Genomic DNA, 57,671 nt, shown 5'->3' with positions numbered 1-57,671 from the left:
CAAATAAGCAAAGCTTTTCGCCTTCCTGTACCTCATTATAGTGCCAGCTCAATTGCGTGATGGTTTCACTTTTCCTGAAGTAAAGGGTAAAGTCGCGGTTCTTTTGTATTCTGGTAAACAGATCTTTAGTGATATTCGTAATCACATTGCAAAATGTATCAATGTAGATGACACTTCCACGGATGATATCTTTCTCAATTACAGGATGTAAAAGCATCTTCTGCTCAATCTCTGCTACAGGTATTCCAATGTCTTTTAATTTTCCGCCCTTTGCCAGGTGAGTGGCTGCTTTCACAAAAATATCAACCAGTGGAAAGTGAAGGTATTTTAGGTCTTGCATGATGTTCAGCTCTACAACATCTTCAGGTACATCATCAAAAAGCAGTGAGAATATGCCATTATCTGCCCCTACAAAAAAGTGATCGCGATGTTTAATGGCAATGTATTTTGTATTTTCACTATATACTGAATCTATCCCTATTAAATGCACCGTTTGCTTTGGGAAGTAGGGATAAGCATTCTTCAAAACGAATGCGGCGTAGGAAATATTGAAAGAGGGTACTTCATGTGTAATGTCAACTAAATTAACATTAGGCATAAGACTCAGCAGACTGCCTTTTAGTGCACTCTGATAAAAATCTTTTGATCCTAAATCTGTTGTTAAAGTAATTATCCCCATTAAAAATTCATTATAATTGCTTATTCTTGTGTAGAGGCATAAGCGAGTGCAAATATTCAAATTTTAATTAATATAGCCCGATAACTTTTTAAAATACTATAGTTTGAACGAATTAAAATTAACTCTGGATACCGTAAATCCTGCTCATTTTTGGGGGGCTAATAACGAGAATTACGAAATGATTAAAGGTGCTTTTGCCAAGTTAAAACTGGTGGCGAGAGGAAGTGATGTTAAGGTTCTTGGTGACGAGCAGGAACTTAAGTCCTTTGAAGAAAAGTTTAATCAGCTGGTGGCGCACCTGGAAAAGTACAGTTCGCTCAGCAATAACGATGTGGAAACTATTTTAGGGGCGAAGGCAAATGGAGTAGCAAAAAAAGATGTGGAACAGCCGACTGGCGGCGGTGGAGAGGTAATCGTATTTGGTACAAATGGCTTGCTGGTAAAGGCGAGAACTGCAAACCAGCGCAGAATGGTGAGTAGCATTGCCAAAAACGATATTCTTTTTGCAATTGGCCCTGCCGGCACCGGCAAAACCTACACGGCGGTAGCACTTGCGGTAAGGGCTCTGAAAAACAAAGAAATCAAACGCATCATTTTAACCCGTCCGGCAGTTGAAGCAGGGGAAAATCTGGGTTTCTTACCTGGTGATTTAAAGGAAAAGATAGATCCTTATTTACGCCCGCTGTATGATGCGCTGGATGATATGATTCCGGCTGAAAAGCTGAAATTCTATATCGAGAACAGAACGATTGAGATTGCACCCCTGGCGTTTATGCGGGGAAGGACACTTGACAATTGTTTTGTGATCCTTGATGAAGCCCAGAACGCTACTGATATGCAGCTTAAAATGTTTTTAACCCGTATGGGTCCGACAGCTAAATTTATTGTAACCGGCGATGTTACGCAGGTAGATTTGCCTAAAAAACAAATGTCGGGTCTTTTTAATGGTTTAAGGATCCTGGAAGATATTAAAGGAATCGATATTATCTATCTGAGCGGTGAAGATGTGGTACGTCATAAACTGGTTAAAGACATCCTGAAAGCTTATGGAGATATTCAGTAAGTAAGGTTTTTTTCCTATTTTTACTGCCTCATGAAAGCACAAAAAGAAACCAATTTCAATTTCCCGAATCAAAGCAGTTTTTATAAAGGTAAGGTACGTGATGTATACACTATCGCCGATCAGTTTATGGTGATGGTTGTATCCGATCGTATCTCTGCATTCGATGTGGTATTACCTGAAGCCATTCCTTTTAAAGGGCAAGTATTAAACCAGATAGCTGCAAAATTTTTAGCTGCTACACAAGACATTGTTCCTAACTGGGTTTTATCTGTACCGGATCCGATGGTAACAATCGGACGTATATGTGAGCCTTTTAAGGTTGAGATGGTTATCAGGGGATATCTGGCAGGACATGCATGGCGTGAATACAGCGCTGGAAAACGTTCTGTTTGCGGTGTCAGCTTACCAGATGGATTGAAGGAAAATGATCAACTGCCTCAGCCCATTATCACGCCAACTACAAAAGCTGCTGTCGGGCATGATGAAGATATCTCAAGAGAAGATATTTTAGCCAAGGGGATTGTTTCACTTACAGATTATGAAAAATTAGAGCAATATACTTACGCACTATACCAACGTGGAACTGAGATTGCAGCGAAAAGCGGATTGATACTGGTAGACACCAAATACGAGTTTGGAAAAGCGGATGGGGTAATTTATCTGATCGACGAAATCCACACGCCAGATTCATCAAGATACTTTTATGCTGAAGGCTATGAAGCCCGCCAGGCTGCTGATGAGCCCCAAAAACAGCTATCAAAAGAGTTTGTAAGAAAGTGGTTAATAGAAAATGGTTTTCAGGGTAAAGAAGGGCAACTGATCCCAGAAATGACTCCTGAAATTGTGACCTCGATTTCTGAACGGTACATTGAACTTTATGAACAGATAGTAGGTGAGAAATTCGAAAAAGCTGATGCTGATGCCATTTCAAACAGGATTGAAGGCAATGTTTTAAAAGCTTTGGAAACGCTTTAAATTTTTATACTTTAGTGCAATAAAGATTAGAAGAGATGAAATTTTCAGTAGATAAACATGATAAATATGTTACCTTGAAGCTCAAAGAACCAAGGTTTACGAATGACAATGCGCCGGGATTAAAATCTGAATTGTACTTACTCAATGCAGAGGGATACAAGAATATCATTGTTGATTTAAGTCATGTAAAGGAATGCAATGATGCACAGGATCTAAGTTGCCTATTGGTAGGAGACAGGCTGTGCAAATCTGTTAACGGACTTTTTATTGTAACTGGTATCAACGATGAAATTGCACCGATTATTGAATTGTCAAACATATTCCATTCTGTAACGTTTGTTAATACACTGGAAGAAGCAACCGATTTCATCTTTATGGATGAATTGGAAAAAGAGTTCAGAGGCGATAAATAGTTATTGAGTTAAATAAAATTAAGGCCTCGTAATGTTAGAATTTACGAGGCTTTTTACATCATACCTATATGAAATTTGAAGTTACGATTCTTGGGAGTAGTTCGGCGACACCGGTTTATAACCGGAACCCCTCTGCACAGCTTTTAAATTGTAACGAAAAATACTATTTGATTGATTGCGGTGAGGGCACACAGCAACAGCTTACCAGATATAACCTAAAAGCTGCTCGCATTGATTATATTTTCATCAGTCACTTACATGGCGACCATTACTTCGGTTTAATTGGTTTGCTTTCAAGTTTGCACCTTAACGGAAGGGTGAAGCCAATGCAGATATTTGGACCCAAACCTTTGTTAGAAATTTTGGAAATTCAGTTCAGGTATTCTGATACTGTTTTAAGGTATCCCATAGAATTCGTACCTATTGACGCTGATGAACCAAGGCAAATTTTTGAAAACCAGGATCTGGTTGTTAAGACTATTATATTAAATCACCGTATTCCCACAACAGGTTTTCTTTTTCAGCAGAAGCAGAGACAGAGAAAGTTGATTAAGGAAAAAACTGATGAAATACCGATGGCGTACTACACGGCTTTGAAAAAGGGAATCGATGTGGAATTGCCTGATGGTGAAATATTAAAAAGCGAGGAATACACTACGCCTCCGGAAGCACCACGAAGCTATGCTTATTGCTCTGATACGATTTACGATGTGCGTTATTTTGAAACGATAAAAGGATGCGATACGCTTTATCACGAAGCTACGTTTATGCATGACCTGTTAGACAGGGCAACAGAAACCCATCACACAACTGCCTTACAAGCTGGAGAGGTGGCTAAAATTAATGGTGTAAAGAAACTACTCATCGGTCATTTTTCATCACGGTACAAAACATTACAAATGCTGCTGGAAGAAACTGAATCTGTATTTGAAAATACCGAACTGGCAGTTGAGGGGAGAACCTTTCAACTGTAAAAAACAAATATACTGATGCGCAAAAAAGGCTTGTGATTATTAATCACAAGCCTTTTTCTTTTCCTGATGAGATTTTGTTTTCTATTTATCTTTATTACCGCCACCAAATACTGAGAAGTGTACGTAACGTTTGGGATTTGCTTTTAAATCAATCATTAAAGCATCCAGGTTTTTGGAAGCATTATTCAGGTTGTTGTACATCTGATCATCCGTTAACAACTGTCCTAAACTACCTTTACCATTCTTAATTCCGGCGATAACGCTCTGCAAATCGGCAATAGCATTGTTTGCATTATCCAATGTTTCTTTAAAATTGGCTGCTGCAAACTTATCGGTAACCGTATTAATATTGGTTAAAATATCACTTATCTTTTTGTTATTGTTATTCAAATTGGCAGTGATTCCTTCAACATTCTTGAAAATGGCTTCGATACGCGCACTTTCTGAACCAACCAAACCATCTACTTTTTTTGAAGTATTTTCCAAAGAAGCAAGGGTTCCTGCAATACTGTTAAAACTTCTGTCTACATTCTTCTGGAAGTTCGGATTCAAAATAGAATTCACGCTGCTCAGAATTGAGTCCATTTTCCCGATAATTAATTCAGCTTTCTTTTGAACCGGTTGCACCTGTTCCATCAATCCTTTTTCTACGTTCGCATTTAGTGTAAATCCATCTTCGGCCATTTTTTTGGAGTTACCTAAAGACATTACGATGGCTTTACTACCCAATAAATCTGTACCTTCTAATCGGGCGATACTATTTTCCGGGATATCATATTTACTATTGATACTTAACGTTGCAAGGATAGTACCGCCAGGTTCAAGCTGAAGTTTAGCCACGCGACCAATTTGGTAGCCATTAATTAAAACGGGTTTTGAAACGGTTAAGCCATCAACTCTGGTATAACGGGCAAATAGTGTAGTTTCGCTTGAAAAGATTGAATTTCCTTTAAGGAAGTTGTATCCAATTATTAATAAAGCAATGGCAAAAGCAGCTAATATTCCTACTTTGGTTTCGTTCTTAATCTTCATGAGTGTTTTATTTATTGGCAACAAGCGCTAAAATTAATACTTTAATACTTGTTTGAGCGCACATTTCGTTTATGATGCTTAAATATGTAATTTTAATTACATAATGCTTACTGCATCGGTTTTGTTTGATTTTCTGTTATAATTTTTGTTTTATTAGTCAATAGTTATCCTTTGCAGTCCCGGCTATTTCACCTCAATATTTTTCTTGTAGGTTTTTATAGCCTCTAAAATGGAACTCGCAACTTCATCCTGTCCTTTTGCCGAATAAATGTACTTCTCTTCCTCAGCATTGGAAATAAAGCCAATCTCGGTTAACACAGCGGGCATGCCACATCTCTGCAACACCAATACACCCTGCTCTTTAACGCCTCTGCTGGAACGTTCATCGCGGCTGATGTATGCATTCTGAATAAGTTTGGCAAATTTAATGCTTTTATCGCGAAAGGTGTTTTTTAATAATGATAAAAGAATAAATGAACTTGGATTCGATGGATCGTAGCCATCGTATTTACTTTTATAGTTTTTTTCGAGCTTGATATCTGCATTTTCACGAATAGCGGCGTCTTGCTCTTTTAGTCGATGTGAACCGGCAACCAAAGTTTCCACTCCTTTGATGTGTTTGTTGCCCGGAGGCATAGAGTTACAGTGTATAGAGATGAATAAATCGGCTCCCGCATCATTTGCAATTTCCGCCCTTCTGTATAAATCCACATCGATATCAGTTTTCCGCGTGAAGATCACTTTTATATCCGGGAGCGCTTCCTTAATTTTTAGGCCAAGCTTTATACTTACTTTAAGTGCTATATCTTTTTCCGTGGAAATTTTTCCAGATGCGCCGGGTTTTCTGCCGCCGTGGCCGGGATCGATTACAATTGTTTTAATTCTGTAACCCTGTGCAGCTAACTCCAATGAGGAAACCAATGAAACGAATAACAGTACTAAAAGCAGTTTAATCTTCATTTATTTAAATTTAGAAAGAAGTTTCAGCAATACGCCTGTAGTTTTTAATGGCTTTGATGATACCACCTACAATTTCATTCTGTCCCTCCGGAGAATTCATATAGTCTTCCTCATCTGGATTGCTTACAAAACCGATTTCGGTTAGCACAGCAGGCATTGAGGCTCTTGCCAATACGGCCAGGCTTTTCTCCTGCACACCGCGGTTTATCCTTCCCGCATTAACATATTCCTGTTGTAACATGGAGGCAAACTTCAGGCTTCGATCCCTGTTGGTTTGTTTCATTAACGAGATCATGATGTCGTTTTCAGGCGTGTTGGCAATAAAACCCTCATAGTTTTTCTGATAGTTATCTTCCAGAAACATGGAGGCATTCTCCCTTTTGATGACCTCATCCTGTTCGCTCATGCGGCCCGTTCCTGAAACAAAAGTTTCCGTTCCCCGCGTCGATGTACTTTTAGACGTAACTGTAGTATATACGGGAACTTTTCTTCCTTTTACTTTTTTATAATAATCGACTGACCTCGAAACGCGAACTGGCATGTCGTTGAGGTGAATGGATATAAATAAGTCAGCTTTTGCATTGTTTGCGATGTTTATCCGTTCGTAAAGCGGAATAAAAACATCCGTTTGCCTCGTGTAGATCACTTTGATATCTTTCAAGCTATCTTGAAGCGCTTTTCCAAGATTAAGCGCAGTTTTTAATGCCACGTCTTTTTCCTTTGAATAAACGCCATGCGTAGCCCCATCCTTACCACCGTGGCCCGCATCAATAACAATTGTTTTGATTTTGTAATCCTGTGCAAAAGCTTGATTATCAATACTGTTGAATAAAGCTAAACAAATAATAAATGTTAAAATGGATTTAAGATACATCAATGGTATATTTTTCACTAATTTTGAACGTTTTTGATTAAACATTTGTGCAAAAATAACATTCAAATACGAATTTGAAACTTCTTAAGAGCTCTATTTTACTAATTTCTGTCATTTTATTAACACATGCTGTTGGTAAAGCAAACGCATTTTCTAACTTTTCATTGCAACAGGTAATTCAACAAGACACAACTAAAAAGGATACCACTAAAAAAGTTGCGCAGAACAATAGTAGTCTCGATCAGAAGGTAGAGTATAAAGCTGACGATTCCATCAGGATGAATAAAGCTAAGAATATCATTTACTTATATGGAAATGCCCGTGTAATTTATGGTGATTTTGAATTAGATGCTGCCTATATTAAATATGACCAAAAGAACAATACTATCTTTGCGAGTGGGGTGAAAGACCCGAAGTCAGGAAAATATTCAGGAAGGCCAATTTTCAAATCCGGTGCAGAAGGTACTGCAATTGCCGATTCAATTTTTTATAATTCTACCACTACACGCGCTAAAGTATATGGTGTATTTTCGGAGCAGGAGGGCGGATTCTTTTCCGGAGGGCAGAGTAAAAAGCAGATAGACGACGAACTTCACGTTAAAAATGTAATGTACAGCACCTGTAATTTGCCTCATCCACATTTTGGTTTAATGATATCAAAGGGAGTAGTGACGGAAAAGCAGATTATCACAGGTCCGGTATACTTAATTTTTGAAGATGTACCTACCTTTTTCGGTTTGCCATTTGCGTTTTTCCCCAAACCAAATAAACGAACGTCGGGCTTTATCTTACCTACGCCCGGGGAAGATGCAACAAGAGGATTCTTCTTACAGCAGGGAGGGTATTATCTTGGTTTGAATGATTATTGGGATGCCAAGCTTCTAGGTTCCATATACACCAATGGCTCTTATGAAACCAGTATATTGAGTAATTACACTAAAAGATATAAATACAGCGGCAACATTAATCTGGCCTACGCCAGCTTTAAAGACGGACTGGAAGGCACGGAGGCCTTTGCCAATCCAACCAAAAACTTCAGCATCAACTGGAGCCATAATCAGAATGCAAACGCGAATCCAGGTACTACTTTTAGTGCCTCGGTAAGGCTGGTTTCAACAGGGCGTAACAGTTATTATAAAAATACGGCGGCAGGAACGACATATGACCAGGCAGCAATTGCAACAGCGACTACTTCAAGTAGCATTAATTATGCAAAATCGTATGCAAATGGGATGAACTATTCGGTAGGAGCATCTACCGATCAGACGATTAGTACCGGTGCTATTTCAATCCGACTGCCAGAAGTGACATTCAACGTTCCGACCTTTAATCCTTTTGATTCAAAAAAACGGGTAGGCGATCAAAAATGGTATCAGAAAATCACCGTTGGATATAGTTTACAGGGAACAAATAAGATAGATACTTACGACAGTTTGCTTTTTAGCAACGACGGATTGAAAAGACTGCGGAGTGGTGTATCGCATAGTATTCCGGTGAACATGTCATTTACTGCTTTAAAGTACCTGAACTTTAGTTTAGGAGGAACCTATAATGAGGTTTGGAACTTTCAACATATTGAAAGAAAGTACACTTCCTTTGCAGATGGGACGTACACTTCCCGACAAGATACTTTAAGCGGTTTCAAACGTGCGGGAAGTTATAACCTGTCAACCAGTCTTTCTACAAAAATATACGGGCGCCGCGACTTTAACCCGGCCGGGAAGATTCAGGCCATGAGGCATGTGATGACACCAAGTGTGTCGCTCAGTTATTCGCCTGACTTTACGCAACCTGGTACCGGACCTTATTTGCCTGCGATAGATCAATACGGTAATCAGATTAGAACAAATGGTTTACCACTGACTTATTCTATCTTTGAAGGTATGGCCCAACCGGGTTCATTTGGAAGTAAAAACGCCTCTATCGGTTTTAGTCTCGACAATACTGTAGAGTTGAAAGTAAAATCGAAAAATGATACTACGGGTACTGGTTCAAAAAAGATTCCGATTATACAAGGGCTTAGCTTTAGTGGTTCTTACAACTTTCTTGCAACTTCGTACAAATTATCAACAATAGGCTTCAGCGGTCGTTCTCAGTTTACTGATAAACTTGGTATCAATTATAGTGGTACTTTGGATCCATATGCATTGGGACCAGATACATTAGGCACGGGTTTACTGATCAGGAGGGATCGCTATTTCTTTCAGGCAGGGAAATTTCTTCCACGTCTGGCAAATTTCGGTTTCTCGTTTGATTATAGCCTGAACCCGGAAGCTTTAAAGCGAAAAAATGAAGCCAATGATAAATTGGGAGATGCGGCAAATAAAAAGGGACTAAACGATATTCAATCCGAACAACTGGCTGCCATTAGCCGGGATCCAAACGCTTTTGTGGATTTTAATATTCCATGGAATTTCTCCTTTTCCTATAGCTTTCAGTACAGTAATGACGGAAATACCACTACATTATCAAATACATTGAATTTCAACGGAGATTTAAATCTTACACCAAAGTGGAAAGTAACATTTAATTCCGGATACGATTTCAAACAAAGCGCTTTAACACCTATGAACCTTGCTATTTACAGGGATCTGCATTGCTGGGATATGAGTGTTAACTGGGTGCCTTATGGTGCTTACAAAAGTTACTCTGTAACGATAAAAGTTAAAGCTTCTATTTTGCAGGATTTGAAACTGAGCAAAAGACAAGGTTTCTACAGTACCTTACAATAAATTTATGTTAGCTGAAATTATAACCATTGGCGATGAAATACTAATAGGCCAGATCGTAGATACCAATTCTGCCTGGATGGCTCATCAGCTGAATTTGATTGGAGTATCTGTTAAACAGATTACATCAGTTTCTGACGATGAGCAGCACATTCTGCAAACTTTAGCAGATGCTGAAAAGCGTGCTGATATTATATTAATAACCGGTGGACTGGGGCCCACGAAAGACGATATTACTAAAAAGACCCTTGCGAAGTATTTCGGGATGGGTTTCCGACGTGACGAAGGGGCCATGGAAATGGTAACCTCTATATTCAAAAAATACAACCGGCCGCTTTTGGATATCAATGCGCAGCAAGCAGATGTTCCTGATGGCTGCGAAGTGATTGTAAACAGAAACGGAACAGCACCGTGCATGTGGTTTGAAGAAAATGATAAGATTTTCGTTTCTATGCCCGGGGTACCCTACGAGATGATGTACCTGATGGATGATGAAATCCTGCCCAGGATTAAATCGAGATTTAAGCTACCTTTTATCGTTCATAAAACTATTCTCACGGCTAATATAGGTGAGTCATTCCTTTCCAAAGAAATTGAGGATATTGAGGATGCTTTACCGGTGCACATTAAGCTTGCTTATCTGCCAAAATTGGGGCAGGTGCGGTTACGTTTATCTGCAAAAGGTGATTCAGAAGCAATTTTAATAGCTGAAGTTGAGTTTTATGCCCAACAAATCATGACCAGGGTAAGGAAGTATGTAGTTGCAGATGAGGATATCCCTTTGGAAAAAGCCATCATTAATATAATGAAGCACGAAGGTTTAACCTTATCAACAGCAGAGAGCTGTACGGGTGGCTACATTGCGCATCTGATCACCCAGCATCCTGGCTGTTCATCGGTTTTCTGGGGCGGGGCAGTAGCCTATGCTTATGAGCTGAAAGAATCAATTTTAGGTGTTAAACAAAGTACTCTTGATACTTTCGGTGCGGTTAGTGAAGAAACGGTTACCGAAATGGCGGAAGGGGCTATTAAACAATTTAAAACAGATTATTCGATCGCCGTAAGTGGAATTGCGGGGCCAGATGGGGGTACAGATGACAAACCTGTTGGAACGGTTTGGATTGCAGTTTCATCAAAAGATAAAACAATTGCTAAAGTGTTTAATTTCAGCAATAAACGCACTCAGAATATCGAGCGTTCGGCTTCTTCGGCTTTGGCAATGCTATTAAATCTACTTAAAGAAGACTTACACAAAGAATAAAAACTGTATTTTTACAGCCTTACCAATACCAAATACTGTAATTTAATATGGCTCAATACGAATTATTGTTACCAAAAATGGGTGAAAGTGTTGCAGAGGCAACTGTAATTAAATGGGTAAAGCAAATCGGCGATTCTATTGATTTAGATGACACCATTCTGGAAATTGCTACCGATAAGGTAGACTCAGAAGTTCCATCGCCTGTTGCCGGTAAATTGGTAAAACAATTATTTAATGAAAATGATGTAGCACAGGTAGGCGAGGTGATTGCAGTTATAGAAACAGACGGACCTGAATCAGTTAATGAAGAGGTTCCTGCAAAGCAGACTCCTGCTGTTGAAGAAAAAGCTGAGCCCATACCAGGTATTGCACAGTTACCGGTTGCGGAAGAGCAGGCGGTGTCAGCCAACTTTAGATCATCTGAAAGATTTTATTCGCCCTTAGTTAAAAGTATTGCTTTACAGGAAAATATTCCGGTGGCAGAACTTGATACTATAACGGGTTCTGGTGCTGATGGCAGATTAAATAAAGATGATTTATTGAATTATATTGCCAGCAGGAATAGTGATAAGCCTGTCCTTTCTGCTACAGTTGTAATGCAGCCTCCTGTACCTCCTGTAGCTGAAAAAGCAGATCCGGCTCAAACACCCGCACCTGGCAAAGCATCAACTACGTCAGTGTCAGGAGGAGATGAAATCATTGAAATGGACAGGATGCGTAAACTGATTGCCGATCATATGGTGATGAGTAAAACCACTTCTCCGCACGTCACCTCATTTGTTGAAGCCGATGTAACCAACATGGTTTTATGGCGTAACAAAGTAAAAAACGGTTTCGAGAAGCGTGAAAATGAAAAGATTACTTTTACACCCATTTTCGTTGAAGCAGTTGCCAGGGCTATAAAGGACTTTCCTATGGTTAATGTATCTGTTAATGGAACTCAGATCATTAAAAAGCGCGATATTAATATCGGTATGGCGGCTGCCTTACCAAGTGGTAATTTGATTGTGCCTGTTATCAGAAATGCAGATCAGCTTAATCTGATAGGGTTGACCAAAGCAGTAAATGACCTTGCAGGCAGGGCACGCAATTCTAAACTAAAACCAGATGAGACACAAGGCGGTACGTTTACTTTAACAAATGTGGGATCTTTTGGAAATATCATGGGTACACCGATAATTAACCAGCCTCAGGTTGCTATTCTGGCTGTTGGTGCCATTAAAAAGAAGCCTGCGGTATTGGAAACTGAACAGGGCGATGTGATTGCAATCCGACATATGATGTTCCTTTCGTTATCTTATGATCACAGGGTAGTAGACGGATCGCTGGGAGGAATGTTTGTACGTAGGGTAGCAGATTATCTGGAAGCGTGGGACATCAACAGGGAGATTTAATCAAATCTCTGTTAAACTTCGACAACCTGATTTGGGGTTACGGCAAAAATTTGCTCATTTGTTTTAGGGTAGATATTATACAGACCAGTGAAAGTACTAAAGGCAGGGAGCACAGCGTAGCTGCTACCAAAATAGAAACAAGGAAACTTTAGTTTTTGTTTAGCCTTACCCACAACGGTGACGCCGGGATGGATGTGTCCGCTTATCGGGTATAATTCTTCTTCGGTACACATCGGTGCATCATGGATAAAACAAAATGGACCCAGGCAGTAGCTTGGCTCATGAATATCAATCTGCATTAAAGCATAGTCTGCATTTGCCAAACGATCATGGTTTCCTTTGACCAGTAAGAAACTCACGTCGCGGTATTGTCTTCTCCATTCAGAGAATTCATCAATATCACTATTCAAACCATGATGAAACATATCACCGTTAATCAGCAAGGTAGCAGGTTTATAACTCTCAATAAGTAAGCCTAATCGAAACAGGTCATTTTGAGCAATAGTTGAAGGTACCTGTACGCCCGCAGAGCGAAAATGGGCAGATTTACCGAGGTGCAGATCGCTGATGGCTAAAAGTTGATGCTGGGGTAAATATAAAGCCCTTTCTTTGTCTAAAATCAGTTCTTCACCGTGGCTTATAATGGTCATTAATTAGATTTATATATTATTTAAACTTTTCAGACTCTGCTTTCATTCTGACAATTCTTTGTTCCAATTCTTCTGAGCTCATGTTTTCACGTAAACTGTCTACCTTAATTGGGAATGATAGCGGGGTAAAACTTTTAGGATGTGTAATAATGATCGTAGCATTCTGAATCCGCTCGAGTGCCGAAGCTAAACGAGGCTCTTCCAGTTGCTGATAAAATACTTCATCGTAAGCCTGCCGCAAAAGTAAATTATGTTTATCATAATCACTAAAAACATTAAAAAACAAACCTGCCGATGACTGGAGGTGTTTGTTGGCTACATATTTCCCCGGATACCCTTGAAACACCAAGCCTGAAATACAGGCGATATCGCGGAATTTTCGCCTGGCCATTTCTGTGGAATTTATGCTCAGGGTAATATCTTCCGTAAGATTTCTTGGGGAAAACACATCATAGGCGATAGCATCGTCCATTGGTATTTCAATGTCGCTTAAAAGTTCGAACCCATAATCATTCATTGCTATAGAAAAACTTATAGGCAAGAGTTTACTTAGCCGGTATGCCACCAGGGCCGCGAGCACCTCGTGTACCAGACGTCCTTCGAACGGATAGGCAAACAAATGGAAGCCCTCCTTATTGTTGATCAGTTCGATGAGTAATTCATCATTGCGTGGCACGTGCGAACGTTTTTCCTGTAATAAGAATAAGGGATAAACCGAATCCAGTTCCTCATCCTGATGGGTTTTATCTAATGCTTCATTATATTTTTTTCGTAATACAGAGCCCAGGTTAGAAGATAAGGGCAAACGTCCGCCATTCCAGCTCGGGGATATAGCATTTTTCTGTTTGCTCACCCTAACGATTACAGTCATGTCTTTTACCTGTACAAATTCGAGTACCCTCCCGGCAAGCCGAAAATTATCGCCGGCTTTTAAACGCGTAACAAAATATTCCTCAACCATACCAATGTAGCCTCCGGAGAGAAACTTTACTTTGAGCATGGCATCACTAACAATTGTGCCAATGTGCAGCCGGTGTCGCATGGCCAGTTGCCGGCTTTTTACTTTCCAAAGTCCATCATCATCTTTGGTAACCTTTTTAAATTCATTGTAAGCGCTTAAACTATCGCCACCTGAAGTGATAAATTGCATCACCCATGTCCATTCTTCAGGTAGAATAAGCCTGAATGCATGTGTATTCCGGATCTCCTCATAAATCACTTTGTCGTCAAACCCATCACCAATGGCCAGGGTTACCAGATATTGTACCAGTGTATCGAAAGTCATGATAAATGGTTCGCGGCTTTCGATATTATTGGTTACGGCTGCTTCTTTAATGGCAGCCGCTTCTACCAGTTCTAAAGCATGTGTGGGTAAGAAATATATTTTTGAAACTTCGTGAGGGGAGTGACCAGAACGACCGGCACGCTGAAGAAACCGGGCTACTCCTTTCGGCGAACCTACCTGCACAACCGTATCTACCGGTTTAAAATCGACACCCAGATCTAAAGATGATGTTGCAATAACAGCTTTAAGCGCTCCGGTGTGTAGCGCATCTTCAATCCAGTTGCGCAACTCGAAGTCGATAGAACCGTGGTGAATGGCAATTCGTCCTGCCAGCTCAGGCTCGAGATTGAGCAAATGCTGATACCACATTTCTGATTGCCCGCGGGTATTGATAAAAATTAACGTGGTTTTGCTTTTTTCAATAATCGGTAATAATTTGTAGGCAAGCTTTAAACCCAGATGCCCGGCCCAGGGTAATGTTTCAATATCATCAGGAAGGATTGATTTTATCTGGATTTTTTTTTCAAGATCGGCTTTTACAATAATCCGTTGGGCTGTAGTATCCGGCTCCAATACCTCTAAAGCTTCTTCTATATTTCCAATGGTTGCGGAAATCCCCCAAACCCTTAAAAACTGATTTTTTTCAAGTTTTTGCAGGCCTTTGATTCTCGATACGGCAAGTTCAACAAGTACACCACGTTTACTCCCCAATAGCTCGTGCCACTCATCAGCAACAATACATTTTAGATTTTTAAACAGTGTTGAGGATCCTTTTTGGGCCAGTAACAGATGTAAACTTTCAGGGGTAATCAATAAGATTTCGGGCATAGACTTTTTTTGCTGTACCTTTTCGGCCTGAGAAGTATCTCCGTTTCTTACTCCAACGTGCCAATCCAATTCAATTTCCAGCAATGTTTCCCGCATGGCCCTGGCAATATCTTTGGCCAGTGAACGGAGAGGGGTAATCCAGATCAGCTGAAGCCGGTCTTTCGCCTTCTTATTGCTGGCTTCAGAAGCATTTAAGGCTTCTATCACTACAGCCAGAAACAAAGAGAACGTTTTACCGAAACCAGTTGGCGCATTTACCAGTCCGCTGTAGCCGTTGAGATAATTCTGCCAGGCATCTTCCTGAAATTTAAACGGTTTACGACCATTGGCTTTAAGCCACTGCTTAACTGTTTTATAGCCTTTGGTTTTCGTTTGATCCATATAGGGGAAGAAATTTACTGATATTTATTAATCTTATTGTAATTGTGAGGGGTGAGCATGGAGATTAGAATGTGGATTCCAGCAATTGCCTCAAGTCTTCCAATGTATTGATCTCGGCAGCTTTTTTATCTTTTCTCCAACGCAAAATTCTCGGAAAGCGAAGTGCTAATCCGGCTTTATGACGCTTACTTTCTGCGATCCCTTCAAATGCAATTTCGAAAACCAGTTCAGGCTTAACGGTTCTAACCGGACCGAATTTTTCGATTGCATTTTTGGTTACAAAGGAATTGACCTCCTTAATTTCTTTATCTGTTAAGCCTGAATATGCTTTTGCTATGGTAACCAGATTTTCCCCATCGCGCACAGCGAAAGTGTAATCAGTAAAGAAATTTGCCCTGCGGCCGCTCCCTTTCTGAGCATAAATCATTACTGCATCAACGGTATAGGGATTTACCTTCCATTTCCACCAATCGCCACGCTTACGGCCACTGTGATAATGGGAGCTTAATTTTTTAAGCATAATTCCCTCGCTATTGATCTCGCGTGATGTTTTCCTTTGCTCTGCTAATTCATCCCAGTTCTTACAGGATATCACCGGTGAGAGAATCACTGCACTTTCTGCTAAGCTGCCAATTAGCTGTTCCAGAATTTTTCTTCTTTCACTAAGGGGCTGTTCCCGGAAATCAACAGTTTCATATTCCAGGATATCATAAACAAAAAAGCCTATTGGCGCTTCTTCCAATTGTTTTTTACTAATGCTTTTTCTGTTTAAACGTTGCTGTAAGGTGCTGAATGATAAGACCTGTTTATCCTGTACGGCGAGTATCTCTCCGTCCAGAACCACTCCATCGGGTAAAACATCTGTTAGAAAGTGCAATTCAGGAAACTGTTCAGTAACCAGCTCTTCACCTCTCGACCATATAAATAACTCGCCATTACGTTTTACAATTTGTCCCCTTATGCCGTCCCATTTCCATTCTGCCTGCCAATCGGAAATATCACTTAGTTTTTCGGGTTCTTGCTCTAAAGCATAGGCTAAACAAAAAGGGTAGGGCCAGGAATTATCTGTATTTACATGAACTCCATTAATAAGCTCGCTGAAAGTAATTTCATATGGGTTCCATTTGCCCATGATGCTATGCATGATTTGTGCGCTATCCAGATTGCTTTGTTTTGCCAGGGCATTTACCAGCATTTTATTTGACACGCCAATCCTGAAATTTCCTGAGATTAATTTATTGAAGATGAACCTTTCCTGGGTTTCGAGTGTGTTCCAGGCATTTAAGATAAATGCTTTTTTTGCTTCATCATCTTTTCCCTCCAGATCATGCAAATCCTCAATCCATTTATGCAATTGAAAATCGGATGTATTTTCAGCAGGAGGCAAGAGTAAAGCAATTGTCTCGCTTAAGTCGCCAACATTGGAATAACTTTCGGAGAATAGCCATTCGGGCGTTTGTGTGATTTCAATTGCCCAATATTTTATCAATGCAGATTTAATTGGTCGCCGGGGTTTCTTCCCCGTGAACAAGGCAATGACCCATATCTTATCTTTATCGTCAGCATAATTGAAGTAGTCTACCAATGCTGCGATTTTATCGTTGGTTTTATTGCTCAGTTCGAGCTGCTGGATGAGTTTTGCAAAACGCTTCATATCTTTGTATTTTCGCTTTGCACCGCCATGTCGGCCTTATTTTCTTCATCATCTTCCTGGCCAAATTTAGTCATGACTTCTTCTGACTCTATACCGTTATCATTTAAATAACGGCTGAATGCTGCTGTAAAGCCATGTGTGACGTAAACTTTTTCTGCTCCTGTTGCGTCAATTGCCGCTATCAAGCCGGTCCAGTCGGCATGGTCGCTCAATGCAAATCCGGCATCGGCACTTTGCCAGCGGCGGTGTGCGCGGACTTGCATCCAACCCGAACAAATTCCGGTAACAGCATGAGACAGGTTCTTAATCCAGCGGCTATCCCTCATAGCCGGAGGCACAATTACAATTCCCTTTTGCAATTCATCTTTGGTTGTTTCGGGTGTAATCCGTATGGTTTGAGGCAAATTTACACCTGCATCAATAATGACCTCATTCAGGTTAGCAATACTGTTATGAACGTAAATAGGTACATTCCCCGAGAGGTTTTTAATTAAGCGTTGAGCTTTCCCTAAGCTATAAGCGATGAGTACACTGGTTTTCTGCTGGTGAATGTTATCGGTTACCCAGCTTTTGATTTTATCAAATACGATGTCTTGTTTCTGCCATTTATAAACAGGTAATCCAAAGGTACTTTCAGAAACAAATGAATGGCATTTTACAGGTTCAAAAAGATCACTGATTCCATCGTCTTCGGTTTTATAATCTCCTGAAATTACACAGACTTCTCCTTTATACTCTAACCTCACCTGTGCAGAACCGATTATATGTCCGGCAGGGTAAAAGGATATATTTACACCATTTCTAACAATACTTTCTCCATAGTTGAGTGTTTCCACCTGCAACTCTTCACTAATACGGCGTTTAATAATTGGTTTCGTAAGTGTATGGCATAAATAATGCTTATTGCCGAAGCGTACATGGTCGCTATGGCCGTGAGTTGTTACGGCATAATCTACAGGCCACCAGGGATCTATATAGAAATCGCCTTGCTTGCAATAAATGCCTCTTTTGGTAAACTCGATTAATGCCATGAGTAGTAAACAATGAAATAGAGGATAAGTTTTAGGAGTATATCGGCTAATAAGCCGATAAAGTGAATTATCGGTTAATTAGCCGATAAATCGAAATATCGGGTAAATAGCCGATAAATTAAAATATCGGGTGATTAGCCGATAATTGTTTGAAATGTAATTTAAAAATTAGATATTGTACTATGATTTGTATTATTACAGGCGATATTATTGGGTCAAGAAAGATTAAAGATAGCTGGCTGGCTAATTTAAAAGCTGCTCTTAAAGTAGTTTCGGAGCAGAGTAGCAAATGGGAAATTTACCGTGGCGATAGCTTCCAGTTAGAAGTTGAGCCTGAAAATGCCATTAAAGTTGCTGCTTATTTGAAGGCTTGTATCAGAATAGATAAGCCAGCTGATGTTAGAATGGGAATTGGAATTGGCAAGGTTAGCAGCAAGCGCAGGAAACTTTCGGAATCTAGCGGCGAAGCGTTTATTAATTCGGGTACTGCTTTTGATAGTTTAAAGCAGGCTAAAGTTAACCTGGCCATAAAAACTTATTTTTCTGATTTCGATGAAGAGATAAATGTTTTGATTAAACTGTCATTAATTGCGATGGATAGCTGGGGAATTGTGGCAGCAGAAATGGTAAAACTGGCATTGGAAAATGAAAATACGGTACAAAGTGGCCTGGCAGCTATTTCCGGGCGAACACAGTCGTCGGTTAGTGAAGCATTAAAACGTGCACATTATTCTGAGTTGATGGAGATGAACGAATTATACCGTAAAAAACTGAAAAACTTAATTCTAAATCATGGAAATCTACCTGGTTAAACTTATCCTGGCCCACTTAATTGGTGATTTCTTTCTGCAACCCAGTACCTGGGTGAAAGATAAGGAAGAAAAGAAATTCAAATCGGGAAAACTATACCTGCATGTATTAGTGCATGTGGTGCTAATTTTTATTGTTTTTCTGAGCTTTAGTATTTGGAAAGCAGCGCTTATTCTCGGAATTATTCATCTTATTATTGATGCTTTGAAATCAGTATTGCAGACACGGAGCAACGCCAGGCTATTATTTTTTACGGATCAGGTTTTGCACATCAGCTGCATCGTTCTGGTTTGGCACCTTGCTTATAAAGGCAGTGTAAATATCAGTTTTCTGAATGATGTGAGAACCTGGATTGTACTGTCGGGCTTACTTTTCTTGACGATGCCTACGTCCATTATTATGAAAGTAATTATCGCCCAATGGTTGCCTGAAAGTAATGATGAAAGTCCGAAATCATTAGAAAATGCGGGAAAATATATTGGCATCCTAGAACGAACTTTAATTTTCATTTTCATTCTGACGAATCGTTTTGAAGCTGTAGGTTTTTTACTTGCTGCCAAATCTATTTTTCGTTTTGGTGATTTAAAGGAAGCGCATGATTTAAAGCTAACAGAGTATGTACTTATCGGCACATTACTGAGTTTTGGAATTGCAATCGTAGTGAGTTTCTTTAGTCAGATTCTGATTATATGAAAAAGGCAGCCCAGGAGCTGCCTTTTAAAAAAAATTATCTTGCCCCCGGAGGACAATTCTCTTTTAAGAATTTGGTATATGTTAATGATAAATGTTCGCTTGTACCTTCGCCTTCAGATATACTGTGTGTGCGGTTAGGGTAACTCATTAATTGAAAAACCTTTTTATTTTTAATTAACTCGTTGATTAACATTTCGGCATTCTGGTAATGAACATTATCATCACCTGTACCGTGGATATACAATAAATTTCCCTTTAAATTTTTAGCGTAAGTAACAGGAGAACCCTTGATATAAGCTTCTTTGCTTGGGAAAGGAGTGCCCATATAACGTTCCTGATAAACATTATCATAAGTTAACTGGTTACCTACAGCTGCGATGGCAATTCCTGTTTTATAAATCTCCGGATACTGGAACATGAGGTTTAGCGTAGAAGATCCTCCGCCACTCCAACCCCAAACCGCTACACGGTCTTTATCCATAAAGCTATTTGTTGCAAGTAATTTTTTAGCAGCCATCGCCTGATCGCGGATATTGATTACACCTATATTTTTATAAATGCCTTTTCTCCATGCAGCACCTTTAGGCACAGGTGCGCCACGGTTGTCCATAGAAATATAAATATAGCCATCCTTTGCCATATCGCCTGCATAGAGCCCGTTTCTACCTGCTCCGTAAGTATCTGATGCTGTAGGCGAAGCCGGTTCTCCATAAACATAAAATACAACCGGATACTTTTTATCCGGATTAAAATTATCCGGCTTTTTCATCCAGCCATCTAATTCGATACCATCTTCGGTAGTTACTTTAAAAAATTCCACTTTATTCTTAGCGGCTTCCTGTTTAGATAGCTGTGTGGTAATACTTCCATCCATAGTGAAAGGATTACCTGTGGTAAAGTTCATCCATTCGGTTACCGGACGTACTGTGGAGCTATTGTAAGTATGACGTGCAAATGCTGCGTTAGGAGAAATATCGTAACTATGTGTACCAGGAAGCAGAATAGAAGGGGTAACCTGTTCTAATTTTCCTTTGCCATCCAGTTTAGTTTTGTACAAATAACGCTGAGTAGCATTGGTAGGCGAGGCAATGAAATACACGTAGTTATTTTTATCGTCGATTAATTTAACTTCAACCACATCGTAGTTGCCTTTTGTTATTAATGTTTCTTTCTTACCATCGCGGCTAATTCTATATAAATGGTTCCATCCGTCCTTATCAGATAAAATGGTGAACTCTTTATTGTCATTTAACCATTTCCACTCATCCTGAGCATCGATCCATGCTTTAGCCTTTTCGGTATATAAAGTTTTTGCCGTTCCTGTAGCAGCATCACAAATAAAAACAACACTTTCATTCTGCTCACGGTTTAATTGCTGAAGAATGATTTCGTTACTACCGGGTACCCATTGCATGCGTGGGATATAATGCTGAATATTATCACCTGGCACATTCAGCCATTTAATTTTTGCAGAAGCAATGTCGACCACACCAACTTTACAAGCAGAAGGATTTTCACCGACCTTTGGATATTCAACTGGTATGGTATAAGGATAAATAGAGTCTGTGTTGTTAATCATTAAAAAGTTTTTGATTTTGGTTGCGTCAATTTGCCAGTAGGCAATCGACTTACCATCAGGACTCCACCTGAAACCATCTCTGCAATCAAATTCTTCTTCATAAACCCAATCAAATGTCCCGTTAATCATGCGATCAGTGCCATCGTTTGTTAAGGCTTTCGCATCGCTGCCGTCGATATTTTCGACATAGAGGTTGTGTTTGCTTACGTAAGCCACCTTGCTGGCGTCAGGAGATAGTTTGGCAAACATGAGCGAGGAAGCAGGTTTGCCTTTACCAATCTGTGTGATTTTGTTTGCTGTTAAATCAGCAATCCAGTAATCGCCTCTGGTGTCGTAACGCCAAACCTTTTTACTATTGGTATAAATCAGCGCCTTTGTACCATCAGCAGACAATTGAAAACTACGAACTGCGATAGCATTGTCTTTACCTGCAGGTGTTAAGAGCTTCCGGGAGATGACAGTTTTACGCTCATTTTTGGGCAAAGTAACCGACACAATTTCACCACCAGCTATCTGGTAATAAGAATTGCCATCTTTAGCCCAGTTTACGCCCTGAGCTTTTGCATCTGTTAATGAGCAAAAAGTAATGCAGGCGATTGATAGTTTAAATAATAGATTTTTTATCATAGAAAAATAAGTCATAAAAAAAGCTTTTTAACTTTTCGGCTAATTTAAATAAAATGCCGGCAGTTAAAAAGCCCTTAATTATCAGATAATAGTTATTTATTCTCCACCACCTTGCATGGCTTTTAACTCATCCATGGTCACGATATCATAACCTGCAGGAATTTCAGTTGATATTGAACCAACTTTTGCTTCAGAAAGGGATTTAAGAACCAGATCAGAACTTACACCATTGATTACAGCAGAATATTTTACCGGGAAAGCATTTAAACCTTTGAAAAAACCTGCACTGGTGATTGCTGAAATATCAACATCTTTAGTTGCCCATAATTCATGTGCACCACCTTTATCATCTTTGTAAGTATATTTCTCAGCGCTCAATCCGGCAATTGTTTGTTTTTCACCTGTTGCTTTGTAATCAGAATACTTCGGTAGTAATGCTTCCTGTGCTTCCGTATCAGACTTGCTAACTTTTACTGCAAATTGTTTTTGAGCAACGGGAACATCAATCAATAATAAACCTGTTTTATCGGCTGTGTTAGAGATAATGTTCACTAATGCTGGTCCGTTTTCTATTTCTAATTTAGTTAATGAACCATTGAACTTGGTTTTAACATCAGTAGTTGAGCCATTTGCGGTAACAGCAAAAACCAAAGTACCTTCGGTAACTTTTTTTTGGGCGTGTACAATAATAGCTGTACTTACTAGGATTAAAGCGACAACGCTAGTTTTGATTGATTTTAACATGTTTTTATTTTAAGTTAATGTAATATTGATTACCAATGAATTTTTTCTTTATTGAGAAACGATTGAATTCCTTTTTTAAAATCTTCATGTTCTCTAACACGGGCATTTATCTGCACTGCAATTTCCAAACTTTTCTCAAAGAACGGATTTGTTGTCTGTGTAATCAGTTGTTTTGTAATCATTAAAGAATTTCCAGAACAATCGCTACACAAATCTAACGCAAATTCAGTAACTATATGACTGATTTCGGACGAACTTGTTACAAAATTTATCAATTTATAGTCAAGTGCCTGTGCAGCTGAAAGGATTCTCCCTGTAAGTAAGAGTTCTTTTGCAATAGTTTCATTCACTTTTTGTTTTAGAAAACATGAAACAATAGCGGGTACAAAACCTATTTTTACTTCAGTATATCCGAAACTACTCTCAGGCGTAGCGTATACAAAATCACAAATGGTTGCCAATCCACAACCGCCCGCGATTGCAGGGCCTTCTACTTGGGCAATTACAACTTTCGGAAGATAATAGATTGTTGTAAACAGTTTCCTCAAACGGTTAGAATCTGCTACGTTTTCTTCAAAAGTATTTTTTTGCAATTGTTGAAGGTAGTCCAGATCAGCACCGGCACTAAATGCTTTTCCATTCGCTTTTAGAATTACCACTTTGACATTATCATCTTCTGATGCACAAATGAAAGTTTCAGTTAATTCAGATATTAGGTCGGGGTTCAAGGCATTCCTCTTATCAGGTCTGTTGAGGGTAATGGTAGCAATTCTTTTATCTACACTGTACAAAACCAGATTTTCCATGGGTGAATGATTTGTATTATACTGTAATGCTCTTACTGGGTTAGATTAATCAAATATGCAGGATTTTTCTTTAAAACATGTAATGGAATGCCATAATTTTCGGCCATAGCATTGATTGCGATTATTTTGTAATCTTTGTTCGTTGCATCTAAAATGAGGGTGTTGTATTGAAGTTGTTTTGAAAGCGCATTAAGATTAAAGTTACCGTTTCCTGTTAACCACAGACAAGAAAACCTCTTGTTGCCCAGTATCTCCTTATTGTTCATGTGTTCGTCAATAATCATAATGCTATAGTTGTAAAAAATGATCTGATGGCTCTTCTGAATAAAAGATTGCTGTACAAAATCATCATTCAGTTTAACAAATTCGATTTTATTTACTTCACTTTGATCCAACGCAGGCTTGACTGAAGATAAATAGATTTTTTCGCCAGCCTTCAAATCAGTAATCAGTACTGCATGATGGCCATGTATAAAAGCGGCTGCATAGTTTTTTCTTAAAGAAAAGAATATGATCTTGTTTTGATGACTTATTTGCCATTCCCGGTAGGAGATCATTAAACTGTAGAGCAGATATAATATCATTCCGACAGTGAAGTTTTTTTTAGCGTATTTAGCCAAACCTAGTAACATCAATACCAGAGCAGTGCTAAGTAAAATAAGCTCCGGTAGATTAATCCATATCGCTGAAAATGTAGCATATGGCAGATTTGACATCGATTTTAAACCGGCATTTGTTAAAACAATACACCATTCGAACAGAGGAGCGATACATCCCATCCAAGGCATAAGAACGGCTAAACCCAAAATCATGATCAGGATTAATGGTATAGCGATAAACAGATTGGCAAGCAAAAAATACACTGGGAATTGATGAAAGTAATAGATAGTTAACGGAAAAGTAGCCAGTTGAGCAGATAAGGATAAAGCGATCAACTGCCAGATTTTGTCGACCCATTTGTTTTTTACATAAAGCCAATTATAAATTTTAGGTTGAAGGTAGATTAACCCTAAAACAGAAAGGTAGGATAGTTGAAAGCCAACATCCCAGATAAGAAAGGGATTGTAAACCAATTGACAAAATGCAGAAAAAGCCAGGGTGTTATATGCGTTTTTGCTTTTTGTAAAAGTTTTTGCAGTAATGAAAATACTAATCATTATGGACGAGCGTATCACTGAGGGTGAAAATCCGGTTATTAAGGCATAGGTCCAGATCAGCGTACATATCAGAATGAACTTCAGGACTTTTAGCCAGCGCTTTTTATCCAGAAACACTAAAAGGAAATCAAGCATGAAAAAAATAATGGCTACGTGACTACCGGAAACGGAAAGCGCATGTATGGTGCCCGTTTTTGAATAGGCATTTAGTGTTTCGGTATCCAGGTCTGCACGAAAACCTAATATTAGTGTTGAAGCTACAGCAAACGCCTCTTTATTTTTAATCAGTTTACGATATTTTTCGATTTGCTGTTTCCTGATTTGCAAAGCCAGTCTGATTAAAGGGTTACCACAATTTCTACCGATTTTTTCCAAATGATTCTGATCAACAAATGTTTGTTCATATATATTCTGTGTGGCAAGCCACCATTTAAAATCAAATTCTGCAGGATTATAAGGCGGTTCGACGGTTACATTCCTTGCGGAGATGATAAGTTCGTCACCATAATCCAATTGAATAGGATGAAGTGTATCAATCTTTAAAGCAACCATTAATCGCCCGCTGGCTTCGATTGGGTGATGAGATTGATATGCACAAGACACTTCAGCTTTGAATCTTAAAATATTACCTTTTCGCTGTGGCTCATCTTTCACCCAAATCCTGAGTATAGCAGAATTTTGATTCCCGAAATAATGCTGACGGATCTGTTCGTTATTTAATAAGCATAATAATCCACCAAAACTGAAGAAAAAAAGCAAAAACAACATGCCTGTAAAGCCTTTGAAGCGGTATGCGTCAACCTTCCTGTAAAAGATATTAAGCAGTACCATGGTGCTAAAAAGAGTCAAAGCACTACAAGCAAGGTATATACCAACTGTTATATCCGGAAAGAAATAAAACAGTGAGATTCCCGATAAAAGAGGGAATAAGACCCTTACAAAAACATATTCTGCTTTGAACATTGATCAAAACTGATACCTTAACTGGATTTTTATCTCAGATTTCTTATTGCCTTGTATTTCATCCAAATATGTCCCTACGGTTTCGGCATTGCCATAAATGAAAATGGCATATCTTGTCCAGACATCTAATTTTTTGGCTAGCCTGTATCTTAAGTTCAAGTAGGACCTAAACCCTTTTCCGCTATACATTCCAAAAGCGAAGTTATAAAGTACGTCATCCTCATAGGCATAAATTCTGCTATTATAGCTTGGGGTATTGAAATAAGCCAACCTGATATTTCCATTTAGTTTTGAAGCCAGCGCTAAATAATTTATATCTTGATAAATTAGATAGCCAAATTCCCTACTGACATCGCCTTTTTTATACTGGGATACCTCGAACCGATTCTGAAAAGCCCAGTTTTTGCTAATCTGCCAACTGACCTCGAAACGGTAGCCCTCCTTCTTTACATTATCCAGAAAATTAACAGGAACTTCCAGATCTGTATTCTGCTGTTTGGTTTCTGTTTTAAATCTCCATAGGAGTTTTAAGGTTTTGGCAGGCGAATAAACGGCTTGAACGAAGATTTCGTATCCGTTAGACGGTGCATCGATTCTGTATTTGAGCCATGGAAACCGAAAATAATCTGTATAAAGTGAAAAGCTCCAATGTTTGTTAGGGGCAATATTTAATCCAGTGTATAAACCTATTTCGTTTAGTGCTTCACTGGCTTCGGCTATACCCTGGTTAAAAAAGCTATGATAATCTTTTGAATAGTTACGATAACTTAAAGATGCCGACACAGTTGGTGAGATACTTAATAGAACCCCATTAGTATAGGCGAATCCGCTATTCAAACTTTTCCCCGCTTCCCCGAATAAATACACATTCTTAAAAGTGTAATTGTAATAGGCACCCAGATTTGTCAACTCATTACCAGTAAAGCTAAATTGATCATATGTGGCTGCCTGAGTAACGAAAGAATTACTGAAAGTTGTACGATAGCCAATAGCCCCAAAGGTAAGATCGTTTTTAGCATACTGTAGAACAGCTCCATATATTCGTTGACCTAAAGCATTATCATTTTCTATTTCCGTAGCCGTTCTATGCAGGCCTGTTTGATTTATTGTTGCCTGAACATCATTCCCGTCAGCATCAGTACTCTGACTAGCGTCAAGTTTTCGATAGGATAGGAATGGGGTGATTTCAACGTGTTGCGCAAGGGTTATTGTGGCTGAAATCCCTCTGAAGAATGAATACTCGTTAGCAGAGGAATAAGGGCGTAAACCTAAATCTTTTTTTGCTATACTGGTTACATCCGGACCTTTTCCGAATGAGAATCCAGACCAAAGGGTTAAGCCCTGACCAAATTGTAATGCATAGTCTCCTACGACAAGCTTTTTGAGGCTACCCAATTTGAAAGCTGATATATTTCCGGACAGAAAATCAAATGGTTTAGCTTTAAATTTCTCACCTGCATCTTTATCCAATGTTAGTGAGGCAGAAATTATAGAACCAAAGTGATAGCGATACCGGGTTTGAATTCTTTCTGGAGAGCCCAGGTAACGGTTTCCCGGTAAATCTTCGAAGCCTCTTTGCTTTTGCAAAGTTTGAGCAAAACGCATCACTAAATCACTCTCCCCAAGCTTGAAAAAGTCCCGAAACCTAAACTGCTCATATTCGCCAAATGAATTCAGGGTTACGAATGGCAATAAATTTTGAATTGTTTTGATGTCGAAACTGTTGATACTCTGAAGTTCCAGGACATCTGTTAATTTCCCGTTTTCTGTTATGTATGCGAAGAAATTGCTGATTTGTAATGGGGAGAGGAACACGAGTGCTTTCAATTCTTCCGGACTGGTTTGATTTAAGTTAATCGGATGATTCTTCAACCTGGTTAAAACTACCGTGAGTTCATTCATATCATAATCGTCGGGAAGATTCTCGGCAACACTTTCCAAGATGTCGCTGATATTAGCCTCCTCTGTATTGCCTTGTGCTTTTGTAATAAAACCCGATAATACAAACGCAATGATTAAAAAACTAAAACGCATAACCCAATCCGATTTGAGGTTCATAACCCAGGTTGACATCATGAGCGGTTGTTATTTCAATATTTAGCTTATTGAAGTTTAAACCAAAACCAGCATACTGTTTAACCGGCCTTACACTAAAACCGCCTCGTAAACTCAAGATCTTTATGATTTTATAGTCAAGTCCGAGACCGGCATCGGTTACCTGATGAATATATTTGGTGAAATATCCAGCTATTAAGACTTTATCCGATGCGAAGTACGTTGCACCAACACTTATGGAAGTCGTGATGGCAGAAGATACTTGAGAATGAATAAATTTCTGTCCGGAGGGATTATTGATGCATGCGCCGAATGTAAATCTCCCTACTTCATAGAGCGCACCAACGTCGACAGAAAATGCAGATGTTGAACCATAATCTGGAATTTTAAGCTGGTGATAGTTTCCCTTAATGGCAATAGAAAGGTGCTGACCAAACTTTTTGCCGTATGCAAAAGTAGCCTTGCTTTGTGTATACTCACTAAAGCCATACTGCTGGTATCCTGCTCCAACAAAGTTTTTGCCAAGTGGAATCACAAAAACTACTGCCTGAGTACTGATCTCATTACTAAATAAATGTTTGATGTAGGTAACAGAAACGGAAGGTTTTTGAATATCTGTGATGGCTGAAGCGTTACCCTGCATGGCCCATACATCTTTTACAGAGGTTCCATTTCCGCCCATGGCGGTAAGATGTGGACCCAAAGCGTTTTGAGCTGACGAAGAAAAATGTAAAAGGGAGACTAACAATGCATTCCATATTTTCATAAAAGGGCGTTAAACCAGTTAATAAAAAATAGGGTGATTGTATTGATTACTCTAATTTAGAATATTTATTTGAAAAACAACAAAAAGTATAAAAATTATGTCAGTTTTAATAAGAATAGATTGATCATTAAAAAATATTACAGTTCCTGGGCTAGATTTACTAAGAATCCCTTTAATTTTTCCAGTGAATCAATGATTTTTTGATTCTCTTTCACATCTGACTTATTGTTTTTCAGATGTTCTTTGGCACCTTTCAAAGTGAAGCCCTTTTCATCAACCAGATTAAAAATAATTTTCAGATTTTCAAGATCTTCGGGAGTAAATAACCTATTGCCCTTTTTGTTTTTCTTAGGTTGAAGAATATCAAATTCCTTTTCGTAAAAACGAATCTGTGAGGCATTAACATTAAACATTTCAGTCACTTCGCCCATGGTATAGTACATTTTATTGATGTCTCTTTCTTTATACGGCATAACTTGTGATTGATTGTGAGTGTTTTATATCGATTAATTAAAGTGTTCAAATGTACCTCGATTTTTCCTTAATAACGCAATAAAATTTTAATTTTGTTCCTCCAATTAATAAAATGTAATGACAGCAAAAGAGATCAGACAGGCATTCCTTAGTTTTTTCGAATCCAAACAACACCATGTTGTTTCATCGGCGCCCATTGTGGTTAAAAACGACCCGACATTAATGTTTACAAACGCTGGCATGAACCAGTTTAAAGATTTATTTCTTGGTGAAGCTGCGATTAAATATCCTCGTGTTACGGATACTCAGCGCTGCTTACGTGTTTCGGGAAAACACAATGATTTAGAAGAAGTTGGTATTGATACCTATCATCACACCATGTTTGAAATGTTAGGCAACTGGAGTTTCGGGGACTATTTCAAGAAAGATGCCATAGCATGGAGTTGGGAATTATTGACAGAGGTGTATAAAATCCCAAAGGACAAACTATATGTAACCTATTTTGAAGGCGACGAAAAAGAGGGCCTGGAAAAGGATCAGGAGGCCTACGATCTTTGGAGACAATATGTTGACGAAAGTCATATTTTACCTGGTAATAAAAAAGATAATTTCTGGGAAATGGGCGATACAGGACCATGTGGGCCATGTTCTGAAATCCATGTAGATTGTCGTACCGACGAAGAAAAAGCTACGGTTAACGGCGCGACGCTTGTTAACGCTGATCATCCACAGGTAATCGAAATCTGGAACAATGTATTTATGCAGTTCAACAGATTGAAGGATGGCTCATTACAAAGCCTGCCGGCAAAACATGTGGATACAGGAATGGGCTTTGAACGTTTAGTACGCGTACTGCAGGATAAAACTTCCAACTACGATACTGATGTTTTTCAACCATTAATCCAGTTTATTTCTGAAAGGGCTGGAATTAATTATGGTGAGAATGAAAAAACAGACATAGCCATGCGCGTTATGGCAGATCATATCCGCGCCATTTCATTTGTAATTGCAGACGGACAACTTCCTTCCAACAATAAAGCCGGTTATGTTATCCGCAGAATATTACGCCGTGCCGTTCGTTATGCCTATACATTCCTAAACTTTAAAGAACCTTTTTTAAATCAATTGGTACCGCTATTAGCCCAACAATTTAAAGGGGTATTCGATGAATTGATTTCACAGCAGGACTTTGTTCAAAAAGTTGTTTTAGAAGAGGAGATTTCCTTCCTGAGAACTTTATCTACGGGTATTCAACGCTTTGAAAAATACCAGGCAACAAACAACATTGTTCAAGGCGTGTTTGCATTTGAACTATCAGATACGTTTGGTTTTCCAATTGATTTAACGGAACTAATGGCACGTGAGAAAGGCTGGTCTGTAGATATAGCCGGATATGACCAGGCGCTTAAAAGACAGAAAGATGATAGTCGCGCTGCTACCGCTATAGACACTGGCGACTGGGTGATTGTAAATACAGACGATCAGAGTGAGTTTGTAGGGTACGACGAGTTGGAAATTGAGACTGAAATCCTGAAATACCGGAAGGTTAAAGCCAAAGGAAAAGAACAATTTCAAATGGTTTTGCGTCAAACACCCTTTTACGCGGAAAGTGGTGGTCAGGTTGGAGATACGGGTCGGTTAGAAGATCATAGTCGCCAGTTTTGGGTTGATATTACTGATACCAAAAAAGAAAACGGACTAACCGTGCATTTCGTGGACATACTGCCAGATAACCTCGAGGGAAAATTCTGGGCAGTAGTGGATGAGGATAAACGAACACTTACCGAAGATAATCATTCGGCTACGCATTTATTGCACGCTGCTTTAAAGCAGGTACTGGGCAATCATGTCAATCAGAAGGGCTCACTTGTGAGTGCGGACTACCTGCGCTTCGATTTTTCTCATTTTGCAAAAGTAACGGATGAAGAGCTGGCACAAATCGAAGTAATCGTAAATCAAAAAATCAGGCAAAATATCAAATTAAAGGAACAGAGAAATGTGCCTTATCAAGACGCCATAGAAAGCGGTGTAACAGCTTTGTTTGGGGAGAAATATGGTGATTTCGTCAGGATGATCACTTTTGATGACCATTTTTCTAAGGAGCTATGTGGTGGTACGCATGTAAAGGCGACCGGGCAGATTGGTTCGTTTAAAATTGTGTCTGAAAGTGCTGTTGCTGCAGGTGTAAGAAGAATTGAGGCTATTACTGCTGATAAAGCAGAACAATACTTTTTAGATCAACGCAGGGAATTAGGTCATTTAAAAACGCTTCTTAATGGCTCCAAGGATTTGACAGCAGCAGTACAGGCTTTGTTGGATGAAAACACTAAACTTAAAAAAGAGATCGAAAAATCAACGCTAGAGCGGGTTGACACTTTAAAGCATGAAATTGTTCATCATGTTAGAGGCATTCATGGAGTAAATCTAATAGCAAAACACATCGACCTTCAAAGTGCGGACGCAGTTAAAAATCTGGCTTTTTCGCTGAAAGATATGATAGATAACTTATTTATTGTTTTTACTACAGAAATCGATGGCAAACCAGGTATTACAGTGATGCTCTCTGATCATCTGGTGAAAAAAGGAATGAATGCGTCAAATATCGTTCGTGAGTTAGGAAAAGAAATCCAGGGCGGCGGCGGTGGTCAGCCATTTTATGCAACAGCGGGGGGTAAAAATTCTGCAGGTTTAAGGATAGTTTTAGAGAAAGCCGAAAGTTTTATTAAAACTCATTAATCATTAAAATAAAAAGAGGCCCGAAAGCCTCTTTTTATTTTAATGTCTGCCATGTTTTTCTCTGTGCCCACGAGAAAACAAACTTGAGTTTACTCTTCTATCATGGTGTCGATAGTCCACGCGTTGGGGTCTAAAATTTCTTCCTGGACCAGCATATCTAGCCGGACCACGGCCTCCGTATGATGAGCGTACTACATTAACATGATTTGCATATTTAACTCTATGGGTATTATAGCTGCGATATGGATTATTTCCATACATCACAATTTTTCTGCCGTGGTTTAGATTGTAACCCCTGTATCTTGAAGGCAAATATCTCGACCTTGTCCAACGGTTTCCGCTTAAATAAACAAACTGACGTTGCGGAACATAATAGTAAGATTGTACCTCCGGTAAATAATAATAGTTTACATTTTGATAACCTGCCGGCACCCATGCGGGTTGAGTTCCAATATTTAGACTGAGACTAACCTGTGCATTCGATTGGTTCGATGTTAAAGCCACGATACCTACAATCGCGGAAATAATTAGTAACTTTTTCATAATCGATAGTTTTTGTGTGTATTAACATTAATTCAAACGCTATGCCAAAACCATTATTGTAACAGAGATATGAGATTAGGATATCTAGGGAGGTTGCTCTCTGTAATTGTAAGAATCTGTTTCAAAAAAACATGGTACGTTTCTTACAGATAAAGTTTAGTTAATAACTATATTTGCCTATACAATTTTAACATAGATAAGCCTGAATCCTGTTTATCTGTGTTCACCTGTGGATTATAAAAAGTAAATGCCTTTAACAGAAACAAGCCCACATCATCATTTCGAACTCATTTCAGGACTCGAAATACATGTTCAGCTGAACACCAATACTAAAATATTCTCATCCGACAGCGCATCTTTCGGGTCGTTACCCAATCAAAACATCTCAACAGTTTCTTTGGCACTACCAGGTGCCTTACCAAAATTAAACAAAGAGGTGGTAGCTAAAGCCATCAGGATAGGGCTTGCCTTAAACTGTACAATTAATCAGGTTAACCATTTCGACAGGAAAAACTATTTCTATGCTGATTTACCTAAAGGCTATCAGATTACTCAGGATAACCAACCGATTTGCGTTAATGGTTTTCTTGAAGTTGAACTATCTGATGGATCATTAAAAAAAATAGGAATAAATAGAATTCACCTGGAAGAAGATGCGGGTAAAAGTATTCATGACCAGGACGCCCAATACTCTTTTGTTGACTTAAATCGTGCCGGAGTTCCATTAATCGAAATTGTTACTGAACCTGATATCCGCAGTGCAGAAGAGGCATCAGCATTATTGAGTGAAATCAGGAAACTGGTGCGCCATTTGGATGTTAGTGATGGGAACATGGAAGAAGGGAGTTTACGTTGCGATGCAAATATCTCAATCCGGGAGCGCGGCACTACAGCATTTGGTATACGTTGTGAAGTGAAAAATTTAAATTCTATGCGTAACGTACGCCGAGCAATGGAATTCGAATTCGGAAGGCAGGTGGAAGTTATTGCAAACGGAGGGGAGATTATTCAGAGCACACTAAATTTCGACGCGGAAAAGGGAACTACATCGCCCATGCGTACTAAGGAAGAGGCTAACGATTACCGATACTTTTCGGATCCTGATTTACAACCCGTGTATATTTCAGACGAATGGTTAGCCGAAATAAAATCAGCAATGCCAGCACTGCCAGCTGAAATATCAAGGCTGATGATTGAAGAATTTGGAATTAGTAAAGCGGATGCTGCGTTATTTGCTGAGGATCTGAATCTATTGAAATATTTTAACGAGGCATTACCAACTGTAAGGTTAAAGAAAAATCTGATTAACTGGTTAATTGGACCTATAAGAGCAGCTTTGAATGAGAAGGGGATAAGCATTGATAATTATAAAATTAAACCTGAACAATTAGCTGCTGCGTTAAACCTTGTTGATGATAAAAAAATCAACCAGCAAATTGCAATACAGCAACTATTGCCAGCAGTAGAAGAGCATGAAAATGCAGATGTTTCTGCTTTAGCAGCAGATTTAAACTTGCTCATTTCAGGTGACGGGAATGAGATTGAAGTTTTTGTTGATGAGGTATTGAATAAATACCCTCAGCAGGTTGAGGCCTACAAAAAAGGGAAAAAGGGTGTATTAGGCTTGTTCGTAGGCGATGTGATGAAGCTTGCAAAAGGCAAAGCAGATGCAAAAAAAATAAATGAATTAATACTTGAAAAACTAAAATAATGAGATTGAAAAATTTAAGCCTTATCATATTAATAGCAGTTGCTTTTACAGGCTGTAAACCAAAAGACAATTTTACAATTGACGGGACCTTTCAGAATCCAGGTACGGATAAAAAAGTATTTTTATACGGGATGCAAAGCAGTCAGATGGTAGCAGTTGATTCGACTAATATCTCAGAGAAGGGTGAATTTAAATTTATCCGTAAAACACCTTCTGTGGATTTCTTCAGGGTTTCAATTGGCAACCATGAATTTATGCTGATTGCTAAAAACGGAGATGAAATTAAACTGGAAGCAAATTTGGCCGATAAATCTATGGCATATAAAATATCCGGAGCCAATGAGGTAGAGAAACTATCTGAACTAAATGTCATTAGAAACGAGTTTGCTAAACGGGTAGAAAAACTTCAGGCTGATTTTGAAACAAAGGTTGCTGGACAGCCCCAAAACCGTGCTGCTATTTTAGAGCAAATGAAACCTCAATACGAATCCTATATCAACCAACTTAATACTTCAACCCTAAAGTTTGCGGAAGATAATAAGGGTACTTTAGCAGGATTCTATGCTATGAATACCCTGAGTCCGCAGGAGTTTGAACGGCAATTAGTAAAGTATGCCGAAGAGATCAAAGACGATATTAAAGGCAATGCAACTGTTGATGCCTTTATTAAACAAATGGCCTCGCTAAAAACAGTACAGGTTGGTCAGCTTGCCCCTGCATTTACAATGAAAACTGCAGACGATAAACCGATTAGCTTGTCTGATTATAAGGGAAAATTTATATTGGTGGATTTCTGGGCTTCATGGTGCCAGCCTTGCCGTCAGGAAAACCCCAACGTAGTTAAAGTTTACCAAAAGTTTAAAGATAAAAATTTCGATGTTTTAGGTGTGTCGCTCGATACCGATAAAGCTGCCTGGTTGGGGGCAATCAAAGCTGATGGATTAACCTGGAGCCATGTTTCAGAATTAAAAGATTTTAATGGTGAAACTGTTAAAAAATATCAGGTACAAGCCATACCAGCCTCATTTCTTATTGATCCTGCAGGAAAAATTGTTGCGAAAAACCTTCGTGGCGACGAACTGGATGCATTTCTAACTAAATCGTTACGATAAAAGAAACTCAATGTTAAACTAATTTAAGTCGTTAACAATTTATTAACTTAGGCTTAACTAAAAATTACATCAGAGACAGTACTTTCGTAACAAATATTTAACTATGAATAACGCAGGTCAGAAAATATTAATTGTTGATGATGAACCAGACATTCTGGAATTAATCGAATACAACCTCAAAAAAGAAGGTTATCAGGTATTTACAGCAACAAACGGACAAGAAGGAATTACTGTAGCCAAAAAGGTTCACCCTGATTTGATTATTCTTGATATCATGATGCCTAAGATGGATGGCATAGAAGCTTGTCGCTTAATGCGCGCCATTCCTGAGTTCAAAAATACTTTCATGGTATTCTTAACTGCCAGAAGCGAGGAATACTCTGAAATTGCAGGTTTTAATGTAGGCGCTGATGATTACATTGCTAAACCGATAAAACCCCGCGCTTTAGTTAGTCGGATAAATGCAATACTGAGAAGAAATGCAGGAACGGAGGAAGTTTCCGAAAACAAACTAGAAATAGGTGATTTGGTAATTGACAGAGAAGCCTATCTGGTTTTTCAAAATGGTAGTAAGGTGATATTAGCCAAAAAAGAATTTGAATTATTATACCTGCTGGCGTCAAAACCTGGTAAAGTATATACTCGAGAATCCATTCTAAAAAATATCTGGGAAGATTCGGTGGTAGTTACTAATCGTACAATTGATGTCCACATCCGTAAATTACGCGAAAAATTGGGCGAAACATATGTATCGACGGTGAAAGGTGTGGGATATAAATTTGAACTTTCTTAAAATGCATTAGTAGATTCGAGGCCGCAGATTAGCTGATCATTCAGTCAATCTGCGGTTTTTTTGTGTTTAGGATTTGATATAAATGGCTTTCTCATTTTCCATCATCGGTTTATATAGGCTTAATTTCTGATCCAATTAAAATAAATCCGTATTTTTGCAGCTCATTAATACGATCATAGTTTGAAGTACCCAAATTTTCAAGACCTTATTCTTTTCGAAGACAACGATTTCATTGTAATCAACAAACCACCATTTCTGGCATCCCTTGATGAAAGAGGTGGATCCGGAGAAACCAATGTGTTGCGTTTAGCAAAACAATACAGTGATGACGCGCAGGTTTGTCACCGTTTAGATAAGGAAACTTCGGGTGCGTTAATTATCGCGAAAAATCCTGAAGGATATAGGCATGCCTCTATGCAGTTCGAACGCAGGAAGGTTGACAAGACTTATCATGCAGTGGTAGATGGCCATGTTATCTTTGATGATTTGCTGGTTGATTTACCTATTTTGAATGATGGCAATAAAAATGTGACCATTGACAGGATGGAAGGCAAACGTGCCGAAACCCGTTTCAACTCGCTCAAATATTATAAGCATTATACCCTGGTTGAATGTAAGCCAATAACAGGACGTATGCACCAGATCAGGATTCATCTTGCTACACAGCGTGCCGCAATTGTAGGCGATGACATGTATAAAGGCAAACCTGTGTTCCTGTCTTCAATAAAACGTGGTTATAAACTTACTAAGGGAGAGGAGGAGCAACCTATCATGAAACGCTTTGCCCTTCATGCACGACGCCTCGTATTTAAAGGTCTCGATGATCAGGATATTATTATTGATGCACCGTACCCAAAAGATTATTCAACCTTGATTAAGCTGCTTGACAAATTTGATGCTTAAGTTGCAGGGTATGAAAGAACGTAAATAAATAACAGAAAATGTATATTCGCTTTGTAAATTACCTTGATACGATTAACCAGTATAGAAAATCTAAAATATCAAATCGTAATTTCCTAGTAATACTGGCTGTTGTTGTTGGGGTTCTAGCAGGCCTGGCTGCTGCAGTTCTTAAAAGTTTAACACATCACATCGAAGAATTTCTTCAGTCAGACTGGCACTGGAAGTATAAATACTACCTGTATTTTATATTTCCAATGATCGGGGTATTTCTGACCGTATTATATATTAAATACTTTATTCGGAAAACGAAATTTGAAACAGGTTTAACACCTTTGTTATACGCGATATCGAAAAAATCAAGTAAGATAGAACCTCACAATATCTATTCTCAAATTATTACTGCAGCAATTACTGTTGGATTTGGTGGTTCGACAGGGTTGGAGGCGCCAATTGTGACCAGTGGCTCGGCCATAGGTTCAAATTTAGGTAGAACACTAGGACTATCCTACCGGGAAGTTACGATGCTGGTTGCCTGTGGTGCTGCTGCTGCAATTGCCGGTGCGTTTAACAGTCCGGTAGCAGGAATTGTATTTGCCATTGAAATTTTATTGCCTGAATTTACGATACCTGCCTTTATTCCTTTGTTATTGTCTGCTGCAACAGCAGCTGTAGTTGCCAGGCTATTTTATACACAACAACTTTTTTACCTGATTACCGAAGGTTGGGAGGTGAATGCATTATTTTTTTATGTCATCTTAGCCGGATTAATCGGTTTATTCTCGATTTATTTCACCAAAGCTAATTACGCAATAAAAAGTTTTTTCTACAAAATCAAACATCCTTATACACGGGTGGTGATAGGTGGACTGATGCTGGGGGCATTGGTGTTTTTGTTTCCTACGCTATACGGCGAGGGCTATATTACCATAAATTCATTATTAAAGGGGGACTACCTTACGGTAATTAACAACAGTATCTTTTCGGACTACAATAATATCACTGGTATTGTGATCCTGTTTACTGTTGTAACTGTTTTTATGAAATCGGCTGCGACATTAATTACACTGGGCGCAGGTGGGAACGGTGGAACGTTTGCACCAAGCCTTATTATGGGTGGTTTAATTGGTTTTGTGTTTGCGTATTCAGTTAATCTTTCAGGTGTTGCTCAATTAAATGTCCCTAACTTTATTGTAGCAGGAATGGCTGGAGCCTTAGGCTCAATCATGCATGCCCCATTGACTGGAATTTTTCTGATTGCGGAAATTACAGGGGGGTACATTTTAATGGTTCCTTTGATGATTACAACTGCGATTTCATATGCCATTAACCGCAGTGTTCAGAAACATTCGATATACACCAAAGCTTTGGCAGACAAGGGTGAACTTCTATCACACGATGATAAAGACAGCACAGTATTGAGTCAGATGAAGCTTAAATACCTTATTGAGAAAACTTACCCTACACTTCAGCTTAATGATACTATATCACTAAAAATGAGCGAAATGGTTAAGTCGCACAAGAATATTTGTGCGGTTACAGATGAGGTTGGAGATTTTAAAGGTATCATTTATATGGAGGATTTTTTTAACGAGATTCTCTCCACACCAGGCAAGGAAATAGTTAAGGCTTCAGACCTTGTTCAACAGGCACCTAATATTATTAATGAGTATGAGGACATGAAGCAGGTTCTTGAAAAAATGGAACAGGAAAATGCATGGATTCTACCTGTTGTAGATGAAGCAAACCATTACAAAGGATTTGTTTCCAAAACCGCAATATTCAATAAATACAGAGCCTTACTAATGCGGCAAAATGACTATATGGATTAAGAAATAGGATTATTATATGAAAAGCCGGCCTGAATGATGATCATTCAGGCCGGCTTTTCATATAGGGCTAATTTAAGGCCAGACTACTCTGCCCGTTTCAATCCAAACTTTTCTATCTTACTGTAAAGGTGACTCCGCTGGATATCGATTTCATCGGCAGTTTTTGAAACATTCCAATTATTTTTCTCCAGCTTAAACTTGATAAATTCTTTTTCTGCGTGGTCTTTATAATCCTGGAAGTTATTGAAGCTATCGAAAGAAGAAGATAAACCTGTATCACCTGTTGCATTGGCAATCTGCGTACTGGAAGCCGCTCCGATATTGGTTCCTCCGCCTGGGTTGGCAAAGGCACGAACATCATTTTCGGTAATTATTTTATCGCTTAGGATAATTAAACGCTCAATCATATTGTGTAATTCACGAACGTTTCCCGTCCACGGCAATGCCTGCAAAGCAGCCATAGCACCTTCATTGATTCGCTTGACTGGCATGCCATAATCACCGCAGATACTTTCTAAAAAGTTTTGAGCAATAACAGGAATATCGTCAGTACGTTCAGTTAAATGAGGAACATGAATGTTGATTACGTTCAGGCGGTGATATAAATCCATCCGGAAATTCCCGTCTTCGATTTCTTTTAACAAATCTTTATTTGTTGCAGCCAATACCCGCACATTCACATCAATTTCTTTTTCTCCACCTACACGTGAGATTTTGTGCTCCTGTAATGCACGAAGAACTTTAGCCTGGGCTGAGAGACTCATATCACCGATCTCATCCAGAAATAAGGTTCCACCATTAGCCAGTTCAAATTTACCTATACGTTGCTTTACAGCTGATGTAAATGACCCTTTTTCGTGGCCAAATAATTCACTTTCGATCAACTCTGAGGGGATGGCAGCACAATTAACCTCGATCAGAGGACTATCTGCGCGGTTAGATTTTTCATGTAACCAACGGGCAACTAATTCCTTACCACTTCCATTCGCACCGGTAATTAAAACACGAGCTTCGGTAGGAGCAACACGTTCGATGGTTTCTTTTATTTTAGAAATACTATCCGATTCGCCCAGGATTTCTCGGGTTTTACTGGCTTTACGCTTTAAAACTTTCGTTTCCGTTACCAATGTTCCACGATCCAAGCCGTTGCGTACGGTGATTAAAAGTCGATTTAAATCAGGTGGTTTGGAAATAAAATCAAAGGCACCTTTCTTACTGGCTTCGACAGCAGTTTCAACAGTACCATGGCCAGAGATCATGATAAATGGGAGGTCAGGTTTGATGACCTGTGCCTGTTCAAGCACTTCCATGCCGTCCATTTTATTCATTTTAATATCACAAAGGACAAGGTCGTAATTACCTTTTTTGATCATTTCAAGTCCATCGATACCATTATCAATATCGTCGACGTCGTAATTTTCGTACTCCAGAATTTCGCGCAAGGTGCTTCTTATAGCCCGCTCATCATCAATAATTAATAGTTTGGCCATTTGGTAATTGTTTGTTCAATTGATATGCGAATATATTACTTTTAAATTAATGTATAGTTTTTTATACAATGATTTAGGCTATAAACGGGAATCAGGCGAAAAGGTTTTGTTAAATTTTTCATATGGGCAAGTACCGCTGTGGAATGATTGGAGCTTTCGCCACATTCATTTTACATATCCCTTTATTTTACTACTTTTGCGACGCTTTTGGTTTCCGGCTATACAACCGGAATTAAAAGGGAATACAGTGTAATTCTGTAACTGTCCCGCAGCTGTAAGCTTCATAACGGGTTTTCATTCATTTCGCCACTGTTTCAGTTTTGAAGCGGGAAGGCCGGAAAGCCGGGAGTAAGTCAGAAGACCTGCCTTTAGCGTATAATTTCATAGCTTTCGGGGATTGAAGCTAGGATTGAGGTACCAACTTTTGAAGTATTTTCATTTCCTTTTCGAATCTGTTGGCTGTGGGCAAAACTCACAATCAAATGAACAAACAAACAGTATTAGTTGCTGCCGGTCTAGGGCTTGCACAGCTAACGTTTAGCCAGCTGGCTAAAGCACAAAACCAAGACAGCGTCCAGTTGAAAGACGTTGTCATCAGTGCTACAAAAAATGACCAGAAACAATCGCAAACCGGTAAAGTGGTCACCATCATCAGTAGGGAAGTGTTAGACAGAAGCAATGGAAAATCACTACCTGAGCTGATCAGCGAGCAGGCGGGGATAATAGTTGCCGGATCAAGCAGTAATCCAGGCCTTAATAAATCTGTTTTCTTCAGGGGAGCAGGCAGTGCTTATGCCGTGGTTTTAATAGATGGCATTGTACAGAACGATCCTTCGGGAAATGGCGGTGCTTTCGACTTAAGGCTTTTATCAATTGATCAAATAGACCATATTGAGATTTTACGTGGCGGGCAGTCAACCATTTATGGATCGGATGCCGTAGCCGGTGTAATTAACATTATTACTAAAAAAGGTGGGCCAAAAGGAAACACCATTTACGGTGTGGCCAGTGCTGGCAGCTATGAAACCTACAAAGGAACCATTGGTTTAAACGGTGGAGTGGAGGGATTTTCTTATAACATCAATTATACCCATGCTAAAACTAATGGCATCTCTGAAGCTGCAAATCCAGCCGGTAACACTACTACGTTCGACAAGGACGGGTTTAAGACTGACGCATTGAATGCCAATTTTGGAATCAAGCTGGATAATCACTTTTCGATTAACCCTTTTGTAAGATATTATTATGGAAACTATAGTTTCGATGGTGGTGCTTTTGCTGATGCCAACAATTACTCGATATTGAAGAATTTCGCGGCCGGAACAAATGCAAGGTATGAATTTGCAACCGGAAAAGTTACTTTGAACTACAGCTATGAAGGAACCAGAAACGATGCACACAGTCAGTATCCTAGTATTACTGAAGGCCGGGTTTCGTTACTTGATTTATTTTACAACCAAAAGCTAGGAAATAAACTAGACCTCCTGGTGGGTATTGATAACCGTGTGATGAAGCTTTCTTCTGCTAATAACAAACCTGAAACCAATATTTTTGCTGCTTATGGTTCATTGTTTTTACATGATCTTAGTATTTTTAATTTAGAAGTTGGCGGACGGTACAATAAGCACGAGCAATATGGCGAAAACTATACTTATTCGATAACACCAAGTATCAACATTATAAAGGAGATTAAATTGTTTGGAACGGTTTCAACGGCATTTAAAATACCAACTTTAAACATGCTTTTCGGACAATTCGGAGCGAATCTGGCTCTGAAACCAGAAAAATCGCAAAATTATGAAGCCGGTGTTAACTTCAGTTTTGCCGATGACAAATTCAGTTTACGTGCGGCGGCTTACAAACGCGATTTAACCGATGCAATTATTTATGCTTTCCCGAATGGATACATTAATCAGATCAACCAGAAAACAAAAGGGTTTGAATTAGAACCGGCTGTAAAGCTAGGTAAATTCAATATCAATGGTTATTACGCATACGTTGAAGGGAATGAATTTAACTTCGTTGATAATGCGATTGCTGATTATCTTTTTCGCAGACCAAAACATACCTTTGGTTTAACGGCAGGTGTACAAGCTACAAATGACCTTTTTATAAGTGCAAATTACCGATATTTTGGTACGCGTAGCGATGGAAATTTCACAACCTACACTGTAGACAACCTGCCAGCATATAAATTGTTAGGCGCATATGCGGAATATGCGCTGGCGAAAAAACGTATAAAGCTCTTCTTCGATGCAAAAAACATTTTGAACGAGAAATACAATGAGATTATCGGATATAACAGCCTCGGATTTAATTTTAATACGGGTGTGATTTTTAATATCCACTAAGAAGATTTAACTTTGTATAAATAACATAAATATGTCGAATCTAAAATTCAATCCGCGTACCTTAATATTACTGTTAATGATTCTTGTAATTACAGGATTCCGTTTACTGGTAACATTTAACTCTGATGCCTTGAAGTTCGCGAACTTCTCTTCGATAGGGGCGGTTGCCTTGTTTGGCGGAGCTTATTTTAAAGACCATTTAAAAGCTTTTGCATTTCCTCTATTAAGTTTATTTTTAAGCGATTTCATATTGTCGGCAACTATCTTCAAAGAATATAGCAATGGTTTTTTATATGAAGGCTGGTACTGGACCTACTTTGCATTTGCCTTAATGGTATTGGTTGGACGTGTATTGTTAAACAAAATCAATGCTGTTAGCCTGCTGGCCTCCACTTTATCTATTGTATTGATCCACTGGATCGTTACTGATTTTGGCGTGTGGTTTAGAAATCCATCCTACACTCAGGACCTTGAAGGATTCTGGCTTTGTTTGGAACGGGCAATCCCATTTGAAATCAGATTCCTTGAGGGAACTTTAATTTACGGTGCTATCTTATTTGGTGCTTTCGAGATCTTGAAGGCCAAATACCCGGTACTGAAATTTAGCGCGCAACAAGCCTGATTAAAACTAAAATAAAGATAAGGTCCCCTTTTGATGCAAATCGAAAGGGGACTTTTTTTATCTTTATACTTTGTACTAAAGTTATTTATTATGTTAAAAGTAGTATCGTTCCTCCCTGCTGCAACCAAAATGATCTATGATATGGGTCTTCAGGATCATCTCTACGGGGTAACTTTTGAATGTCCTAAAGAAGCAGCCGGGTTACCAAAAGTTGTACGGTGTATTTTAGAGGGTAAAAATTATTCAAGCGTTGAGATTGACCGGATATTTTCTGCTTCCAAGTCACAGGGAAAAAGCCTGTACTGGGTTGACGATGACTTATTGGAAAGTATCTCTCCTGATATCGTGTTTACACAAGACCTCTGTGAGGTATGTAATATCGATACGGTGTGTACTGAAACAGCCGTAATGAAACTCAGCAAACAACCATTACTTGTTCCTCTGTCGCCTAACAACTTGCAGGACGTTTATACTTGTGCCATTACCATTGCAAGGGCATTGGGTAAAGAAGAAGTGGCATTAAGATATCTTAGTCGGCTGCAAACAAGAACTGATTATATTCTTGATCAGCTGAGGCTGAATAAGGCACCATTAAAGCGGACCATGCTAATGGAGTGGATTGAGCCTATTTACAACTGCGGTCATTGGATTCCTTTTCAGATCGCCGCTGCCGGCGGAGTGGATATGCTGTCCAATCCTGCCGGCGATTCTATTGTTACCCAATGGGATAAAATCAGAAAGTACAATCCTGAAGTACTTGTGATAGCACCTTGCGGCTTCGATGTAGACCGGAGTACATTGGAAATGGAATTATTAAGCCGGAAGGATGGATGGAATGATCTTGAAGCTGTTAAATCCAATCAGGTTTATATTGCGGACTTCGATATGTTTACACAACCCAGTATTGGTACGCTGGTTGATGGGATAGAGGCGTTGTCGTGCATGTTTCATCCTCAAATATTTCAGCCCAATCCTTTTATCAGTACAAAATTCAGATCATTTAATAGTGTACACCAAAGCATTTCAATTTAATGAAAATAGTTGTTTTAACAGGCGCAGGCATCAGTGCCGAAAGCGGTTTAAAGACATTCAGGGATGCTGACGGACTTTGGGAAGGTTACAATGTTTATGACGTAGCGACACCAGAAGCGTGGGAACGTAATCCAGTATTGGTTCAGCAATTTTATAACGAACGGCGGAAGCAGGTCATTACAGCAAAGCCTAATCGCGCCCACGAAATCCTGGCGGAACTGGAAGCTCATTTTGATGTTGAGATTATCACACAGAATATAGATGACTTGCATGAGCGTGCTGGTTCTACCAAAGTCACTCATCTCCACGGAGTTATTACCAAATCTCAATCAGACAGAAGGGCAGACCTGACCTATGTAATAGAAGGAGATGAAATCAAAATGGGAGACCTGTGCGAGTTAGGTTCTCAACTGCGCCCACATGTAGTATGGTTCGGGGAAGCTGTTCCAATGATCGAAGTAGCGGCTAAAATTTGCAGGCAGGCAGACTTATTTGTTTTGATTGGCACTTCACTGGCTGTTTACCCGGCGGCGGGCTTGATAGACTTTATACCTTCAGCAACAAAAAAATACATTATTGATCCGAGAACACCTGATGTTGGTAGATACAAAAATGTGACCACTATACAGCAGAGTGCTGTTGAAGGAATGTCGGCACTGAAAGAAATCCTGTTAAATGGCCGTTAAAAAACGTTGTATCTTTAACTGGAGTGGGGGCAAAGACAGTACATTGGCACTGCACTATGCATTGAAGGATCCAACCATTGAGATTCGTTATCTGGTTACAACTTTAACTGATGAGTTTAACCGTATATCGATGCATGGGGTTAGAGAGAGCTTGCTAATTAAGCAGGCAGAAAGCATTGGGATACCGTTGTATCAGATTCGTTTGGGTGAAATGCCTACGATGGAGCATTATGATGAAACAATGCGTATGAACCTTTTAAAATTTAAGGAGGAAGGTATTACCCATTCCATATTTGGCGACATTCACCTCGAAGACCTTCGCACTTACAGGGAAACTAAATTAGAAGAAATCGGACTAAAAGCCATATTTCCGCTTTGGAAACTGGACACTCGTTTGCTTATTCAGGAATTTTTGGAGCTGAACTATAAAACCATTATTGTATGCACACAACAAGACCTGGAGATGGTATGTGGCGAGGTAATTACCCTGGATCTGATTCATAATTTACCACCTAAAATCGACCCGTGCGGTGAGAATGGCGAATTTCATACGTTCGCTTTCCAAGGGCCTATATTTAGGAAAAAGATAGAATTTGAGCTCGGAGAAAAGGTTTTCAAAACTTATCGGGCACCTGTTGATACTGACCCTGCAGACGAAGAAGCGAAAGATACATCAAGCATATCAGGCTTCTGGTTTATTGATTTAATTAATTAATTATCTGAACCTAAAACATTTTGGCATCATTTTTTCTTTAGTAGTTGTAATTAACTAATCGCACATGGAAAGGAACATGCATCAACTGGGTTAGGTAGCTGATGTAGATCTGATTAAATTAAAACGTTATGAAAAAGATATTTGTAGTAATTGCATTAAGTTCTGTAATGTTTGCTTGTAACAACAGGGCAAAAGAAGAAGCCGCTTTGAAACAACAGGAAGCTGATAAGCAACTGGCGATTAAAGCCGTTAAAGATAGTTTAAGACTAGATTCATTTAAAAAAGCTGAAACTGCTAAAGTTGAAGCTGAAAAAGAGGCTCAACATCAGGCCGAACTTGTTGCAGCCAGAAGAGCGGGAGCAGCATCATCCAGATCTTACTCCAGCTCGGGTGGAAGTTCAAGTTCATATGGTGGTACAACACAGCCTACAGCTAAGAAAAAAGGATGGAGTGATGCCGCTAAAGGTGCTGTAATTGGTGGTGCAGCGGGTGCTGTTGGTGGTGCATTAATTGATAAGAAAAAAGGCCGTGGTGCTGTTATCGGTGGTTTAGTTGGTGCAGGTGGTGGTTATCTGATTGGACGAGGAGAAGATAAAAAAAGCGGTAGAGCTCAATAGAACAATCTATTATATATGCAAAAGGCGAATCAATAATGATTCGCCTTTTGCATATATAAGTTTTTCTCCTATTTGTATGTTGCAGCAAGCTTTAGTGCATTGTATGCATTTACAACACCACCGCTGATACATAAATCTGAAAATGGAACAGATACGTCTTGTTCGGCACCTTCTTCACCTTTTTTATATGACACGTTGTGATTTACTTTTGTAACAGACTTCACGATAATTTCCTTTACCTGAGCCGCACTCAGTTTAGGATAGTATGAACGGATTAATCCGGCTAATCCTGCAACTACAGGTGATGCCATACTTGTACCATCCAGGTTTTTATATTTCGAACCTGGAACTGTAGAATAAATCTGTACACCCGGAGCGAAAACGTCGACCTGAGTTTTACCAAAATTAGAGAAGCTTGCTTTCAAAGTCTCATCATCTTTTGGTCCAGAAGCGCCAACAGTGATCCATGAAGCAATTGTTTTTTCGTCAAGATCTTTATGGTTAGGGAAGTTGTTTTCTAAATCGATATCCTTATTCTCATTTCCAGCCGCCTGAACAATCAAAACGTCTTTTGATGCTGCATATTTCATTGCCTCATTCACTACCGCCTTATCCCACGAATAAGCTTTACCAAAGCTCATGTTGATGACTTTAGCACCATTGTCGACCGCGTACCGTATACTATTTGCAACATCCTTATCACGCTCATCACCGTTAGGCGTACAACGTACCCCCATAATAACTACATTATCAGCGACACCTGAAATACCTATTTTATTTGTTCTATCTGCGGCAATGATTCCGGCAACGTGTGTACCATGCATGGCATCCGGACCAGCAACGTCATTATTACCATAAAACTTCTCAGTAGCATCGTTAGGATTATCACCAACTATAGCACGAGGATCATAATCAAGGTTTAAATTGTATTCTGCCTGACGGGTGTAATAATCCAGTCCTTCTTTAATTTGATCTTCATAGAAATCTTTGAAACTTCCTTTCTGTAATTGTTGAGCCATTACTCCTTGAATGCGGCCTTCGACATCAGAAGCTGGCTTAAAGTTCTTAAAGTCATCTGCAGTGGGATTTTCTTTTCCGATTTTCTTTACCACAGCATCCAAGGCATTCTTAAAACCCGTTATACCTGCTAAACCTTCTCTAGCTTCTGCAAGTTGTTTTTCTAAATCTGCTCTTTCGACCTTAAAAGATTCCCAATCTTTTTTATCTTTTTCTGCTACGGTTGCATCAGTAGTATTTGCAAAACGGGTTTGGCCGCGGCGAACCAAACGGGTAAGTTCCAATGTTTCGAAATTAATGGACCCTTTGGAGCCACCAATGAAATTCCAACCATTGATATCATCAGTATAACCGTTTTTATCATCGTCTTTTCCATTACCAGCAATCTCTTTTGCGTTTACCCACATGATGCGTTTCAGGTCTTCATGTGTTGATTCAACACCACCATCATTAACTGCAACAATAACTTTGGTTGATTTTTTTCCTTTCAATAGCTCTTTGTAAGCTTTCTCTGTGCTGATACCGAAGGTAGTGTCAGATTTAAGATCAAGGTTTTGCCAGTTGGCTTTTTGTGCACTGGCAAAAAGCGGCATTGCTATCACAAATGTACCTGTAAGCAGTACATTAAATAATTTACTTTTATTCATTTAGTGTCTTTTTGTATTAAACGTCGAAAGTTAATGTTAATTTTTTTCTTTGCCCAAAATGTATTAAAAAATAATGCCCGTGGAACATGCAAAAAAAAAATCCCGGATATACCATCCGGGATTTATATACTGTTACTGGTGATAAAATTATTTTAGACTCAGCGCTATTTTCTTAGCTATCTCATCATGTTCTTCTATAACGGACAGCGTTTTGGTTGCCCATTGTTTCAAATCGGCATCTCTGTTTGCTGAACCTTCTTTAAACAAGGCGACTGTTTTATCATGATCAGTTACCATCATACCGATGTAGTGCTTATCAAATTCAGCACCTGTCAGTTTTTTCATTGCATCAATATGAATCTGGTCATCCGCAGGCAATGCTTCTGGAGTAATCACCTTTTTATTCTGAGCCAGTTCTTTAAGTTCGGCATTGGCTTTTGAATGGTCTTCCAGCATTTTAGCTGCAAAGTTCTTCACCTCCTGATTAGAAGCATTTTTTATAGCGATTTTGGAAGCCTCAACCTCCATGATGCCACCCACGGCTGCTTTCCTTAGGAACGTGGATCCGCTTTCGTCCAGGCCTGACTGAGTACTTTCTGAACCAGTAACATGGTTACCGTTAACCATCGTGGTATCTCCGCCTACACTGTCTTTTAATGTTGACGACTTTTTATCAGCAGTTTGACATGCTTGAAATGACAAAGCTCCTATTGCTATTGTAGAAATTAACAATATCTTTTTCATGTTTTCTCTAAATTTTGATTGTATATTCAGAACAAGAGAGACACAAAAAGGTTTTTGAAAGCTTTGGGATACTAGTTTCGCATATTAATAAATTGCAAAGGCTGACCAAAATCTTCAGACCTGCAAAGGTTAATGACCGCTTGCAGATCATCAATTTTTTTTGCAGTTACACGAACCTGATCATCCATAATTGAAGGTTGAACTTTCAAACCGCTTGCTTTAATTTTTGCTACTACCTTTTTAGAGGCTTCTTTATCAAGACCTTCTTTTATGGAAATCTCTTTTCGGATCATGTTACCGGATGCAATATTCTCTTTCCCAAAATCCAAACTTTTAGGGTCTAAGTTTTGTTTCATCATTCTGGAAATAATGGAACCTTCGATAGCCTTTAGCCGCATATCATCTTCAGTAACAATGGTTACAACATTTGTTTTCTTATCCAAATCGATTGTACTTTTCGATCCGTTAAAATCAAATCGGTTCAAGATTTCTTTTTTTGCATTGTTAATCGCATTGTCTAGCGTTTGCGCATCAACTTTACTCACAATATCGAAGGAAGGCATGGTTTTAGCTTTAAAATTAAAATAAGTAGATTTAGTACTTCTAAACCTATCACACAAAAAAACGAAAAATAATATGAAAACCACTAAAGCGAAGTCTCAAAAAAAAGTAACAAAAAAAGATGTCAAAAAACAACTAGAGCAGTCTTTAACCGCACAGTTTCTGGATGTGGTAAAGAGTTTAGGACATGATGTTTCAGAAATAACTACAGAAGTGGCAGAAGCCAGTAAACGTGTTGCAAAAAAACTGACCAAAAAGTTTACTATCATCAAATCAGACGTTGGAAACAAAATCGATGACTTGCTTCATTCTTCAAAGGAGAAAGCAGAAACTGCAAAGCAGGAATTAAAAAGTAAAACGAGCAAAGCAGAAAAGACAGCCGAAAAGGTAGTTAAAAAAGCGGTTTCAAAAGCGAAACCTGTTATACAAAGTGTCAAGGTTGCAGCTATTGCCTCGGAAGAAAAAGTAGTGGAAGCTATTACAAAAACAGCATTAGCAGTAAAAGACAAAGCTGCTGAGGCTGCTGACTCCACATCAACACCATTGATTAAGAAGGGGACTGAAGTGGCACAGGCAACAAAGAATTCAACACCTGCTAAAAAGAAGGCATCTACAAAAGCTGTTGAAATTACGGAAAACGATGAAGAAACAATCAGGGAACCAAAAACTGCTGTTAAAGAAGTTGCGAAAAGCAGGGTAAAAAAGTAATTTGTTAACGTTAATGGGCGAATGAATTAACATTTATTTAACAAATTAATGTGCAGTTTTGAGCATCCCTGCTTAGCAGGGATTTTTTATTTTTTACATGAGCAAAGAGAAAATCCCTTTTTTTAACCGGGAGATAAGCTGGTTATATTTTAACGACAGAGTGTTGCAGGAGGCGGCAGATGAAACTGTGCCGCTTATCGAGCGAATAAAGTTTTTATCAATTTTCTCCTCCAATTTAGAAGAGTTTTACAGGGTGCGTGTAGCAACGATTACCCGGCTAACCAACCTCAATGATAAAGCGAAAGCCCTTCTGGGTTTCAACCCGAAAAAAATCCTTAACGAGATAAAGAACATTGTCGTAAAGCAGGAACGTAAATTCGATCAATTATTTCAGGCTACATTAATTAATGAACTGGCCCAGAACAGAATCTTCATTTTAAACGATACACAACTTAACGTAAGCAGGGGGGAGTTTGTAAAGAATCATTTCCGGGATAAAATTTTGTCCAATCTCGTACCCATTATGCTGGATATGGACAGGCCATTTCCGGAATTAAAGGACAGATATCTATATTTTTTTGTGAAGCTATCGAAAAATGAGAGCAGGGTTAGAGAGAAATATGCACTTATAGAAATTCCACCAAATCTACCCAGGTTTCTGGTATTGCCCGAAACAAACGATCTAAAATTTATTATTCTTGCCGAGGACATTATCCGTTATTGCCTGGACGATATCTTTTATGTGTTTACCTATGATAGTCTGGAAGCCTATTCGATTCAGCTTACGCGTGATGCTGAACTGGACATTGATAAAAATATCAACGACAAATTTATAGAGGATTTAAAGAGCAGCCTCGAGAAACGTAAAAAGGGTAAACCTATGCGTTTATTGTATGATTCGGCTATGCCACTAAACATGCTTACGGTACTGGTTAATAAATTAAAACTGGAAGCAGAGAGTTTAATTCCTGGAAACAGGTATCACAAATTTGGAGATTTTATTGCTTTCCCGAACGTTGGCAAAAAGGAACTTGAGTACATGCCTAATGTTCCTTTGAAGGTACATGGCTTACACAGAACAGAAAGCGTTTTTGCCAAGATAGCCAAAAAAGATTATCTGGTAAACTTACCCTATCAATCTTACGACTATATTATTTTGTTTCTTCGCGAAGCAGCAATAGACCCCAAGGTTGTTGAAATTCAGATTACGCTATACCGGCTTGCTGAAAACTCGAAAGTAATCAATGCCTTGATCAATGCTGCAAAGAATGGAAAATCTGTATCTGTTTTAGTGGAGTTAAAGGCGCGGTTCGATGAACAGGCCAATATTTTCTGGACTACAAGATTGATGGAGGAGGGCGTAAAAGTAAACTATGGCTTGACAGATTACAAGGTTCATTCTAAAATTTGTTTAGTTAAGCGGATTGAGAAAGACAAACCAGTTTATTATGCCAATCTTGCGACGGGGAATTTCAACGAAAAAACTGCCGGTTTATATTGTGATCATAGTATTTTTACTGCAAAGAAAGAAATTACCAATGATCTGGTAAAACTTTTTGAGGCGCTTTCTAAACGAACTGTCACCAAAGGATTTAAGCACCTGATAGTCTCTCCATTAGAGAGCAGGTCAAAACTGATCAACTTCATTAATAGGGAAATTAGAAATGCCAAGGCAGGAAAAATTGCCTATATCATGCTTAAAGTAAACAGTTTGGCCGACGAGGGAATTATCAGCAAGTTATATGATGCAAGCAATGCCGGCGTAAAAATTCAGCTGATTATCCGAGGCATCTGTTGTTTGGTTCCCGGAATTAAAGGCTTTAGTGAAAACATCACTGCCATTAGTATCATTGATAAGTTTTTAGAACACGCCCGTGTTTATATTTTCAGTAATAACGGGAAAAACGACATGTATTTATCTTCTGCTGATTTGATGAGCAGAAACTTTGAGCACAGAGTTGAAGTGGGTTTCCCTGTACTTGATCCTGAAGTAAAGCAGGAAATACAGGATATGATAGACCTCCAACTTCAGGATAATACCAAATCCCGGCAGATCAATGCCACCAACAGCAATAAATACCATAAAAACAGGCAAAGTAAAAAAATAAGAGCCCAGGTAGATATTTACAATTATTTAAAAACCAAGCACCAGTCCTAATGTTGAGATACGCAGCTGTAGATGTCGGTTCTAATGCAGTAAGATTACTCATTGCCGATATCAGCAAACAAGACGGAGAATACAAATACAAAAAAAATACTTTAATTCGTGTACCGCTAAGGCTCGGCGATGATGCTTTTCTGGATCACCATATTTCTGAGAAGAAGGCTGGCGACCTGATCAAGACGATGCAGGCATTCAAGCATCTAATGGATGTTTACCATGTTTCCGAGTATCTGGCGTGTGCAACTTCTGCGATGCGTGAGGCCGGTAACGGACTGGATATTGTAAAGCAAATTGAAGAACAAGCTAACCTAAAGTTGGAAATTATAGAAGGCCAACGTGAAGCTAATATCATTTACGCAAATCACATTGAAGCCGAACTGGACGAGAACAAGACTTATCTATATATCGATGTAGGTGGGGGCAGTACTGAGCTTTCTGTTTTCGTAAAAGGTACTCCAGAGGCCTCAAGATCATTTAATATCGGAACCATCAGGATGCTGGACAACCAGGATAAGGAAGAAACGTGGGACGAAATGAGAGAATGGGTTAAGGAACACACCAAACACTATAAACATTTAGCAGCAATTGGTACGGGAGGGAACATTAATAAATTATTCCGCATGAGTGAAGAAAAAGATGGTGCTCCACTTTCTTTACAAAAGCTTAATGCATTATATAATAAGCTTACCAGTTTTTCTTTGAAAGAAAGAATTAATATTTTAGGCTTGAATACCGATCGTGCAGATGTAATTATTCCTGCAAGTGAGATCTATTTGACCTTAATGAAGTGGACCGGAATTAAACAGATTTACGTGCCTAAGGTTGGGATGGTAGACGGGATTATTAAATTATTGATTGAGGAGACGCTAGACTAAGCTCAGTAATGAATAATCCATTGCATTTATTTCAGATTGTTATCCGGGATTTGTGCGAAGCTAAGTAGGGTTTTGTGTAGATAGGAGGTAGACAGGACGTAGATAGGAGGTGGATTTCAGCTAGAATAGCTAATTGGGTTTAAAAGTAGTAGAGGTGTTATCTGAGACTTATGATGAAAAGAACAAAACCTATAGGGTGTCCGTACAGATGAAAAAGAGTAAGCTGGTAGAGGTGTTGGAAGAATACTTCGAGTAATTCTTCTAACGGTCCGGTTACTTTCAGATTCAAATATAGGGAAAACGGACAAAGTTATATCAAAGAAAATATCTTAGGCTCCAAATGGAACATGCACACCAATTGTAGCCTAAGAAATATTTTTTATCCTTTCAGAAGGGAAGTTGCTTTCTCATCTACAAAGAAAGTAAGCTTGCCATCAATTGGATCAATTAACTGAGAAGGGTATAAATCGAAGTTTTTTTCGGCATCACCCACCACATGCTTAATGGCTTCTGCTTTGTTCTCACCAAATACAAGAAACGCAACATGATCAGCTTTATTGATCAAGGGAGCGGTAAAGCTGATGCGGTACGTATCCAGTTTCTCAACGTATACAGACGCGATATTAACCTCTTCGTCCTTAACCAACGTGTTATTAGGGAAAATTGAAGCGGTATGCGCATCATCACCCATGCCTAAAAGAATTAAATCGAAGGACGGATCTTCACCTTTGAAATGCGTATCAATATTTTTTTTATATTCAATTGCTGCCTTTTCCGGAGACATTGAAGTGTTTACATAAAAGATATGATCTTCTTTGATAGCAAGTGGATCAAGAAGGGTGGTTTTTGCCATCAGGCCATTGTAGTCTTTATGATCGGCAGGAACGTTACGTTCATCTCCGAAAAAGAAATAAACTTTTTCCCAATCTATGCGGTGCTGGCATTCAGTAGCCAGGTAGTGGTATAATGCTTTTGGTGAGCTTCCTCCAGTGAGTACAAAATTGAAGCGATCGTTTTCTTCGATTGACATCTCCGCAATCTTGATCACGTAATCGGCCAGATCCTGGTTAAGCTCTTCGAGGGTTTTGTATATTAATAAATTCATGATTTGTTACTAATCTTTGTTTTTTAAGGGTAAGTTAAACCAATGGAAACCATCTCTCGCAATTAGTGCTTCCGCTTCTTCAGGTCCCCAGCTATCTGCAGGGTAATTAGGGAAATTAATGGATTTTTTGCTCTCCCATGTGTTTAAAATTGGCATTACAAGTTCCCACGCCGCTTCTACCTGATCCCCACGCATGAATAAAGTCTGATCACCCATCATGGCATCCAATAATAAAGTTTCGTAAGCTTCCGGGGTATCACCTTCATAAGTTCCTTTATAATCAAATACCATATCAACTGGGTTTAATACCATATCTAGGCCTGGCCTCTTTGCCTGAACTTGCAGACGGATACTCATTTCTGGCTGGATACTGATTACCAGACGATTTTGTTGCCAGTTTTCAGTAACACCTGATGAAAATATCTGGTGTGGAACATCTCTGAACTGAACAGTGATTAAAGATGATGTTTGGTTAAGTCGTTTACCTGTTCTTAGATAAAACGGGATACCTTGCCATCTCCAGTTATCAATATGGAATTTAACTGCAGCGAAAGTTTCCGTATTGGAATGTGGATCGACGCCTTTTTCCTGACGGTAACCTGGAACCTCTTTTCCTTCTACCCAGCCTTTGCTGTATTGGCCGCGGACAGTATGAAAACGAATATCTTCGGCAGAGAAAGGACGCATTGCTTTTAAAACTTCTACTTTTCGGTTTCTGATTTCATCGGCATCAAAATTAATTGGTGCTTCCATACCAATAAGGCAAAGCAATTGCAGCAGGTGATTCTGGATCATATCTCTCAAGGCACCTGAACCTTCATAGTATCCTCCACGATCCTGTACACCCAATTGTTCGGTTACAGATATTTGCACATGATCAATGTACGACCTGTTCCAAAGGGGTTCAAACAATGCGTTGGCAAAGCGGAAAGCCATCATATTTTGTACCGTTTCTTTGCCCAAATAATGATCTATACGGTAAATCTGTTTCTCAGTGAAGATGGTGCTTAATAAAGCATTTAATTCCTTAGCAGATTCAAGATCATGACCGAAAGGTTTTTCAATTACAATACGGCTGTTATCTTCATCTTGCGTAAGTTTGTATTTTTGCAGGCATTCGGCGATAATCGGGAAAAAATTAGGTGCAACAGCCAAATAGAATATTACCTGTGTACCAGCTCCATATTCTTTTTGGTATTTTTCTACAGCAGCCTTTAAGTTTTCAAATGTTTTAGGTTGTGCGAAATCGGTAGGGCAATAGTGAATGGTGTTTCCAAAATCTTCCCACTTTTCTTTTTTAACCTTTCCCGATCTGGAAAACTGATTAACAGCCTCTTCTAAAGCTGTTTTGTAACTATCGTCAGTAAATTCAGTTCTGCCGGTACCAATGATGGCGAACTTATCTGGCATATAACCTTCAATAAACAGGTTGTAAAGTGCAGGTGCGAGTTTTCTTTTATTTAAATCACCTGTACCTCCAAATATTACAAATATTGTAGGATTTAATGCGGTTTTGGTTTTCATTTTATGTAAAGCTTCGTGAGTCTTTTGTGAATTATGATAGTTTGTTCCAGTCTGCATGGAACACGCCGTCTTTATCAATACGTTCAAACGTATGTGCACCAAAGAAATCTCTCTGTGCCTGTATTAAATTGGATGGCATTCTACCTGTGGAAATGGTATCAAAATAGGTAAGGGTAGAGGCAAACGCGGGAATACCCAGGCCTGAATTAATGCATGCAGAAACAGTTTTACGCGTTCCCGCCAATGTACCTTTGATGATCTCCTGAATGCCGGCATCTGCAAATAAATGCTCTAAGGAATTATCTTTGCCATATGCTTTGTAAATGTCAGCCAGGAATGTTGCTCTGATGATACATCCGCCTCTCCATATTTTTGCGATCTCGTCGAGTTTCAAATCGTATTGGTACTCTTTTGACGCTTGTACTAGCAAGTGTAAACCTTGCGCATATGCACTGATCATTGAAAAATAGAAAGCATCTTCCAACTCAGCCACTGTAACATCGATTTTCGTGTCTTTTTTGCCAAATCCTTCTTCTAAAGAAACCCTTAGTTTTTTGAATTTAGATAAGTCGCGATTGGAAACCGCTTCATTAATGGTAGGTATCGGCAACTGAAGTTCCATAGACACTTCAGAAGTCCATTTCCCTGTTCCTTTTGAACGTGCTTCATCTTTGATGACATCCAATAGATCACTTTCAGTTTCTGTGTCTTTAACTAAAAAGATTTCTGCGGTAATCTCCAGCAAGAATGATTGCAAACGGCCTTCATTCCATTTTTTAAATACTTTATAGATATCCTGATTTGAGTAACCTAATCCGTTTTTAAGAATACCATATGCTTCGGCAAGGAGTTCCATAATGGCGTATTCGATACCATTGTGTACCATTTTAACAAAGTGACCAGAAGCGCCCGGACCGATGTATGTTACACAAGGATCGGTACCAACTTTGGCAGCTACGGCATCAAAAACTTCTTTTACTACATTATAAGCTTGTTTATCTCCACCGGGCATCATACTAGGGCCAAATCGGGCACCTTCCTCACCACCAGAAATACCCATTCCAAAGAAGTGTAAGCCATCTTTTTCTAGCTCGTCAACACGACGGTTGGTATCTGTAAAGTGAGAATTCCCACTGTCGATAATGATATCACCCTTGCTCAAAAGTGGTTTCAATTCAGCAATAACGCTATCTACAATTGGTCCGGCTGGAACTAACAGGATTAACGTTCGTGGAGTTTGTAAGCTATCGATAAATTTCTCAATGTCACCAAATCCTTCCAGGTTATGTTCTTTTCCTTCTTCTTCAAGTTTAGCGATCATTTTCTGATCCTTATCGTAACCTGTAACAGAAAAGCCTTTATCAGCCATGTTTAATAAAAGGTTCCGGCCCATTGTGCCTAAACCGATCATTCCCAATTTATATTTTTTTAAATCGTTACTTGCCATTTTTCATTATTATTATATAGTCAAAATTAGGGTTTACAAATCAATATTTTATGCATTGATGTTAAATGAATGCAATAAATCCTGTTTGATAGTGTACAAATTACACTTCTGGATTTATAGTGAAGATATTATACTTATCTGCCAGTTTCCAAAGCTTAGCACCGCCTTTGATTCCATCGCGGTTGGTAACCAGTTTAATATTGCTTTCAAGTTTAAAATCAATCTGTTTCGAGTTGCCACCGCCGATATAAAGGGTATCGTAATTAAACACCGTTTTATAGATTTCAATTACTTTTTTCAGCCGTTTATTCCAGCGCTCGCTACCATGTTTTTCAAATGCGCGGTTGCCTATATAATCGTCGTAATCTTCTTCTTTATTAATGGGAAAATGGGCTAGTTCCAGGTGAGGAAGTAAGTCGCCATCAAATAATAACGCGGTCCCGAAGCCTGTACCAACGGTAAACATAATTTCAAAACCTTTACCTTCAACCACGCCAAGCCCCTGCTGATCTGCATCGTTAACTAGTCTGACAGGTTTCATTAGTGCATTAGCAACGCGTTGCGCGAGGTCGACATCTGCCCATTTGTTTTTAGCAAGATTAGGAGCGGTTTTAACGATTCCGTTTTTCACGTAACCGGGAAATCCTATGGATACCCTATTATACGTATCAGGAAAAGGCTTCACCAATTCGACAATACCATTTACAATATCCTTTGGTGTTGCTTCGGCTGGCGTTTTGGTTTTTACATATTCATTAAGCATGTTGCCTCCTTCATCTAAAAGAACCGATTTTATGCTTGTACCGCCGATATCAATGGAGAGGATGTTATTCCCAGCTTGTGTTTTAGTCGCCATGGTTGTTAAATTGTGTGTGCCGAAGT

The 57,671-nt window shown here is 39.0% G+C and carries 48 protein-coding genes and 1 riboswitch (1 of these 49 cut by a window edge); of the genes, 24 read left to right on the top strand and 24 right to left on the bottom strand.

What is annotated here, in order from left to right:
• Positions 1–679, bottom strand: the 5' portion of a protein-coding gene (locus AC570I_RS17955) for an SAM hydrolase/SAM-dependent halogenase family protein (protein ID WP_047797862.1). It extends 101 nt beyond the left edge of the window; 679 of the gene's 780 nt are visible here — the first part of the coding sequence; the start codon lies at positions 677–679; its stop codon lies off the left edge, out of view.
• A 103-nt stretch (positions 680–782) separates the two neighbouring features.
• Between AC570I_RS17955 and AC570I_RS17950 the strand changes: the two genes are divergently transcribed.
• The 4 genes from AC570I_RS17950 to AC570I_RS17935 all read left to right on the top strand — a co-directional run bounded on the left by AC570I_RS17950 (position 783) and on the right by AC570I_RS17935 (position 4,104).
• The gene (locus tag AC570I_RS17950; RefSeq protein WP_047797861.1) at positions 783–1,742 is read left to right on the top strand and encodes a PhoH family protein; all 960 of its coding nucleotides are present in this window, start codon (positions 783–785) and stop codon (positions 1,740–1,742) included.
• Positions 1,743–1,772: 30 nt separating this feature from the next.
• Positions 1,773–2,717: a phosphoribosylaminoimidazolesuccinocarboxamide synthase gene (locus tag AC570I_RS17945; protein WP_497406561.1), complete on the top strand. Its 945-nt coding sequence runs from the start codon at positions 1,773–1,775 to the stop codon at positions 2,715–2,717.
• Between the two features lie 35 nt (positions 2,718–2,752).
• On the top strand, positions 2,753–3,130 hold the full coding sequence (locus AC570I_RS17940; protein WP_047797859.1) for an STAS domain-containing protein: 378 nt from the start codon (positions 2,753–2,755) through the stop codon (positions 3,128–3,130).
• A 68-nt stretch (positions 3,131–3,198) separates the two neighbouring features.
• Complete coding sequence (locus AC570I_RS17935) at positions 3,199–4,104, top strand: ribonuclease Z (RefSeq protein WP_047797858.1); 906 nt, start codon at positions 3,199–3,201, stop codon at positions 4,102–4,104.
• An 81-nt stretch (positions 4,105–4,185) separates the two neighbouring features.
• Here AC570I_RS17935 and AC570I_RS17930 read toward each other — a convergent pair whose 3' ends face one another.
• The 3 genes from AC570I_RS17930 to AC570I_RS17920 form a co-directional block, all read right to left on the bottom strand.
• Positions 4,186–5,136, bottom strand: coding sequence for an MlaD family protein (locus tag AC570I_RS17930; protein WP_047797857.1), 951 nt, complete (start codon positions 5,134–5,136; stop codon positions 4,186–4,188).
• 183 nt (positions 5,137–5,319) lie between these two features.
• Positions 5,320–6,096, bottom strand: coding sequence for an N-acetylmuramoyl-L-alanine amidase family protein (locus tag AC570I_RS17925; protein WP_497406560.1), 777 nt, complete (start codon positions 6,094–6,096; stop codon positions 5,320–5,322).
• Positions 6,097–6,106: 10 nt separating this feature from the next.
• On the bottom strand, positions 6,107–6,970 hold the full coding sequence (locus tag AC570I_RS17920) for an N-acetylmuramoyl-L-alanine amidase family protein (RefSeq protein WP_047798055.1): 864 nt from the start codon (positions 6,968–6,970) through the stop codon (positions 6,107–6,109).
• A 74-nt stretch (positions 6,971–7,044) separates the two neighbouring features.
• Here AC570I_RS17920 and AC570I_RS17915 point away from each other — a divergent pair, with 74 nt between their 5' ends.
• From AC570I_RS17915 to AC570I_RS17905, 3 genes are read left to right on the top strand one after another with little or no spacing between them, the layout of a single operon-like run.
• Positions 7,045–9,702, top strand: coding sequence for a putative LPS assembly protein LptD (locus AC570I_RS17915; RefSeq protein ID WP_497406559.1), 2,658 nt, complete (start codon positions 7,045–7,047; stop codon positions 9,700–9,702).
• A gap of 4 nt (positions 9,703–9,706) precedes the next feature.
• Entirely contained in the window at positions 9,707–10,960 is a 1,254-nt protein-coding gene (locus AC570I_RS17910; RefSeq protein ID WP_497406558.1) for a competence/damage-inducible protein A, read from the top strand.
• Between the two features lie 47 nt (positions 10,961–11,007).
• On the top strand, positions 11,008–12,354 hold the full coding sequence (locus AC570I_RS17905) for a dihydrolipoamide acetyltransferase family protein (protein WP_497406557.1): 1,347 nt from the start codon (positions 11,008–11,010) through the stop codon (positions 12,352–12,354).
• Between the two features lie 11 nt (positions 12,355–12,365).
• Here the strand turns inward: AC570I_RS17905 and pdeM are convergent, their stop codons facing one another.
• The 4 genes from pdeM to AC570I_RS17885 form a co-directional block, all read right to left on the bottom strand.
• Positions 12,366–13,004, bottom strand: coding sequence for a ligase-associated DNA damage response endonuclease PdeM (gene pdeM, locus AC570I_RS17900; protein ID WP_497406556.1), 639 nt, complete (start codon positions 13,002–13,004; stop codon positions 12,366–12,368).
• A gap of 16 nt (positions 13,005–13,020) precedes the next feature.
• Positions 13,021–15,498, bottom strand: a complete 2,478-nt coding sequence (locus AC570I_RS17895) for a ligase-associated DNA damage response DEXH box helicase (RefSeq protein ID WP_047797851.1) — start codon at positions 15,496–15,498, stop codon at positions 13,021–13,023.
• Between the two features lie 64 nt (positions 15,499–15,562).
• Positions 15,563–17,152, bottom strand: coding sequence for an ATP-dependent DNA ligase (locus AC570I_RS17890; protein ID WP_497406555.1), 1,590 nt, complete (start codon positions 17,150–17,152; stop codon positions 15,563–15,565).
• On the bottom strand, positions 17,149–18,183 hold the full coding sequence (locus tag AC570I_RS17885; protein WP_497406554.1) for a ligase-associated DNA damage response exonuclease: 1,035 nt from the start codon (positions 18,181–18,183) through the stop codon (positions 17,149–17,151). The genes AC570I_RS17890 and AC570I_RS17885 overlap by 4 nt, the downstream gene beginning before the upstream one ends.
• A gap of 182 nt (positions 18,184–18,365) precedes the next feature.
• Between AC570I_RS17885 and AC570I_RS17880 the strand changes: the two genes are divergently transcribed.
• Complete coding sequence (locus AC570I_RS17880) at positions 18,366–18,995, top strand: SatD family protein (RefSeq protein WP_047797848.1); 630 nt, start codon at positions 18,366–18,368, stop codon at positions 18,993–18,995.
• Positions 18,976–19,686: a DUF3307 domain-containing protein gene (locus AC570I_RS17875; RefSeq protein WP_497406553.1), complete on the top strand. Its 711-nt coding sequence runs from the start codon at positions 18,976–18,978 to the stop codon at positions 19,684–19,686. Before AC570I_RS17880 ends, AC570I_RS17875 begins: the two co-directional genes overlap by 20 nt.
• Before the next feature lie 34 nt (positions 19,687–19,720).
• On the opposite strand, the gene AC570I_RS17870 is transcribed toward AC570I_RS17875, so the two are convergent.
• From AC570I_RS17870 to AC570I_RS17840, 7 genes are all read right to left on the bottom strand, one after another.
• Positions 19,721–21,892, bottom strand: a complete 2,172-nt coding sequence (locus AC570I_RS17870; RefSeq protein ID WP_497406552.1) for a S9 family peptidase — start codon at positions 21,890–21,892, stop codon at positions 19,721–19,723.
• A gap of 96 nt (positions 21,893–21,988) precedes the next feature.
• Positions 21,989–22,636, bottom strand: coding sequence for a DUF4412 domain-containing protein (locus AC570I_RS17865; protein WP_497406551.1), 648 nt, complete (start codon positions 22,634–22,636; stop codon positions 21,989–21,991).
• 29 nt (positions 22,637–22,665) lie between these two features.
• Entirely contained in the window at positions 22,666–23,442 is a 777-nt protein-coding gene (locus AC570I_RS17860; RefSeq protein WP_047797844.1) for an enoyl-CoA hydratase/isomerase family protein, read from the bottom strand.
• 32 nt (positions 23,443–23,474) lie between these two features.
• The gene (locus tag AC570I_RS17855; RefSeq protein ID WP_497406550.1) at positions 23,475–25,562 is read right to left on the bottom strand and encodes a ComEC/Rec2 family competence protein; all 2,088 of its coding nucleotides are present in this window, start codon (positions 25,560–25,562) and stop codon (positions 23,475–23,477) included.
• Between the two features lie 3 nt (positions 25,563–25,565).
• Entirely contained in the window at positions 25,566–27,596 is a 2,031-nt protein-coding gene (locus AC570I_RS17850; protein ID WP_497406549.1) for a helix-hairpin-helix domain-containing protein, read from the bottom strand.
• On the bottom strand, positions 27,586–28,383 hold the full coding sequence (locus tag AC570I_RS17845; protein WP_497406548.1) for a PorV/PorQ family protein: 798 nt from the start codon (positions 28,381–28,383) through the stop codon (positions 27,586–27,588). Before AC570I_RS17845 ends, AC570I_RS17850 begins: the two co-directional genes overlap by 11 nt.
• Positions 28,384–28,520: 137 nt before the next feature.
• Complete coding sequence (locus tag AC570I_RS17840; RefSeq protein WP_047797841.1) at positions 28,521–28,856, bottom strand: MerR family transcriptional regulator; 336 nt, start codon at positions 28,854–28,856, stop codon at positions 28,521–28,523.
• A 118-nt stretch (positions 28,857–28,974) separates the two neighbouring features.
• Between AC570I_RS17840 and alaS the strand changes: the two genes are divergently transcribed.
• Entirely contained in the window at positions 28,975–31,593 is a 2,619-nt protein-coding gene (gene alaS, locus AC570I_RS17835) for an alanine--tRNA ligase (protein ID WP_497406547.1), read from the top strand.
• Between the two features lie 39 nt (positions 31,594–31,632).
• Here the strand turns inward: alaS and AC570I_RS17830 are convergent, their stop codons facing one another.
• Positions 31,633–32,136: a hypothetical protein gene (locus tag AC570I_RS17830; RefSeq protein WP_497406546.1), complete on the bottom strand. Its 504-nt coding sequence runs from the start codon at positions 32,134–32,136 to the stop codon at positions 31,633–31,635.
• Between the two features lie 247 nt (positions 32,137–32,383).
• Between AC570I_RS17830 and gatB the strand changes: the two genes are divergently transcribed.
• The 5 genes from gatB to AC570I_RS17805 all read left to right on the top strand — a co-directional run bounded on the left by gatB (position 32,384) and on the right by AC570I_RS17805 (position 38,484).
• A complete protein-coding gene (gene gatB, locus AC570I_RS17825) occupies positions 32,384–33,847 on the top strand; it encodes an Asp-tRNA(Asn)/Glu-tRNA(Gln) amidotransferase subunit GatB (protein ID WP_497406545.1) in 1,464 nt (487 codons plus the stop codon).
• Positions 33,847–34,959, top strand: coding sequence for a redoxin domain-containing protein (locus AC570I_RS17820; protein ID WP_497406544.1), 1,113 nt, complete (start codon positions 33,847–33,849; stop codon positions 34,957–34,959). The genes gatB and AC570I_RS17820 overlap by 1 nt, the downstream gene beginning before the upstream one ends.
• Positions 34,960–35,062: 103 nt before the next feature.
• Entirely contained in the window at positions 35,063–35,752 is a 690-nt protein-coding gene (locus AC570I_RS17815) for a response regulator transcription factor (protein ID WP_497406543.1), read from the top strand.
• A 180-nt stretch (positions 35,753–35,932) separates the two neighbouring features.
• Positions 35,933–36,655, top strand: a complete 723-nt coding sequence (locus AC570I_RS17810; protein ID WP_047797835.1) for an RluA family pseudouridine synthase — start codon at positions 35,933–35,935, stop codon at positions 36,653–36,655.
• A 38-nt stretch (positions 36,656–36,693) separates the two neighbouring features.
• Positions 36,694–38,484: a chloride channel protein gene (locus AC570I_RS17805; protein ID WP_497406542.1), complete on the top strand. Its 1,791-nt coding sequence runs from the start codon at positions 36,694–36,696 to the stop codon at positions 38,482–38,484.
• Positions 38,485–38,567: 83 nt separating this feature from the next.
• Here AC570I_RS17805 and AC570I_RS17800 read toward each other — a convergent pair whose 3' ends face one another.
• Positions 38,568–39,974 (bottom strand): sigma-54-dependent transcriptional regulator, encoded by a 1,407-nt coding sequence (locus AC570I_RS17800; RefSeq protein ID WP_497406541.1) that lies wholly within the window; start codon positions 39,972–39,974, stop codon positions 38,568–38,570.
• A gap of 191 nt (positions 39,975–40,165) precedes the next feature.
• Positions 40,166–40,358, top strand: a riboswitch (cobalamin riboswitch).
• Between the two features lie 98 nt (positions 40,359–40,456).
• Between AC570I_RS17800 and AC570I_RS17795 the strand changes: the two genes are divergently transcribed.
• The 6 genes from AC570I_RS17795 to AC570I_RS17770 all read left to right on the top strand — a co-directional run bounded on the left by AC570I_RS17795 (position 40,457) and on the right by AC570I_RS17770 (position 45,997).
• On the top strand, positions 40,457–42,325 hold the full coding sequence (locus AC570I_RS17795; protein ID WP_497406540.1) for a TonB-dependent receptor plug domain-containing protein: 1,869 nt from the start codon (positions 40,457–40,459) through the stop codon (positions 42,323–42,325).
• Positions 42,326–42,356: 31 nt separating this feature from the next.
• Positions 42,357–42,947 (top strand): DUF6580 family putative transport protein, encoded by a 591-nt coding sequence (locus AC570I_RS17790; RefSeq protein ID WP_047797830.1) that lies wholly within the window; start codon positions 42,357–42,359, stop codon positions 42,945–42,947.
• A gap of 90 nt (positions 42,948–43,037) precedes the next feature.
• Positions 43,038–43,979: an ABC transporter substrate-binding protein gene (locus tag AC570I_RS17785; protein WP_497406539.1), complete on the top strand. Its 942-nt coding sequence runs from the start codon at positions 43,038–43,040 to the stop codon at positions 43,977–43,979.
• Positions 43,979–44,665 (top strand): SIR2 family NAD-dependent protein deacylase, encoded by a 687-nt coding sequence (locus AC570I_RS17780; RefSeq protein ID WP_497406538.1) that lies wholly within the window; start codon positions 43,979–43,981, stop codon positions 44,663–44,665. The genes AC570I_RS17785 and AC570I_RS17780 overlap by 1 nt, the downstream gene beginning before the upstream one ends.
• Entirely contained in the window at positions 44,655–45,380 is a 726-nt protein-coding gene (locus AC570I_RS17775; RefSeq protein WP_497406537.1) for a Dph6-related ATP pyrophosphatase, read from the top strand. The genes AC570I_RS17780 and AC570I_RS17775 overlap by 11 nt, the downstream gene beginning before the upstream one ends.
• A 128-nt stretch (positions 45,381–45,508) precedes the next feature.
• Complete coding sequence (locus AC570I_RS17770) at positions 45,509–45,997, top strand: YMGG-like glycine zipper-containing protein (protein ID WP_047797826.1); 489 nt, start codon at positions 45,509–45,511, stop codon at positions 45,995–45,997.
• 68 nt (positions 45,998–46,065) lie between these two features.
• Here the strand turns inward: AC570I_RS17770 and AC570I_RS17765 are convergent, their stop codons facing one another.
• The 3 genes from AC570I_RS17765 to AC570I_RS17755 form a co-directional block, all read right to left on the bottom strand.
• Complete coding sequence (locus tag AC570I_RS17765; RefSeq protein ID WP_497406536.1) at positions 46,066–47,661, bottom strand: S8 family peptidase; 1,596 nt, start codon at positions 47,659–47,661, stop codon at positions 46,066–46,068.
• 147 nt (positions 47,662–47,808) lie between these two features.
• Positions 47,809–48,405, bottom strand: a complete 597-nt coding sequence (locus AC570I_RS17760; protein ID WP_497406535.1) for a DUF4142 domain-containing protein — start codon at positions 48,403–48,405, stop codon at positions 47,809–47,811.
• A gap of 71 nt (positions 48,406–48,476) precedes the next feature.
• The gene (locus AC570I_RS17755) at positions 48,477–48,968 is read right to left on the bottom strand and encodes a YajQ family cyclic di-GMP-binding protein (protein WP_047797823.1); all 492 of its coding nucleotides are present in this window, start codon (positions 48,966–48,968) and stop codon (positions 48,477–48,479) included.
• 73 nt (positions 48,969–49,041) lie between these two features.
• Between AC570I_RS17755 and AC570I_RS17750 the strand changes: the two genes are divergently transcribed.
• From AC570I_RS17750 to AC570I_RS17740, 3 genes are all read left to right on the top strand, one after another.
• On the top strand, positions 49,042–49,674 hold the full coding sequence (locus AC570I_RS17750; RefSeq protein WP_497406534.1) for a hypothetical protein: 633 nt from the start codon (positions 49,042–49,044) through the stop codon (positions 49,672–49,674).
• Positions 49,675–49,771: 97 nt separating this feature from the next.
• Positions 49,772–51,832, top strand: a complete 2,061-nt coding sequence (gene ppk1, locus AC570I_RS17745; protein WP_497406533.1) for a polyphosphate kinase 1 — start codon at positions 49,772–49,774, stop codon at positions 51,830–51,832.
• Positions 51,832–52,713, top strand: coding sequence for a Ppx/GppA phosphatase family protein (locus tag AC570I_RS17740; protein WP_497406532.1), 882 nt, complete (start codon positions 51,832–51,834; stop codon positions 52,711–52,713). The genes ppk1 and AC570I_RS17740 overlap by 1 nt, the downstream gene beginning before the upstream one ends.
• Positions 52,714–53,092: 379 nt before the next feature.
• On the opposite strand, the gene pgl is transcribed toward AC570I_RS17740, so the two are convergent.
• The 4 genes from pgl to AC570I_RS17720 all read right to left on the bottom strand — a co-directional run bounded on the left by pgl (position 53,093) and on the right by AC570I_RS17720 (position 57,645).
• Positions 53,093–53,818: a 6-phosphogluconolactonase gene (pgl, locus tag AC570I_RS17735; RefSeq protein WP_497406531.1), complete on the bottom strand. Its 726-nt coding sequence runs from the start codon at positions 53,816–53,818 to the stop codon at positions 53,093–53,095.
• 9 nt (positions 53,819–53,827) lie between these two features.
• Positions 53,828–55,342 (bottom strand): glucose-6-phosphate dehydrogenase, encoded by a 1,515-nt coding sequence (gene zwf / locus AC570I_RS17730; RefSeq protein ID WP_047797816.1) that lies wholly within the window; start codon positions 55,340–55,342, stop codon positions 53,828–53,830.
• Between the two features lie 31 nt (positions 55,343–55,373).
• A complete protein-coding gene (gnd, locus tag AC570I_RS17725; protein ID WP_497406530.1) occupies positions 55,374–56,789 on the bottom strand; it encodes an NADP-dependent phosphogluconate dehydrogenase in 1,416 nt (471 codons plus the stop codon).
• A gap of 100 nt (positions 56,790–56,889) precedes the next feature.
• Entirely contained in the window at positions 56,890–57,645 is a 756-nt protein-coding gene (locus AC570I_RS17720; RefSeq protein WP_047797814.1) for an ROK family protein, read from the bottom strand.
• Between the last annotated feature and the right edge of the window lie 26 nt (positions 57,646–57,671).

The sequence above is a fragment of the Pedobacter sp. A2324 genome (assembly GCF_059693705.1).
The sequence above is the reverse complement of the archived record's forward strand: the minus strand, read 5'-3'. Positions and strand labels throughout refer to the sequence as shown.

What these genes read in the sequence shown, in the direction of transcription:
- AC570I_RS17840 (WP_047797841.1), bottom strand. Translation starts at nt 28,856, where the DNA reads ATGCCGTATAAAGAAAGAGACATCAATAAAATGTACTATACCATGGGC.
- zwf (WP_047797816.1), bottom strand. Translation starts at nt 55,342, where the DNA reads ATGAAAACCAAAACCGCATTAAATCCTACAATATTTGTAATATTTGGA.
- AC570I_RS17910 (WP_497406558.1), top strand. Translation starts at nt 9,707, where the DNA reads ATGTTAGCTGAAATTATAACCATTGGCGATGAAATACTAATAGGCCAG.
- AC570I_RS17895 (WP_047797851.1), bottom strand. Translation starts at nt 15,498, where the DNA reads ATGGATCAAACGAAAACCAAAGGCTATAAAACAGTTAAGCAGTGGCTT.
- AC570I_RS17880 (WP_047797848.1), top strand. Translation starts at nt 18,366, where the DNA reads ATGATTTGTATTATTACAGGCGATATTATTGGGTCAAGAAAGATTAAA.
- AC570I_RS17905 (WP_497406557.1), top strand. Translation starts at nt 11,008, where the DNA reads ATGGCTCAATACGAATTATTGTTACCAAAAATGGGTGAAAGTGTTGCA.
- AC570I_RS17765 (WP_497406536.1), bottom strand. Translation starts at nt 47,661, where the DNA reads ATGAATAAAAGTAAATTATTTAATGTACTGCTTACAGGTACATTTGTG.
- AC570I_RS17890 (WP_497406555.1), bottom strand. Translation starts at nt 17,152, where the DNA reads ATGAAGCGTTTTGCAAAACTCATCCAGCAGCTCGAACTGAGCAATAAA.
- AC570I_RS17865 (WP_497406551.1), bottom strand. Translation starts at nt 22,636, where the DNA reads ATGTTAAAATCAATCAAAACTAGCGTTGTCGCTTTAATCCTAGTAAGT.
- AC570I_RS17790 (WP_047797830.1), top strand. Translation starts at nt 42,357, where the DNA reads ATGTCGAATCTAAAATTCAATCCGCGTACCTTAATATTACTGTTAATG.
- AC570I_RS17755 (WP_047797823.1), bottom strand. Translation starts at nt 48,968, where the DNA reads ATGCCTTCCTTCGATATTGTGAGTAAAGTTGATGCGCAAACGCTAGAC.
- AC570I_RS17795 (WP_497406540.1), top strand. Translation starts at nt 40,457, where the DNA reads ATGAACAAACAAACAGTATTAGTTGCTGCCGGTCTAGGGCTTGCACAG.
- ppk1 (WP_497406533.1), top strand. Translation starts at nt 49,772, where the DNA reads ATGAGCAAAGAGAAAATCCCTTTTTTTAACCGGGAGATAAGCTGGTTA.
- AC570I_RS17850 (WP_497406549.1), bottom strand. Translation starts at nt 27,596, where the DNA reads ATGCGTTTTAGTTTTTTAATCATTGCGTTTGTATTATCGGGTTTTATT.
- AC570I_RS17845 (WP_497406548.1), bottom strand. Translation starts at nt 28,383, where the DNA reads ATGAAAATATGGAATGCATTGTTAGTCTCCCTTTTACATTTTTCTTCG.
- AC570I_RS17860 (WP_047797844.1), bottom strand. Translation starts at nt 23,442, where the DNA reads ATGGAAAATCTGGTTTTGTACAGTGTAGATAAAAGAATTGCTACCATT.
- gatB (WP_497406545.1), top strand. Translation starts at nt 32,384, where the DNA reads ATGCCTTTAACAGAAACAAGCCCACATCATCATTTCGAACTCATTTCA.
- AC570I_RS17770 (WP_047797826.1), top strand. Translation starts at nt 45,509, where the DNA reads ATGAAAAAGATATTTGTAGTAATTGCATTAAGTTCTGTAATGTTTGCT.
- gnd (WP_497406530.1), bottom strand. Translation starts at nt 56,789, where the DNA reads ATGGCAAGTAACGATTTAAAAAAATATAAATTGGGAATGATCGGTTTA.
- AC570I_RS17785 (WP_497406539.1), top strand. Translation starts at nt 43,038, where the DNA reads ATGTTAAAAGTAGTATCGTTCCTCCCTGCTGCAACCAAAATGATCTAT.
- AC570I_RS17815 (WP_497406543.1), top strand. Translation starts at nt 35,063, where the DNA reads ATGAATAACGCAGGTCAGAAAATATTAATTGTTGATGATGAACCAGAC.
- alaS (WP_497406547.1), top strand. Translation starts at nt 28,975, where the DNA reads ATGACAGCAAAAGAGATCAGACAGGCATTCCTTAGTTTTTTCGAATCC.
- AC570I_RS17920 (WP_047798055.1), bottom strand. Translation starts at nt 6,970, where the DNA reads ATGTATCTTAAATCCATTTTAACATTTATTATTTGTTTAGCTTTATTC.
- AC570I_RS17740 (WP_497406532.1), top strand. Translation starts at nt 51,832, where the DNA reads ATGTTGAGATACGCAGCTGTAGATGTCGGTTCTAATGCAGTAAGATTA.
- AC570I_RS17820 (WP_497406544.1), top strand. Translation starts at nt 33,847, where the DNA reads ATGAGATTGAAAAATTTAAGCCTTATCATATTAATAGCAGTTGCTTTT.
- AC570I_RS17925 (WP_497406560.1), bottom strand. Translation starts at nt 6,096, where the DNA reads ATGAAGATTAAACTGCTTTTAGTACTGTTATTCGTTTCATTGGTTTCC.
- pgl (WP_497406531.1), bottom strand. Translation starts at nt 53,818, where the DNA reads ATGAATTTATTAATATACAAAACCCTCGAAGAGCTTAACCAGGATCTG.
- AC570I_RS17870 (WP_497406552.1), bottom strand. Translation starts at nt 21,892, where the DNA reads ATGATAAAAAATCTATTATTTAAACTATCAATCGCCTGCATTACTTTT.
- AC570I_RS17750 (WP_497406534.1), top strand. Translation starts at nt 49,042, where the DNA reads ATGAAAACCACTAAAGCGAAGTCTCAAAAAAAAGTAACAAAAAAAGAT.
- AC570I_RS17720 (WP_047797814.1), bottom strand. Translation starts at nt 57,645, where the DNA reads ATGGCGACTAAAACACAAGCTGGGAATAACATCCTCTCCATTGATATC.
- AC570I_RS17830 (WP_497406546.1), bottom strand. Translation starts at nt 32,136, where the DNA reads ATGAAAAAGTTACTAATTATTTCCGCGATTGTAGGTATCGTGGCTTTA.
- AC570I_RS17760 (WP_497406535.1), bottom strand. Translation starts at nt 48,405, where the DNA reads ATGAAAAAGATATTGTTAATTTCTACAATAGCAATAGGAGCTTTGTCA.
- AC570I_RS17855 (WP_497406550.1), bottom strand. Translation starts at nt 25,562, where the DNA reads ATGTTCAAAGCAGAATATGTTTTTGTAAGGGTCTTATTCCCTCTTTTA.
- AC570I_RS17805 (WP_497406542.1), top strand. Translation starts at nt 36,694, where the DNA reads ATGTATATTCGCTTTGTAAATTACCTTGATACGATTAACCAGTATAGA.
- AC570I_RS17780 (WP_497406538.1), top strand. Translation starts at nt 43,979, where the DNA reads ATGAAAATAGTTGTTTTAACAGGCGCAGGCATCAGTGCCGAAAGCGGT.
- AC570I_RS17875 (WP_497406553.1), top strand. Translation starts at nt 18,976, where the DNA reads ATGGAAATCTACCTGGTTAAACTTATCCTGGCCCACTTAATTGGTGAT.
- AC570I_RS17940 (WP_047797859.1), top strand. Translation starts at nt 2,753, where the DNA reads ATGAAATTTTCAGTAGATAAACATGATAAATATGTTACCTTGAAGCTC.
- AC570I_RS17930 (WP_047797857.1), bottom strand. Translation starts at nt 5,136, where the DNA reads ATGAAGATTAAGAACGAAACCAAAGTAGGAATATTAGCTGCTTTTGCC.
- AC570I_RS17935 (WP_047797858.1), top strand. Translation starts at nt 3,199, where the DNA reads ATGAAATTTGAAGTTACGATTCTTGGGAGTAGTTCGGCGACACCGGTT.
- AC570I_RS17775 (WP_497406537.1), top strand. Translation starts at nt 44,655, where the DNA reads ATGGCCGTTAAAAAACGTTGTATCTTTAACTGGAGTGGGGGCAAAGAC.
- AC570I_RS17945 (WP_497406561.1), top strand. Translation starts at nt 1,773, where the DNA reads ATGAAAGCACAAAAAGAAACCAATTTCAATTTCCCGAATCAAAGCAGT.
- AC570I_RS17885 (WP_497406554.1), bottom strand. Translation starts at nt 18,183, where the DNA reads ATGGCATTAATCGAGTTTACCAAAAGAGGCATTTATTGCAAGCAAGGC.
- AC570I_RS17800 (WP_497406541.1), bottom strand. Translation starts at nt 39,974, where the DNA reads ATGGCCAAACTATTAATTATTGATGATGAGCGGGCTATAAGAAGCACC.
- pdeM (WP_497406556.1), bottom strand. Translation starts at nt 13,004, where the DNA reads ATGACCATTATAAGCCACGGTGAAGAACTGATTTTAGACAAAGAAAGG.